Consider the following 57,671-nt stretch of genomic DNA (forward strand, 5'->3'; position numbering starts at 1 on the left):
TTCTAAATGATGTTCAGAATGACGTTATTTGTTGTGAAAATCATATGGAGTGAGGTGAATAATAGTGCCTGAAAAATGCTGTAGTTCAAACAATGAAAATAAAGATAATAAACTAGTTACCACAACAAATTGTTGTTCTAACGAAACGAAAATTACAGAAGAAAGTTCTGAAGTGATTTTAGTTGAAAGCAACTGTTGCAGTAATTCCAAAGAGACAGACGAAAGTACATGTTGCAGTTCAAGTTCCTCGAAAGAAGAAATGAAAGAAATAAGCTCAAGTTGCTGTTCGACCAATAAAAAGCAACCATCGAATACATCTGAGCTATTTAATGTGATACCGGTGGCAAGTAGCTGCTGTAACAGTACTAAAGAGCCGGAGAAGGACTCATGTTGCAGTAAGGAGTCAGCTGAAAAAGTAAGTGATTGCTGTGCTTCTCAAGTTAGTAAGTCTGAAGAAAAGGCTAGCTCTTGTTGTAGTACTACAATTGAAGTCGAAGAAAATATAATGGAAACTAATGCTGGAGAAAGGCAAGATTTCCTTATTACTGGGATGGATTGCCCTGCTTGTGCCAAGACCATTGAAAAAGGATTAGGATCATTACCAGGTATCGAGACAGTAAAAGTAAACTATAGTACGGCAAAAATGCAAGTACACGCAGCTAATTCTTCTTCATTCATTTCTATTGAAAAGGAAATAAAGAAACTTGGATATTCGGCTGAAGTGCTGCAACAAAACAAAAATTTACGAACTTATGATATCGTGGGAATGGACTGTGGCAGCTGTGCAAAAAGTATTGAAAACCACTTTCAAAAAAACCCTTCCGTTAAAGAAGTAAGTGTTAATTTCTCTACAGGAAAAATGAAAATAGAACATACCAATAGTGTAGACGAAATAATCTCAGAAGTAGGTAAAATTGGGTACAGTGCTAGTTTGAAATTAAATAAGAAATCATCGGTGGAACAACCGAAAAGTAAAAAAGAAAACTGGATTATTATTTCTTCAGGTCTTCTTATAGTCATAGGTTTTTTACTATCTTATATATCTGTTCCGATGATTGTATCCACTATTTTATATGCTGGTGCTATCGTAATTAGTGGGTATAAACCAGTGAAAAGTGCCTTTTATGCCATTAAGAGCCGATCCCTTGATATGAACGTGCTAATGTCTGCGGCCGCAATTGGAGCTGCTTTAATTGGAGAATGGTTGGAAGGTGCCACAGTAGTATGGTTGTTCGCCATCGGAAATTACCTGCAAACAAAGTCCATTGAAAGAACTAGAAATTCTATTCGAAGTTTAATGGATTTATCTCCATCGGAGGCTTGGGTTAAGATTGGAAATGACTTAATCAAAAAGCCAGTTGAGGAGATTTCAGTTGGTACTACTATCGTGGTAAAACCTGGTGACCGAATTGCTTTGGATGGCGATGTTGTTCAAGGTGAATCCAGTGTAAACCAAGCACCTATAACAGGAGAATCTATACCAGTAGATAAAGCTATAGGTGATTCTGTATACGCTGGTACAATAAATGAACATGGTTTATTAGAAATAAAAGTAACGAAGTTGGTAGAAGATACTACTATCTCTAAAATCATTCATTTAGTAGAAGAAGCACAAGAACAAAAAGCACCAACAGAAGCATTTGTGGACAAATTTGCAAGTATCTACACACCTATCGTATTTATAGCTGCTTTGGCAGTTATTGTTATTCCTCCATTGATAGGATTGGGAACATGGGGAGAATGGTTCTATAAAGGGCTTGAGTTATTAGTGGTTGCTTGTCCATGTGCGCTAGTTATCTCCACTCCTGTTGCGATTGTGTCTGCTATCGGCAATGCTGCTAGAAATGGTGTCCTAATAAAAGGTGGAACTTTCTTAGAAGCTGCTGGGGCCATCAATGCAATTGCTTTTGATAAAACGGGTACGCTGACAGAAGGGAAACCAAAAGTATCAGACATTAAAACCTTTAATGGTTCTGAAGAAGAATTGCTATCCATAGCTCTTACTTTGGAAGAATATTCTACTCATCCTATTGCTAAAGCAATTGTAGATCATGTAAGAGAACTAGGGAAGCCAGCTAAAGATGGAGCAGAATACAAAAACATTGTAGGAAAAGGTGTGCAAGCTACCATCACTGGAGAAATATACTATGCAGGAAACCTGAAACTGTTTAAAGAAATGAGTATCCCATTAGGTACGGTTGAAGCGTATGTAAATGAAGTGCAAAATAATGGGAAGACAGTAGTTATCATAGGGACAAAAACCGATATTCTGGGAGTTATTTCGGTTGCTGATACTATACGTGAAAACTCTGCCGTTGCGCTAAAATCACTATTATCTAATGGTATCAAGCAAACGGTTATGTTAACAGGAGATAATGAAGGAACAGCTAAATTGATTGCTTCTAAGGCGAATGTAAATCGATATTTTGCTAATTTACTTCCAGAAGATAAAGTCGATGCGGTAAAGAAATTGCAAGAAGAAGGATACAAAGTAGCAATGGTTGGTGACGGAATAAATGATGCGCCAGCATTGGCAACGGCTGATTTAGGAATCGCAATGGGTGGGGCTGGTACAGATACTGCCATGGAAACAGCAGATATTGTGTTAATGGCAGATAATTTAGAGAAACTGCCACATACCATTAAATTAAGTAAAAAAGCTTTAAGCATTATAAAGCAAAACATTTGGTTCTCTATCCTCATAAAAGTTATTGCTTTAGTATTGATTTTCCCAGGGTGGTTAACACTTTGGATGGCAGTATTAAGTGATACAGGAGCAGCTTTAATCGTTATTTTAAATGCATTACGGTTATTGCGAATAAAAGGTTAAAAAAACCGAGATGTCTAACTAATGACATCTCGGTTTTTATATTATTCTGACGGTATAATTTGGTTATCTATATGGGTGACTTTCACAGATTTTCAGATTAGCAAGTGCTCTTTGAAGGTTATATATTTAAATGACTAACGTGGCAGCATTCCTATATTAACTGAAAATGAGATTTGAAAGAAAAAAGACCTCTTGATAAGATAAATGTGTCCTGAGCCCGCCAGCTAAAAGGGACAAAAAATCTACTCGGAGGCTCATCATTCAAATAAATTTGTGAATAATTACACTTCTTTAGTTTAAGAATTATAGGGCGTAGAGAACAAAAAAACAAGGGACTAGTAAGTCCCTTGCATATTATTAATCATTATATGAATAATGTACAGTGAAAGTTGGATCTAATCTATATTCAAAAGAAACAACATTTTTATTTGTAGCAGGAATAGAAGTAATGTATTCTTGCAGTTCAGCATTATGTTCATCAATACCCTTAGTCAAGTTAGCATCAACTACAGCTCCAGTAGGAAGCACTACTACTAGTTCGACTCTACCTCCACTTGGATCTAACTGTAATCCTGAAAACGGAAGCTGTGTTACAAATTCATAGTGGTTTGGTTGACCAGGAATTTCATAGATATTATGTTCATAATTAACTTCGTAGACAAAATGACCTTCTTTGGATTGTCCAGGTAATTTTGTGAGCTCAGTTCGATTCATGATAGAAACAAGAATGTTTTTATTTGCATCGTCTAATACTTCTCGAAGATTTCCAGCAATTGCTTGTTCTTGTATATCTTCAGTGCTTTCAAGGATATCTGCCTTAAGTGGAATCATTGGCAGCTGGAATACTTCACCTTTTGATTCTGCATCTTTACGAAGAAATTCTAAAACATGTGGTGGAACAGTAGATCCAGAAGGAATATACCAGAATTGACCTTCGGAAATTGGTTCAACTGTTTCAAGAAGAGTTTGAACCTTAACCCGGTCTGATTTACCTCCATTATAACGGGATAATCTTTGAATTGTTGCTGTCATTTCTTGCAAGTAAATAATATTCATTATTTTTGCCTCCAATAGTTTTGTTAGATGGAGGTATTCCCGCATTAAGACCTATTTGATTAATTCTCCTTCCTTACCGAATCAAAAGATAAGTCTATATTCCTTATATATTCATTTCTAATAAGACAAATTACATTGCCTTTCTAGAAATTTTCTTATATAATGTATTGGATTGAAATTAATATGGAACGTAGACAAACCTATTATCTGATATTGCAGTATCAGTTTTGATTGGTTTTATTGGTCTATGCGAAAAAACAACTATCTACAATTATTAATATAGTTGTTTTTTTTTATATGGTCAAGCAAAAAAGAAACTTTTCTTTACACTCAATGTATAATATAATCTGTTTAGGGTAAATTATTTTTAACATTCAAGTTAAATTAAGAGGAGGTGTGTAGATGGAAAACATTGCAAAGGTGATTGGACAAAACATAGAAAGATTAAAGCAATCTAAAGGATTAACTAATGAGGACATCGGTAACATTATTGGGGTGACTAGAGTTACGATTGCTAAATATTTATCTGGGGATCAGGTAATCGATAGTGCAAGACTATTCAGATTAGCTACTAAGTTTAACTTACCATTTAAATGGTTTTTAGAATCTGATGAGGATTCATCCATGTCCTTTATGTTTAGAGCAGATAATCCTCAAGAAAACTTTGAAGATGATTTAGCCCTTTCTCTTAACAATTTTCTAAATGAATACATCCGAATCTTAGAGTTGGCTGGAGAAAATAATGTAGCTTTTTTACCTCAAGCATATAAGTTACATTTAAAAGAAAATAAACTTACTGATGATGATCTTGAAATTATAAGAGAAATAGCTGAAAAACAAAGAATGGCATTTGGAGTAGAAGAAATTCTTGATTACGATATTTACTCAATTTTAGAAAAAAATAATATAAATGTTTTAGCTTTACAGTTAGATAACGAAAAAATATTTGGATTATCTGCCTATTCAGAAGATAAGGGTGCCTTTATTATAATAAATGATAGCCCTAATATTCCTGAGGAAAGAAAGATATTTAGTGTCATACATGAACTTGGGCATCTGATATTTCATCGAGAGGATTATGATAGAGAACCAGGAGAGTTAACTTATAGTAAAACGCGTAATAATATTAATGAAAAAATTGTTGATAAATTTGCGGGTTATTTCTTGATTCCTAGACATAAATTAAGAGGTTATAAAAGACTGTTTAGAGGTTTTATATCTAACTTTAATAGTGTTTTTGAAGTGAAAAAGGAATTCGGTGTAAGTGCAAAATCATTATTAATGGCATTAAAAGAGGAAGGTTATATAGAGCAAAAAACATTTGGTGCCCTATTTAACAAACTCAAAAATTCAGGATTTGACCATAAAGAGCCTCAACCAATAGAACCAATAGAAAAAAATAAGAAGTTAAAATCCATTCTTCGTAGATTGTACTTGGAGGATAAGGTGACTACAAATAAGGTTGCCGAGTTGTTATCATTAAATGACAAGGAGGCACGCCTGCTCGTTAAAGCATGGGCTGAAGAAGAGGACTATGGAGATCAATACACAGAAGATTAAAAATCTTATGGGAAAAGTAGGAGTGCTGGATAATAACATTCTGAATGATTTTACAGAGCTTCAATGTATATCCTTAATTAATCAAGTATTTGTAAAAGTCTATATACCACAAAGTATTTTAGAACGTGAGGCTATTCTCGAAACTATTCAATCGAATATTGAATGGTTAGAATATCAACCAACTGCCATAGAAAAGGTTGAATCGTACGAGTTTTTGAGTAAAATTTTAAAGGACAAGCCTGCTCTTTCTGACTATGATGCAGAATGTATCGCAATTGCAAGGGAAAAGATGATCTACTGCACATCAAATGAAAAAAGAGTTATAAGTATCTGTAACGAATATAATGTTGAATGTACAGGAACCATTGGAATATTATGTTGTGCATTTGAACATGGTATCATTAGTAAAGGTAAGTTTGAAGGTTTAATAAAAAAGTTATTTTCCCCTGAGTGTTCTTCTTACTTGGGCAAAAAAGTCAAAAAAGCTGTTTTTTCTTACTATAATATTGAATAGTACTATACACTAAGGCACCCTAAGTTGAGTCAAAGTATGATACTTAAGGTGCTTTTATATTTCTACTATGGATTATGTAGAGATGTTAAATATTTTTAGTAGCTTTGGATATATAGATTTTATTTTTTTAGTATTTGTTTCATTTGCATTTTTATCACAAATAATCTTTTTAGGGAATCGAAGATTAGAACTAGTACAAGAGTTATTTTCGCAATGTATAGAAGAAAAGAAATGAAAGTTTATAAAAAAAGTAGAAGCATTTAATATTATAGAAGATGTTTCTTTTTTTGTATGAGTCGTAACTTAAAAGAATTGACACCAAAACAACGGACTGTCAATTTAGGAGTTATTTTTCATTTAGTTTAGGCGTTAAATTGCACTGAAAAATCTTTTATATTGCTATATGTTGTTAAACGATCGCCCCTGTTTCTTTAAGTGCATTTTTTCACAAACTCAGCCTTTTTGAGTTAATTATTACAGGAATAATGCCATGTTTATGACACAAGCGTTTCTTCTATAAGGAATTCTACTCTCTTAGTGCAAGAGAAAATGCGATACCTCCTAAAATATCGCACATTCATTTCATAATAGTGTTACCTCTTAATTCCTGTAATTAAATAGTAAATACCAAATAGATAAAGTATGCCACTTATAAATAATAGTATGATTCTAATTTCTTTAATAGCTGTTCCATACACATCTACATTATTTCCATATCTAACTTCTATATCAATAAATGGATTATTTAAACATCCTATTTGGGAGCGTTATAACCACTTAAAAGCTTACAAAAGTGATAGCTGTCCTATTTCACGTAAAAATATAGAAGAATTCGACCGAAAATTATTTCATGTAATTGATGACTATTACAGTAAGGATATCAGAGAAATTGCAATTAGCTGCCCTGGTGCTGTTGATACAAAAAAAGGAATTATATATAACGGTGGATCCTTTCCTTTTCAGCACAATGTGAATCTAAAGAAAAAGTTAGCTGATCATTACAATATTGACGTAGCAATAGAAAATGATGGAAGATGCGCAGCCTTAGCGGAGCTATGGCTAGGTAGCATTAAAGGTAAACAGGACGCTGTTGTACTTGTATTGGGGAGTGGCGTAGGTGGTGGGATTATTCTGAACGGCAAGATACGTCACGGGGGTAATTTACTCTCTGGAGAATTAAGTTTTGTCATGTCTGGTATGAGTAAGGAGACAAACGAAGCCACTTTTGTAGGTTTTGAAGGATCTGCAGTAGAATTTCTAGTTGAAATATACCTTTTCCCCAACCAAAATATAATCTTTAATTATATGCTGTAACCCGACCTTCTAATCTATCATTCTCTGTTAACAAATGATATAAAGCACCATATAAATTAGCGTTATTTTGATAATGACAGCATACGATATTTGGCTTTGCTATATGCATTGTATTTGCTTTCTTCAATTCTTCAACCGCCCATTTTATCCGTTCAATTAGTATTGGTTGAGCACTTATACCCATATCTATTTTTAAAGATACTAATTGAGAAACAAAAGATAATGGATATGGCTAAACTATTTTTATCGGTACAAGAGATTAAGGAAAATCTATTTTTCCAGAAAGTGCAAAAATATTTGCTAATCAATCGGAATTCTGATAAGTAAGTAAGTTTTCAAATTAGAACTATACTTCTAGATGATAAAGCTAAAGTCCTGATATTTTCTCAGGGCTTTTTTTATTTCATAAAGTATAGTCCTCCATGCATAAATAAACAAATAAAAAGGATAAACCCAAAAACTATTGTTTATCCTTTGCTAGGTCATCTTCATAAAAAATACCAAATGCTACAGGAATTAAATATATATGATTATTTGGTGATTATTGTTTAAGGGAACTTACCTGGGCAGTTATTTTTACTATTTCAGAACTTTGAACAAGTTAGTAATGCCATTCATCCTTATTTATGATATTAACTTCATCTACGCAATTAAACCAAAAATAGATAGAAGAGTTCTTAATTACACCAGTCCAATTTCTCTTCTCTTTTAGTCGAAGGGTTAAATACTGCTAAATCATATTAAATAAAAATTAAGGATAGCTTTTTGTATTAATGTGTAAATTTAAGTTTTATTTTTCACTTATTTTAATAGTTATTTTTAGTCCAAGTTCTTCCCATTTATACTCCAGTATATGATGAGCTTCATCTTTACTTAGTTTGTCAAATTCATGAGCAAAACCAATTATAGAGTATAGTTGAGGGTAACGAGCTAATCGCTTTTCAATTCCTGGCATTCCAATTAATATCATTGCTACGTTGTTTTGATCGTAAATATCCCTAAGTTGTTCTAAACTTTGCAGTTTTAATCGTTCAATTTCATCAACGATGATTAAATCGATATGCTTATAGGAATCTGAATAATATTCTTCTTCGCCCGTAGTATGTAGTTTATACATCGCCTTTACCATATTTATTCTAAATCCTAAAGTATTATTCTAAATCTTGTACCTTTCACTTCACCATTAATGGCGGAGCAATATTAGCGCTTCTTGTTGGTGTAGTTGATTTTAATGATCTCGTTGACGTAACAGGGATTGTACGGAATGCAACAATGGCATTTGTTGCATTCATTATTATTTCATTAATCTTAGATGAAATTGGATTTTTTGAATGGGCAGCTTTACATATGGCAGAAGCTAGATGCTGGTGGTAACAGCTTGAAGATGTTTGTTTACGTTGCTATTCTAGGGGGCTATTGTTGCAGCGTTTTTCGCAAATGATGGGGCATAATTTAACACCAATTGTTTTAGCGATGGTTAGAGCATTAAAGTTAGACAAGAAAATGATTTACGGGTGGCTCTTTAGAACATAGAGGTATTTTAGACACAGGTATACTACGTGTATTTGATTTAGCTGTTAGTCAAACAGGTATGAATGAGCTAGAAGCGTTAGAAGAAGGCTATGATATTGAAATACTTCATAATATTAAACCAGCTAGTTCAGAGTATTTGGGAGAAATTAATAGTTATTAAGGAAAAAATTGTAAGGGTTTTAGGTGTACAAATAGTAGTTGAAGAAGGAGTGGATAAAAGAATTGATGTCTTTTGTAACAGCTCTTACGTTTAAGGAAAAAGCAGAAGACTTATTCCATCTTGATCTTGCCTACTCACCACCATTCAGCACAACTAAAGATCCAGCTATGTATACTGGGATGGCTTTGCAAAAAGCTATTGATAAGAAAAATAAGCTAATTACACCCAAGAGGGAGAAGCCATTCAAGTTATTGATACACGTCCACCAAAACAATATAATGTATCAAAAGTGGCGACTGCAATAAATATACCACTAGGCGAATTGCGTGGGAAATGTAAAGAACTTGATCCCAATTTTCCAACAGTAAACTTACTGTAATGGTGGAGTGACTGGGAATACTGCACAAAAATGTTATACGTAACTTAGGGTTTAACTATATCTATAATCTTTCTGGTGGTAATAAGAATTACGAAAATTATAAGAAGAATAAATAATTAAACAATCAAAAAGATTCTAGGTTTACCTTAACGGGTTCTCTAGATGGGGAGTTTTGTTAAAATAACATTAAGTTTCCCCTAGATTTCAGTATAAGTTTTAGCAATTGAAATAGACATCAAAACAACGAAAAAGAGCATCGAATTCGATGCTCTTTTAACATTAATTTCACAAAATGAAGTTACCGACTAAATATCCTAAGTAAGCTAGGATAATACCTGCACCATAGGTGATGATTGTGTAGAGGGTAAATATCTTTTTATATAAACTTAAATGTAATTGTATCATTTCTAATTTGAGTGTGGAAAAGGTTGTAAAAGCTCCCATAAAACCAGTTCCAAGCAGAAGAGCTATCATCGTATCTGCTTTAGCACTAGTAATAATCCCTAGTAGAAAGGCTCCCAATAGATTTACTGTAAGAGTTCCCAGGGGGAGTTTTAATGTTGATTTACCGTTTAGTTTCTTGCTGATTGAATATCGAGAAATCGCTCCGAAAAAACCGCCAATACCAACTAATAAAATATGTGCTACTGTCAAGATTTTTGCACTTCCTGGCTTACTTTAAAACCTAAGCGGCTCATCGCTAATCCACCAATAATACTTACGAATACATAAGATAAGCCCAAAACAATATTTCCAGCCCGAAACAAATTGACAGTTTCGACGCTAAGAGTTGAAAAGGTTGTAAAGGACCCAACAAATCCTGTTCCTAACGTCGTTGCAATGATAGGAGAAATCGAGAGCCTTTTAAATAAATTAGTTGTTAACCAAGCCAAAAGAAAACTCCCAATCAAATTAATCATTAATGTCGCATATGGGAATGTGCTATTTGTAAATAATGAAACTCCAATCATATACCTTAAAATAGCTCCTAGTGTCCCTGCAATTCCTACCCAAAAGTAAATCATTCTGCTGCCTCCCTATTTCTTAAAAATAAAAAGACTCCTGCCAGTAATAATGTTACCAGCAGGAGTCATTAGCCATTCGGCGGTTAAAGGCGAACTCCATCGCCTATTTAAATTCCATTAATATTATATATTTTATTTCAACACAGGGAAAGTAATTCGATCTTGTTATCTCAAATATAGAATATCTTTTATTTTGAAAATCTTATCCGTGATACCTAAACGTTGAGTCGGAGTCATTCGTTTTTTATCGCCAGTTTGGTAAGGAAAACAAAAATTGTAATAGCTTCTTAGATGGTCAAAGCCCTTTGAGCATATTAAGGATTAAATTTAGAATAAATATAGCTCTTTCCATCGCCTCTTGCAGTAGTCAAAGGTCTCTCCAAAACAGACAGCCTTCTTCTAATTTACTAAATAGCTATGGGTGAGCAAAACAATCTCCTTCTGAAAAGAATGGCCCTTATGTTTAAAAATATCTGTTAAGTATTCGTAAGCGATGGTTTATAAAGAACGACTTTCTATTCTATTGGCTAATCCCCAATTAATTAAATCCTGCGCATTTCTTTGAATTCAGTAAAAGCTTGTTTTTTCTGGATTTTCCTCGGACTGTTAAACACAAGAAAGAGTAAGCATCAAATCCCTTAAATTCATTTGAAAACACTATATATATTATATTGCGAACAACAAGGGTGTATCAATATCTGTTACAAATCGCCACTCATTCAACATCTCTTTAATCAACCAAAAGTGTGCCATAGAAGTATATGTGGAATTTGTATACAAACCATCAATATAGCGTTCTCTCCCGTTAAATCGTTAAAGGTCATTTTGATACTCACTCATTGATTGTGTATCATTTTCAGTAAGTTCCTGTGGGTAATAAATGAATCTCAGTCTTGCATTTTTTCTGACAAAATCGTGAAGGTGTTCTTCTTTAAATATTTTGGTATCAGTTATGATTTAGTTAAAATTAGCATCCCAAGCATAAGCAACTTCAGACCTAATTAGGATCATCCCTCTATTCGGATAGATTGGGTCACAATTACATTCTATAGTTTTGTGCCCTGATTGACCGACAATTTTGTATCGTGGTTTTCCTTTAGCGGTTGCGAATCGAGCTTGCGAAACTCTAAACCATATACAAAAGGGATTAATGCAAAAAATATTTTGATTTGTATGATTTATTCCGTTTAGACGAAAGTTCACTGGAAGAAATTTTTGCGTTTTCCAGTCTATATTCTTTACAAGTCTCCTAATACCAATTAAAAAGGACCATTCTCCCCTTTAAGGGAACCGATTAGGTTTACCTAGGTTTTTTTAAAAAAATTGTCAGCATTTCGGTGATAAATGAACTGTCTAACCAACAAACATGGAATCGTTTTTAATGGTAAATGAAGAGCATCCTTCTTTTTCACAAAAGGGTTGATTAGTTTAAGTGAAAAACTACACAAAATCCTGCTTGAATAATATATAAGGCACCTTAGTATTACACCAAGATGCCTTTCACTATAGTTGAGATTGTTTTATTTAGAAAGTTTGTGTTAATCCTAACTAAACTCCCTCAGATTGATACGGATATCTCTCGAATGCTCACTTATTCGCAGGATTTCATAACCCTTTTATTCAGATAATATACGATGTTAATGAGTTCAGATTATTTTTGGCTTCGTGGAGGCATGGATAAATAAAGGAGGTAGTTAACACTCCATATTTTACCATATAATGTACATCTCCACGCCGCCCCTGGAGGCTTTCCCTCCCATGTCTCAACGGGTCAATTGCCCTCTCATTCCTTCGTTATGCCTATCCAAGGGGTGGAGGCCAGTTATGCTAACCTGATGGGTCATAATGCCCTTTAGTTTAAGAAACCTGGTACTCCGTACATATTTGAAATCCTACGAATAAGACAACACTCGATGATTATATGTTCTCTTCGAGAACACTATTATTAATTAAGCAACCAAATCTAAATGTGGTTGAACCTTCTTGGCACAATATGCTTCGTTATTACGTGCTATTCCTACAAATACCCTTGCCAATTTACCGACTAATTTCATAATGGATTTCATCTTTTTCATCTTCTTCTCTCTAACGTTTTTTAAATGGATAGCTTTAAATTCAGTGTTATTCATTACTAAACTCATGGTGGCTAAATACAGGAAACGTCTTAGCCTAGATCTTCCACGTTTAGAAATAACGATTTGTCCTTTCCATTTCCCTGAGCTAGCTTCTGCGAGATGTAGGCCTGCATGCCTTAGTAGGGAATTCCCATGTGAAAAACCACTTAAATCCCCAGCCTCTCCAAGGATTCCTGCCAAGGAAATTTCACTAATTCCCTTAATCATTAGTAATTTTTTAGCGAAAGGAATGTTAGATAATTCGTTCTTGATTTCCACTTCAACTCTTTCGAGTTGTTGTACCGTAAGGTCATACTCCTCAAGCAACTGTTCCAAATGAAATTTATAGGCTTCTAACGCTTGTCTTGTTCCAACGGATTTATTGGCTACATGAAGCAGTAAATTAGCTTTCTTTAAGCCAGGCTGACGCTTCATAAGTGATCTCCATCCAGTCATAATTTCTTCCGTTGACTTAGAACACAGTTCTGTTGGGGAAGGAAAAAGTCTTAGTGTAGCTATTGCCCCTTTAGCAGTAATATCCTTGAATACTTGTCTTAATTCAGGAAAAACAATGTCCACCCATCTGTTTAATTGATTAATAGCACTCACAAGTCGTTTAACCACCACATCACGGTTCGATATGAGAACCCTTAGTTTCTCAAATGACTCAGAATTATTTCTTACAAAGGAGTAGTATCCGTTCTTTACCATATCAGCTATTACCAAAGCATCTTTTTTATCACTCTTTGATTGGGTATTATCTCGATTCTCTTTATTTCGTTTGACCAGAATGGGATTAACTGTTACTACTTCTATGTCTTGGTTCAATAACCACTTTGAAAGATTGATCCAGTAATGTCCCGTTGGTTCCATCCCCACTATAGAGTACTCAAGTTTATGTATTCTTTTAAGCTCAAAAATCCAGTTTAATAGCTTTATAAATCCCTCTTCATTGTTCTCGAATGCCAGAGGGTTTCCTACAATAATTCCACGGAAATTAACTGCCCTAGCAACGTGCAGCTGTTGAGCGATATCTACACCAATGATTAAATGTTTAACAGAAATTCTTTCAATTAGTTGATTTTGTTTGTCTTGCATTTTAAAATTCATAGTAGGGTTCCTCCTAAGGTTGAGTTTTAGAGTGGTTTCTATACTCATATCTTACTGAGGAGCCCTTTTTTTTTCAAAGTTGAAAAATAACGCTCTACAGGAATGCTAATCTAGATTAAATATTATAGAACCAATAGTTAGGATCAGTAGCATTTAAATTATTGTAATTTAGTGGTTGCTCCGTTATATCGACTAATATATATCTATCATCAATCTTTAAATATGTTTGAATATATTTATCCAAGATACTTAAATCATCTTCTGTTTTAATAAGGTATACATTCTTGTTAAAGATGTTTAATACGTCATATAAATCATCCATAATGGCTTCAATGCTTGCTTTAGTAACCGCATTTTCTGTCTCGTAAGAAAAGAGATAAATTTTATTTGCCAAGAAAATGACCACCATAAATTATAAAGTTAAACAGTTTTTTCTTCTCTATTTACAGTTTCTCCTTGTATTAAATATTTCAATAATGGAGGAGCAAACAAAGTTGTTGCAATTATAACGACTACTATTGCAGTGAAGTATTCAGGTAACAAAAGGGATTCTTGCAAACCAGTAGCCGCAATGATTAGTGCTACTTCTCCTCGAGAAACCATCCCAGCTCCGATAATAAGAGAAGAACGATTTTTAAATCCAGTTAACTTTGCTCCAATAGCCCCACCTACAAGTTTTGTAAGGATAGCAACAATTACTAGGGCTACAATGAATCCAATTTGGCTTTCTATACCACTAAATGAAACATTTAAACCGATACTTACAAAGAAGACGGGGACAAATACAGCATATGCTATAGGCTCCACCTTACTCTCGACGGTGTGCTTATAGTTTGTTTGAGAAATAGCTATGCCAGCTGCGAATGCTCCAATAATTCCTGCCATTCCAAGAATATCCGCAAAATATGCAAAGGCGAAACAAATGACAAGGGCAATGGATACCACAGGTTCTGTAACTTTTAATTTAGAGAGTATTTTTAACATTTTGGGAACTAGGAAAGCTCCTGCAAGTAATACACCAATAAAAAAGATGACTTTTTTACCTATTAGAAGTCCAATCGATACTTCAACTCCAGTTCCAAGAAAACTAGTCATGACAGCTAAGAGCACGACAACCAGAACGTCGTCTACAACTGCAGCACCTAATATTGTGCTCCCCTCAGGGGAATTGAGTTTATTCATATCCTTTAACACTTGGACAGTAATACTTACAGATGTTGCACATAGTAGTATTCCGATAAACAGGGAGTATGTTGTATTTAATCTAAAGAGTTCTCCAATACCAAATCCTCCGATAAAAGGAAGGATGATGCCAATTATAGCAACCGCAAAAGCAGCTTTCCAATTTTTCTTAAGTTGGTCTAGATCTGTCTCCAAACCGGCTAAGAACATGAGCAATAAAACTCCAATTTCAGAGAAATAAAGAATAAAATCATTATTTTCTACCCACCCAAGGGCTGCAGGACCTAATATAATCCCGATTATTAGTTTTCCCAGTACAGATGGTTGTCCTAATCTGACGGAAAGATCACCTGCAATTTTTGTAGCAATTAATATTAATAACAGATATAAAATGAATTCCATTCTTAACCTCCTTTTTATATTGATTTACAGTTTAATACCCTTAAAACAGCCTGTCAATATGCTGTTTTAACAGCGATTAACACTGTTTTATTGACTGAAAAAAACGATTAATATAGCTACTCGTATTTGATGATAATCCCTTCTGAAGCTATTTATATGCCTATAAAGAGGGGGGGCGAATGAATTATCGTTGGGGAAAATTAGAAAAAATTTAGTTATAATAACTTTTTTAGTTTTAGAAGAAGGTGGTTTAGCTCCACTTTATAAGAGGGAAGAATATGCGATTCACTGTATATGATACTGCAGTTATATTTAGTCAATTCATCTCATTGTATTTTACATTCTGGATGTCACCATATGGTCTCATTATCTATATATCATCTTTTTTTATTCCTCAGAAAAAAAGATTACATTAAAATCAATATAAAAAAGCACCAAAAAGGTTTCGTTTTAGTGCTTTGGTGTTAGATTGTTTTCGAGATATTGATAATAGCTTTTTATCTAATTTATATAAAAAATTTGAATTGGAGGTTTAAATTAGTGAAAAAGATTAAAAAAGAATGGTTTTCAAATGTAAAAGGAGATATTTTAGCAGGTATTGTTGTTGCTTTAGCTTTAATTCCGGAAGCAATTGCATTTTCTATTATTGCTGGAGTAGATCCTATGGTAGGGCTATACGCTTCATTCTGTATAGCTGTCATTATTGCCTTTGTTGGAGGAAGACCAGGGATGATTTCAACCAATGGCTCTATTGATGGTTCCATTAGTAAAAAACATGGTTTAAATTATTTGCTGGCAGCTACCATCCTAACAGGTATTATACAAGTTTTATTTGGAGTATTTAAAATAGCAAAATTAATGAAGTTTATTCCAAGAGCTGTAATGATTGGATTTGTAAACTCTTTAGCAATTTTAATATTATTAGCTCAGGTGCCTCACTTTATTGGTATTTCATCAATGACCTATATTTTGTTGGTATAACTTTAGTAATTGTGTATGTATTACCTAGATTTATAAAATCTATTCCTGCACCGTTAATAGCTATTGTAGTTCTTAAATCAGTTGCTATCTATTCTAATTTTGATTTGAGGACAGTCGGAGATTTAGGGGACAATTACACAATCCCTACCAGCGTTTTTAATTCCTAATGTTCCATTTAATTTTGAAACGTTACAAATAATATTTCCTTACTTCATTGCGTTGGCAATTGAAGGTTTATTAGAACCATTGTTGATGTTATGACAGATACAGAAAGCAATAAGAACCGAGAAGCAAGAGGGCAAGGGATTGCAAATGTTGTTACTGGTTTCTTTGGTGGTATGGCTGGTTGCGCAATGATTGCTCAATCTGTTATAAACGTTAATTCAGGTGGAAAAGGACGACTATCCACATTAATAGCTAGTTTATTTTTCATGTTTTTAATTATTGTTCTTGGTGGTGTAGTTGTTCAAATTCCTATGGTTGTACTAGTGGGGATTATGATAATGGTCTCGATTGGAACTTTTGATTGGAATTCTTATTCATACTTAAAGAACGCACCTAAAACCGATGCAATTGTTATGTTAGTTACTGTTGCCATTGTTGTAGCGACACATGACCTTTCCATTGGAGTTATAGCCGGTGTAATTCTAAGTGCTATATTCTTTGTGGAAAAAATTTCAAAAATAAAGTTAACGAAACAAGAAACAATGGAAAATATTACTTTCTTTGTGGAAGGATTTTTAGATGGATTTGATGTTAGTGTTAAACATAAGAATATAATAATTGACTTCTCAAATGCACATATATGGGATGATTCAGCTGTTGGAGCTATCGATAAAGTTGTAATTAAATACCGGTAAAATAAGAATTTAAATGCTGCAAGTAAAAAATCGTGGACAAACTGGCTGTTTTTAATAACCCTAATGGTAAACTATTAGCCCATTAATATTATAATACGAGAAGTAGTATTTATCACAAAAGGAGGATACTTTTGAAAATAGTAAAATTAATTACACTGGTTTTATTGATCACAGTACTAAGTATTTATATCGTTTACTTGTTTGTTAGTGCTTATAAATATGAATTACATGATAAGAAATTTGAAGAATATACAGAGTAAATATGTTGCTGTTAGGAACAGAGTTAGGTTAATTGCTTATATGGAAGATAATTTATGATAAAGCGCTTCAAAGACTTTTTCGATAAAAACGTTTCAACAGGAGATGTAAATGAGTGTACATATATCCCACCTTTACTTGTTTTTAACATACCTATTCAATAAAGAATACGGAATACCTTTAAAATAAATCTTAATCTTATTCTAAGATGAAAAAGTTAATTTTGTGTAATGAAAAATGAATTCTTTGTGCACTACTTAAAGTGTGTAGCAAATGCGGTACTTAGTATTAATGCAAGCGCTGTTCCCTTGGCCATAAGAAAGAATATAAGAGTAATCTGTATTTATTTAAAAGGTTTTATAGGAAGAATTTAGCCCATCGTATGTCTGAGAAAATAACAATGAGAAATTGAGCTATGGGCAATTCAATTCCAAATGGGAGAAGAGATATTGGATTGATTATGGTACAAGTCTCATCAACTTTGATATATTGGTCGAAGATGGGCTAGTATCTTAATGAAAAAATTGATGGATGGAATGAACGTTGAAGGCAGATAATAGTAGTAACTTGTTTAGAATTTATGTAATAGATTAACCTGTAAATTCAAATATCCAAGTTAAATTTTTAAAGTAGTTAATTTAATAAACAGTACACCTGGAAAAAGCAGTGATTATCAAAAAGAAAAGAAGGTAGTGTTAAGTGTGTTTGATTATACAGTTCATACAAATAAAAGCGTAAATCATGCTATTAATAGGTTAGAGGCAAGCTTAAAAGAAGAAAAATTCGGTGTTTTGTGGATGTTTGATATTAAGGAAAAGCTTCAAGAGAAAGGGTTAGAATTTCAAAAAGAGTTTAAAGTTCTAGAAGTATGCAACCCAGATGAAGCACATAGGGTGCTGAACGAAAATGGAATGGCTGGATACTTTTTACCTTGTAAAATTGTTGTTTATGAAGATAATGGACAAACTAAAATAGGAATGCCTAGGCCAACAGCAATGATAAGCCTTCTAAATGATAATGACATGGAGTTATTTGCTAAAGATATAGAAGAACGCTTAATTAGATGTATTGATAAAAGTATCATGATAAATGGACTTACTTCTTAACGCCCTATATCCTTTTTACCGCTAAACTAATAGCGGTCTTTTTTATAAAATTTATTATTGACAATATACCTAATGGGGTATATTATAAAACTTGTCAGTGAAAATATTTCAACTACTGATACTTTATAAATGAAAATCCTGATATAAAATGAAAAATTAAAACACTAATTATAAGTGGCATCATTACATGATTATTTACTATAAAAAGAGGTGAACAAAAATGGATTATAATGAACAAATAAAAAATAGAGTAAAACGTATAGAAGGGCAGTTAAGAGGAATTTTGAAAATGATGGAAGAGAATAAAGATTGCAAGGAAGTAATTACACAATTATCTGCATCAAGAACTGGAATTGACCGAACAATAGGATTGATTGTTAGTTCAAATTTAATTGAATGTGTTCGGGAAGCTGATAAAAATGGTGAGAATACAGAGGAATTAGTAAAAGAAGCTGTAAACCTACTTGTAAAAAGCAGATAAGAAAGAGTTGACACCTTCTCTTTTTTTAATTATTATTATACCCATAGGGGTAATGGTATTAGGAAGGATGATTACTAGTGAAAATCGACAAATTGTTAGATGCAAAAGGATTAGCATGTCCGATGCCAATTGTAAAAACAAAGAAGGCAATGACTGAACTTGAAACTGGTCAAATATTAGAAATTCATACAACAGATAAAGGGGCAATAAATGATCTTTCAGCCTGGTCTAAAACAGTAGGTCACGAATTATTGAGTCAAAAAGAAGAAAATGGTGTATTGAAGTTTTGGATTAAAAAGGGATAATTTTTTGCCATTTATAATACCCATGCGGGTATGGGTTAAATTAATACTGGAGGTAACAATATGACTGAAAAGAAAAAAACAACCATTGTACTATTTAGTGGTGATTATGATAAAGCAATGGCTGCTTACATTATAGCTAATGGTGCTGCAGCTTATGATCATGAAGTAACTATTTTTCACACTTTTTGGGGTTTAAATGCTTTACGTAAGGACGAAGATATTGCAGTAAAAAAAGGGTTTATGGAAAGAATGTTTGGCAAGATGATGCCTAGAGGTGCTGATAAAATGGGGTTATCCAAAATGAACTTTGCTGGAATGGGTCCTAAGCTGATTAAGGATATTATGAAAAAGCATAACGCTATGCCTTTACCACAATTAATTGAAATGGCTCAAGAACAAGATGTAAAACTTGTAGCTTGTACCATGACAATGGATTTATTAGGACTAAAACAAGAAGAGTTATTAGGTAACATAGAATATGCAGGTGTTGCTGCTTATTTAGCGGATGCTGAGGATGGAAATGTTAATCTATTTATCTAACTAGATAAAAGTAAAAGTTCTCTTGATTAAAGGAGGTTTTAATATGACATATTTAAATTATCTTGTCCTTGCATTGGTACTATTTTTCATAATGAGAAGGTTTTTACCAATAAAGGGAATTAACAATATTACCACTAATCAATTAAAAAAAGAAATAAATAATAAGAACAAACAATTTGTGGATGTTCGAACAAATGGAGAGTTTAAAGGAAACCATATTAAAGGTTTTAAAAATATACCACTCCATCAACTAGCTCAACTAGCAGAAAAAGACCTTTCAAAGGAAAAAGAAGTTATCGTAATTTGTCAAAGTGGAATGAGAAGTCAACGAGCAAGTAAAGTCTTAAAAAGGTTAGGTTTTAAAAACGTAACTAACGTCAAAGGCGGCATGGGTGCTTGGTTTTAAAATAAACAGAAGGAGAAGAACTAACTAATGAAACAAATGACTGTAAAAGAAGTAGAGGCTCTAATAAACGAAGGAAAGAAATTAAATATTATTGATGTGCGAGAGGTGGATGAAGTTGCCACTGGGAAAATACCAAGTGCTATAAATATCCCATTAGGTTTAGTTGAGTTTCGCATGCATGAATTAGATAAGACTATTGATTATATCATCGTTTGCCGTTCTGGTGCAAGAAGTGGTCGTGCCACACAATTCCTTGAAGATTATGGATTTAATGTGATTAATATGACTGGTGGAATGCTTGCTTGGGAAGGAAAAGTAGAATAAATTTTTTTAAAACTAATAATACCCTAACAGGTATAAGTGATGGAGGCTGAAAAATGGAGAACTTAAAAGCAAATACAATTTTAGATGCAAAAGGTTTAGCATGTCCGATGCCAATTGTTAAAACAAAAAAAGAAATGAAAAACTTAGAGGCAGGGCAAGTATTGGAAGTTCAAGCGACGGATAAAGGCTCTAAAGCAGACATGAAAGCGTGGGCTGAAAGCACTGGACATCAATATCTAGGAACAATAGAAGAAGGGGAAGTGCTGAAGCATTATTTGCGTAAATCTTCTAATGAAGAATCGAATGAAAAAAAACACCCAAATATTATTAGCAATGAAGAACTAGAAAAGAAAATAGATGTGGATAAGAACATTGTAGTTATTGATGTTAGAGAAAATGCAGAATTTGCTTTTAACCATATTCCTAACGCTATCTCTATCCCATTGGGAGAATTGGAAAACAAAATGAATGTTTTAAACAAAAATGATGAAATTTATATAGTTTGTCGAACAGGAAATCGTAGCGATCTTGCTGCGCAAAAGTTAACTGAAAATGGATTTAATAATGTAATTAATGTTGAACAAGGTATGAGTCAATGGAGTGGGAAAACAAGTAGTATAAATGATTAAAAAATGGGGGAATTAACGATGAACAAAAAAGTAGCAATTATTGCAAGTAATGGTGGATTATTTGATGCTTATAAGGTTTTTAACATTGCAACTGCGGCAGCAGCAACTGATCAAGAAGTATCTGTTTTCTTTACTTTTGAAGGGTTGAATTTGATTCATAAGGAAGCATATAAGCACTTAATCATGCCTGAAGGTAAAGAACAGCTTGCTGAAGGATTTATTAAAGCGAATGTACCTTCCATTCCAGAATTAGTGTCTATGGCAAAAGAAATGGGAGTTAATTTTATAGGCTGTCAAATGACAATGGATGTTATGGGATTAGAAAAAGAAAATTTTGTCGATGGAATGGAAGTAGGCGGAGCAGTAACATTTTTGGAATTTGCAAAGGATGCAGATGTAACTTTAACTTTTTAAAATTATATATTTTTTTAAATAAATTAATACCATAGGGGGTATAAAGGTGGCTGTTTCTGTAATGACTTCAAAAGATGTGACGAAAAAAGTTTTTAATAAAGAAGAGTTGTTTATTCTTGATGTTCGTAATGAGAGTGATTTTAACGATTGGAAGATTGAAGGGGAAAACTTTGAATATTTAAATGTTCCTTATTTTGAATTACTTGATGGTGTGGATGAAATTATAGGTGAAATCTCCACTAAGAAAGAAGTACTAGTTGTTTGTGCAAAGGAAGGTTCATCTGTAATGGTAGCAGAAATGCTTTCTGATGTTGGATTAAATGTTTCCTATTTAAAGGGTGGAATGAAAAAGTGGAGTGAACATTTAGAACCGGTTAAAATAGGTGACTTGAATGATGGTGGCGAAATTTATCAATTTGTTCGAGTTGGTAAAGGCTGTCTATCTTACATGATGTTATCGGAAGGAGAAGCAGCAGTAATCGATTCAACGCGTATGACGGATATCTATCTTGATTTTGCAGTAAACAAAAATGTAAAAATTACACACGTATTTGATACGCACCTTCATGCTGACCATATTTCCGGAGGACGTACAATTGCAGAGAAAACTGGTGCTGACTATTGGTTACCACCTAAGGATGCAACGGAAGTGACTTTTGCTTACCAACCATTAGAAAACGGAAATGATGTAACCATTGGTAATACAACTATTAATATTACGGCTTTGTATTCACCTGGACATACGATTGGTTCTACTTCATTTATTGTGGATAATAAATACTTGCTGTCAGGTGATATTTTGTTCATTGATTCTATCGGAAGACCCGATTTGGCAGGTATGGCGGAAGACTGGGTCAGTGATTTAAGAGAGACTTTATATAAACGCTACAAAGAATTGTCAGAAGAACTAATTGTTCTACCAGCACACTTTATGATTATAGACGAGTTAAATGAGGATGGTAGTGTTGCAGAAAAACTTGGGAAATTGTTTACAAAAAATCATGGACTGAATATCGATGATGAAAATAAGTTTAGAAATTTAGTAACAGAAAACTTGCCGCCACAACCAAATGCATATCAAGAAATTCGTGAAACAAATATGGGGAAAATTAACCCGGAATTAGATAAACAACGAGAGATGGAAATTGGACCTAACCGTTGTGCCGTTCGTTAATTATAAAATAGGAGGAATAACAAATGGATTCAAATAAAGTATTAGATGCTAAAGGCTTAGCGTGCCCAATGCCGATTGTAAAGACAAAAAAAGCAATGGGAGATATTGACACAGGTGAAGTATTAGAAGTCCATACAACGGATAAAGGAGCGCTAAACGATTTAACAGCCTGGGCTAAATCGGGAGGACATGATTTATTAAAGCATGAAAACGAAAATGGAGTGTTAAAATTCTGGATTAAAAAGGGTTGAAAATAAAGGGGACCAATAAGGTTCCCTTTTTCTAAAGAGGTGTAACAAAATGGATATAACTTTTATAGCTACAATTTTTGTTATTGGATTTGTTGGTTCTTTTATTTCTGGGATGTTAGGAATTGGTGGTGCTATCATCAACTATCCCATGTTACTATATATACCAGTAATGTTAGGCGTAGGACATTTTACAGCACATGAAGTTTCAGGGATTACAGCCATTCAAGTGTTTTTTGCGACACTCGGAGGTGTTTTAGCCTATCGTAAGGATGGATTTCTAAATAAAAAATTGATTATTTACATGGGAGTAAGCATTTTAACTGGAAGCTTTATAGGGGGGCTCAGTTCTACTCATATGCCGGAGAATGGAATAAATATTGTTTATGGAATCTTAGCTCTTATTGCCGTTATTATGATGTTTATTCCTAAAAAAGGGGTTGATGATGTTCATTTTAATCAAGTAAGGTTTAACAAATGGCTTGCATCTTTGTTTGCGTTCATAGTGGGTATAGGTGCGGGTATTGTAGGTGCAGGAGGAGCATTCCTGTTAGTTCCTATTATGCTAGTAGTCCTAAAAATACCAACAAGAATGACGATTGCATCCTCCTTGGCCATTACATTGATTTCATCCATTGGAGCTGTTACTGGAAAAATCGCAACAGGAAATATACCTATACTACCTGCTTTTATTATGGTTGTGGCGAGCTTAATTGCTTCGCCTATAGGTGCCAACATGGGTAAAAAATTGAATACAAAAGTGTTACAAGGGGCAATGGGTCTATTAATTTTAGCAACAGCAGTGAAGACTTGGTTCTCTATCTTATAAACTTAATATTGCATAATATTAATGGATTCCATAAATATAATGATACCTGGAAATAGTATTTCAAAACTGCAGAAACCTGCAGTTTTTTCTATTCAATAGAGGGTACGAAGAGAAGTTAAGTTTTTAGATAGAACTTTATAAATGTACACCATACATGTGGTTTTTTAGAATTATATTTTAAAATGAAATCTTAGCTGGATTATCAACTACACAAATACCCATTCTTAAATAGACAACCTACCCTTAACGGTATCATGCATAAAATAAAAAAAATGGAGGTAAGTATATGTATCCTTCTGTAACAACTGGCCTAAATGGAGTAGTCTATCAAGGATATTCTCATGCACATCACGGTCCTTGGTGGCAACCTTTACATTGCTCTGGTCCTTCCTGTCACGTTCATTTTGGTCAAAAAATGTAAAACATATCACATCAACCCCCAGTTCAAACGTATTCTTTTCTGAAAGAAATAATAAAGAGTATCTAACAACAAACCAAAAGTTCCAATTCAACAAAAGGATGAATTGGAACGAACTCCGATTTTTTTTATTTTTTATTGGGTTAAAAATAAAATAAAAGGATATGTGATATAGGGGAATAAATGGATTATTTCTAAACCTGTAAAAATTCTCAGTTAAACTTTTCAAGATCCTAGCACTTTAAAACTTTATCAATAAGAAATAAATTATAACCATAATTATTAAAATAATCATAAAAGTGGAAACCATATTTACTTTAATATTTGAAGGATTGAACCTTTCCTCATAAATTTGAAGTTTATTTTTAGAATAATTTTTTGTTGCTAATAGAATGACTGCAATTCCAAGAATACATGCGAAAATACCTAAAATAACACTGAACATATCTATAATTAGATTTCTTCTAACACCAATTGTAAAATGCAAACTTGTTGTTAAAAAACCTATTCCAACAATTGAAACTACTGTTCTTATCCATGCCAAATATGTTCTTTCATTCGCTAAATGCTGTTGAGCATACTTTAGTTGATTATGTTTATTTATAAAGGGGTCTTGATCTTGCCTACCTTTTCGTTTGTTATTCATATAATCAACCTGAAGTTTGAATTTTTCTTCTTCGGTATAAAAATAAGATTATACTAATTCCAATTAATATTAAAGAAACCACTTGGGCAATGCGCAGGTTCGATGTCAACATTAAACTATCTGTTCGTAAACCTTCAACGTAAAATCTTCCAATTGAATACCACACAAGATAACTTAAAAATAACTCGCCATTCTTCAAATTCAACTTTCTAAGTACATAGAACAAAATAACAAATCCTAAAAGGTCCCAAGAAGATTCATATAGAAAGGTAGGTACATAATAATTTCCATCAATAAACATTTGATTAATAATAAAATTTGGAAGATAAATACTTTCTAAAAAGGCCCTTGTAGTTTCCCCACCGTGCGCCTCTTGATTCATAAAATTTCCCCATCGACCAATTGCTTGTCCAAGAATTAAACTTGGCGCAACAATATCAGTAAGTTTCCAAAAAGAAAGTTTTTTCGTTCTTGTGAATATGATTGCAGTTAAAACAGCACCAATTAACGCTCCATGTATGGCAATTCCACCTTGCCATATAGCAATAATTTGCGAAGGATTTTGAGAATAATAATCCCATTCAAATGCAATATAATAAATTCGCGCACAAATGATTGCAACTGGGGCGGCGATCATAATGAAATCAGTTATAATTTCTTTATCCCATCCTAAACGATTTGCTTCTCGTGTTGCTATCCATAAACCTAGAATAATACCACAGGCAATTATAATACCGTACCAATGAACGGAAATCGGTCCAAGTTCAAATGCAATTGGGTTTAATGTTTGTACATCGTTCATACTTAACACCTCCAAAAGTTATACTTTCCTTATCAATAATAACATAATTATTACCTATAAAAAAATGAACTTTCCCGTTCCTCAATAAATAAAGACACGTTCACTTTAAAAAATACTAGACACACAATTTCTGTAAAGAATAGACTCACATTTAGTAAAAGTTATTCCTTGTAAATCTAGAAGAAAAGTATCTAGGAGCTTCGCTTTCCCCATACACATTATTAATTTCTAAGACTCAGCAATAAAAAATCCAATTACCATTTTACAATCGATAGTCCTAGTGCATATCGACCGTATTTCCTACTTCTTGCTTAATCTATACTATAAAAGCGATTGAACACTTGTTTTTTAGTAACATGATTCAATATATAACTACAAATCTCTAAATATTAAAGAAGTACTCTTTGGTCACTTAAAAATCCCACAAAAGGTCAATAGGGAGTATCCATTAGTTGTAAATGATCTATTTGGTGGGGAGATATTAAAAACTAAAGTATTAGGATGTTGGCATTATTATAACCGCATAAATGGGTTTTGTTATGGCATTACATCGACTCAGTATAAAGCACCCTGCCATTAGTTAGTTATGCTGACTAGAAGAGAAGAAGTGTTATTCAATAAATAACTACCTAAAGAATGGAGTTCAAAAATTATTAAAAATTAGTAATTTATATTCTCTTCTCTTCAAACAAAAAAACTACCCAACTTAATATCAGGTAGCCAAATGAAATGAACAAATATACAATATATTCAATTTTGTGAATATGTGCTAGTTACTGTACAAACTTATATTTTTGAAAAATACGGGGTACGGAAGCGATTCGTAGGTTGAGGGGTCATTATGGAAATAACGGAGAATCAGATAAAACCTATTGCCAAGTATTCAGGATACTATTTATCCTCTGTTTAAAATTAATCTGACGGAGAAAGACTTGGAAGAAGTGTACACCCCAACAGTAAGTGTAATCAAATGGGCAGAGGTTAAGTCTAAAGGAACCTTATAGCAATTAGCATTACTCGTTTTAATCAAAACTGTACAGAAGCTTGGATTTTTTATCCAGATGATCAATGTTCCGGAAGCGATTGCTATGCATATTGCGAAAAAGGCACGCTTGCTTTGCCAGCCGTAGAAGAGTGGAAGACGTATATTGAAACGAGAACGGCCACGCCATTTTCTCTTTGTTCGAGATTATCTTCAGATTCGCCCGTTTGATCATCTGGCCCAACAAATGTCGGTTCATACAATGACCAATTTAACATTTAGCAAAGATGATCCGACCGACTTAATCAATGCTGCAATTGAGGAATTAATCTGTCAACGATACGAATTATCTGTCTATAATACTTAAAAAAATACAGCTAATGACGTTAGAAATAAATACTATCGTGCCATCTATCATCAGATAGACCATGCACTAAATGATGAATTAGACAGCGAAGTAGAACGATACATTATAAATGCCTTTTTTCTATGGATATAATTTAGGACCAACTCAAAAGGCCCGATTCATAGGAAGTTTAGATAGAAAACAAATAGCATGGATTAATCAGTGTCATGTAACAATTAAACTTAGACAAAGCCATTCAATATATTATCAATGCCTATAACCAATTCAATCTTCCAAAAATCGGGGGTGATGGAAGGAGAGCTTCAGCCGACAGTTGGCGGATTCAAATGGGATTTATATGAGCAAACCTTCTATCCGAAACCATATTCTTTATGGAGGATATTGTGGTATTGGCTATTATGACGTTTCCGATACCTATAGCTTTGTTCAGCAATTTTATTTCCTTGTGGAGTATGGGAAGGAATCCATATTTTAGACATTTTGATGAATGATAAAGCCGATATTCAACCCGAAATTCTCCTTCCGATACTCAGGGACATAGTACAACAGTCTTTGGGCTTTCTTCTTTACTAGGTATTCAGCTGTTGCCTAGGATTCGAAATTGGAAAGATTTAAAATTATTCCGTCCTTGTAAAGAAGAGATCTATGAGCATATTGATGAACTTTTTTAAGGAGAAATCGATTTGGATCTCATTGAGACTCATTATCCAGATATGATTAGAGTAGCTATGTCAATCCAGTCAGGTAAAATTACTCCATCTACCATTCTCAAGTAAACTAGGGACATACAGTAAAAAGAACAAGCTGTATCAGGCGTTTCATGAGCTTGGAAGAGTGATACGAACCATGTTTTTATTAAAATATATGGCTGACGATGAACTGAGAGGAACTATTCAAGCTGCTACCTATAAAAGTGAAGCCTTTAATGGGTTTAGCAAGTGGATCTTCTTTGGTGGTGAAGGGATTAATGCTGAAAATGGGCGCTAGACTACATGATTTTTTAAGGGCAATACTCGAAAATACAGGCTTATCAATACATGACCTAGTTTTGCCCTTTATTAAAAGGGAAGAATAGATTTGTATTAAAAAATCTATTCCATAATTCATTAATTGTCAAAAAAAAGAATGCTTGGGGTTTATATAGACCCCTAAGCGTTTTAACTTATAAAGATGCTTTTTTTAAGGCTAGGTTAAAGTTTTTGGTTGATTTCGTATAAAACAACAACTTTCGTCCCGTTTGTTCCAAAAGAATAGATTTCTACATTAATACGAATGCTGCCATATTAGTTACAATAAAAAAAAATGAGTTGCTAATCGCAACTCGGAATCTTCTTACGTCAGTTAAAGAAGGTATTATTTACCCACGGTAATAAAAAATTTTAGACCTGTAGGCTTTTATATGGTTCATCATACTCTTTAAAAATCAACCGAATTCGAGTCATATCATCAGGCAAAGGAGGTGATACAATATAGTCAAGTGACATATGTCCGCCAGAACCTAACCCTCCTTCATATCTGCATTCATATTCATTCTCTTTGTCCTCAACTGTATAAAACAAACAAGGAAACCTTCACGTATGCGAAGGTAAGCGGTTAATCAATCAGTTTTTCTTAGTTGCTTAGAAGCCACTACTCTAATAAGTATCATAGTAAATCGAACAAATAAAAAGGTTGCTGCAATGGAAAAGAAACTATGTAAGGAAGTCCAAGATTTTTTATATTTAATTAAATTTGTTTTCCTTTCAATCCAATGTTCAGCAACGGCAGATGGAAAACTAAATAAAAAGCATTTAATAAATATGTCTAATATATTTGAATTTTTAGTTGCTTGGTTGAAATAAATGCAGGTCACAGGAAAAAGAAGATAACTAAATAAAACACTAATATCAAAAGTTTTTAATGTTTTTACTGGGTATTTTAAATATCCCTTTTTCACTAAAAGATTATCTAAAATGGAGGCGATATAACTTTTTAATAAGAAAATAATTAGCCAATCTTTTAATGGCGGTTTTCGAAGTATGTTAAGAAAAGCCACTATAGATATAATAAAAAATGTTCGTAATAGGATTTTTTCCTGCTTCCTTTTCTTCATCCTTAATCCTCCTATATTTTTTATTAATTTAACCTAAATAGGAGAAGTTATTATGAGTTTATTTATGATTAACTAAATCAGTAATTTGTTGGTACCTTAACACTATTTAGATTCTACTTTCCAAGAGCGTAGAAAAAAATAGGCTGGAGGCAAACAATTGAAAAACCTAGTAATATAATATGCAGCATGTCCTTTTGTTGACATATCAAAAAAGATATTTACTTGAATGAAAAAAACAGGTTTATATTTAAATGAGAGTTATAAAACTTTTAAACAGCAACTTTTTCGGTTAAAAGGGGGCTTTTCTTTGAAATCCATATTTCCACCTATAATATTCAGTGTGTGAATACCTCCTTAGATTTCTATACATTAGTCTATATATAATGGGATTCTATACACTGTAAGAGATAGGACTAAATGATTTTCGCCTTATTTATGTAGCAAGGCCGTTTAATTTCATTGTAATCTTTCACAAAATATAAATAATCCTCCTTAGTAGGAAGATTATTATAAGAGTATGTAGTATGGAATTTTAACCAATCATAATTTTTTCTTCTGCGTATTTATAAGGTAATTTATTATGTTTTTTGGCTAATGCAAAGGCTATTGTCAATGGCCCAACTCGTCCAATGAACATTAGAAGGGAAATAACAATTTTGCCAACGGGACTTAAATCAGGGGTTATTCCTAATGACATGCCTACAGTTGCAAAAGCGGAAATTACTTCAAATAGGATTACATTTAATGGTGCATCTTCTGTAATGGTTAAAATAAACAAAATAAATGAAACGATACCTATAGAATATACTGTTATAGCGAAAGCCCTATATACTAAATCTTTGGGAATACGTCTTTCCATTATGTTTATATCATCATTTCCCCGAATTAAGTTCCAGACGGCAAGAAGAATGATAATAAATGTTGTCACTTTAATTCCTCCAGCAGTTCCACCTGAACCTCCACCAATAAACATTAAAATCATCGTAATAAACTGAGTGCTCAGTGTTAATTCAGGCATATTTAAACTGTTAAACCCAGCAGTTCTTGGGACTACTGCATGAAAATAAGCTCCTAAAAATTTATCTTTTAGAGATAGGGGACCCAATGTTCCAGGATTATTAAATTCTAATACAAATATAAGAATTGTAGGAAGAATGATAAGAAAGGCTGTGATCCATAAGACTAATTTTGAATGTAAGGAAAGCTTTCCTGAAAACCTTCTTTTCCAAATATCTAATATAACCGTGTAGCCCAGACCTCCAATGAGTAATAAAGAAGTTAGAATAAAAACTACAGTAAAGTCACCGGCATAGCCAGTGATACTACGATAATCTCCCATAATATCAAATCCTGCGTTATTAAAGGCCGAAATAGAGTGAAATATACCATAATAGATAGAAGTTGGGAAACCAAAATCAGCAGACCAACGAATTGCTAAGAACAAAGCACCAATTGCCTCGAATAGTAAGGTAAAAAGGAGGATGAATTTTACTAGTCGTACCATACCTTCCAGTGAAAGCTGATTTAAAGATTCTTGAATGATCAATCTTCCTTTTAATCCAATATTCTTACCAAGGAATATAGCGATGACAACTCCAATGGTCATGAATCCCAATCCACCAGTTTGGATTAAAAATAAAAGAACACATTGACCAAATACTGTAAAAGTCGTACCAGTATCAACTACAACTAATCCAGTAACACAAACGGCAGAAGTTGCTTCAAATATAGCATCAATAAAAGAAAGTTCATATCCATCATTTGTTGATATAGGCAACATGAGGAGAAATGCACCCACAAAGATAAGAGAAAGGAATCCAATGGATAATACTTGTGCAGGATTAAACTTCAAGAAACTCCCAATAATATTTATACCTTCCGGTTTAGTTATTTTCACAATTATCCTCCAATTATTAATTATCAGTATTCAAGTGAATTTTACACTTATTTTTTATTTACAACAAATAGATTTTTAATGATTTAACTAGATCTTGGAATCTTATTCTTTACTTTATGGATGTTAATATATCACAAAAAAATAATTGACTATATTATTTTTTTGCTTCTAAGTTTTAAATGAGTAGAACTGAACTGTAAATAGTCTTTTTTCTAAAAACGACTATTTACAGTATCTTTATGCAGTAGTATGATAAACAAGTTTCCTTGCAACAATACGTGTTGTTTTATTAGTTAAGGGGACTATAATAACTGAATAATAATTTAGAGGTGTAAAATGATTTCGCTAAAGAGATTATTAATTGGAAGACCATTAAAATCGAATGCATTAGGAGAGCAAAGAATCAACAAGAAAAAGGCATTGGCCATACTCTCATCCGATGCTTTATCTTCCGTGGCTTATGGACCGGAACAGATATTATTAGTATTAGTAACGTTAGGTACGGCAGCCTATTGGTATTCTTTGCCCATTGCTTTGGGCGTACTAGTTTTACTAACTGCTTTAATATTATCTTACCGTCAGATCATTTTTGCTTATCCACATGGTGGAGGCGCATACGTTGTATCAAAAAATAATCTAGGAACTAATGTCGGATTGGTTGCTGGTAGTTCTTTGTTAGTTGATTATATTTTAACTGTTGCTGTAAGTGTCTCTGCTGGAACAGATGCTATTACATCAGCTTTACTAAGTATCAGAGCAATTACATTCACCAATTGGTACTCCCATTCAAGGGGTAACTTTATTCTTGCTCCTTAGAGCATTTGCTTCTAGTAGCTCGGCATTAAACAGGTGTCGAGGCCATTTCAAATGCAATACCTAATTTTAAAGAACCGGCACCTAATAATGCTGCTAAAACGCTAATAGCGATGGGTGTGTTACTAGCCATTTTATTTACTGGAATTGTTTCTCTAGCCTATTTTTAAGGAGTTTCTCCACGTGAAGATGTAACAGTGGTCTCCCAAATTGCAGAAGAAATATTCGGTAGAAACGGAATGTATTATTTTGTTCAAGGTACAACGGCACTTATTCTTATTTTAGCAGCTAATACAGGGTATACGGCATTCCCGTTATTAGCAGTAAACTTAGCAAAAGATAAGTTTATTCCTAGAATGTTTACCATTAGAGGAGATCGTCTAGGTTATTCAAATGGTATTTTGTTTTTAGCTTTCTTTTCCATTATCCTGATTATTGTATTTGAAGGAAAAACAGAGTCACTCATTCCTTTATATGCGGTAGGAGTATTCATTCCGTTTACTTTATCCCAAACAGGGATGGTCCTTAAATGGTTGCGAGAAAAACCAGAAGGGTAGAAAGGGAAACTTATTATTAATGCATTGGGTGCTATTATTTGCTTCATAGTGACCATGATGTTCTTCCTTACAAAGTTCCCACAAGTATGGCCTGTATTGGTATTCGTTCCGGTTATTGTGTATGTGTTTTATAAGATAAAAAAACATTATGATTCTGTAGGAGAACAATTGCGAATTACTGACTTAGCTGAAGTGAAAGATATATCAGGCAATGTTATAGTTGTACCAGTTGCAGGTATTACTCGTGTTGTGAACAATTCTCTTGCCTATGCAAAATCGTTAAATCCTGATAAATTAATTGCTGTTTATGTGGCGTTTAGCCGTGAGGATGAGAAGAGATTTGAAGAGAAGTGGAATCAATGGCAACCGGATGTCCGTCTTGTTACCTTACATTCCCAATATCGAAGTATTATCCAGCCTTTAACTAAATTTATTGATACGGTGGAATATAAAGCAGGAGAGTCAGATTATCGAGTAACAGTAGTTATACCACAGTTTGTACTACGAAAAGGATGGCATAATATTTTGCATAACCAGTCTAGCTTGTTAATTAGGACCTTCCTTCTATATAAAAGAAATGTTATTGTTTCAACGGTACCTTACCATTTTAAAGAATAATCTATAAGAAAAAAGATACCTAAAAAGGGTATCTTTTTTTTAGGATAATAAATCCAATTATTCACAAACTAGTAGAAATACAACCTGAGGAGCAAAGGTATGAAATGGTTAAATTATTTATTCCTTATATTTTTAATTATTCTCTTGGCTGGATGTTGGGATAGGACAAGTTTAATATTGCCGCTGCCACTCGCCCTATCTATTCTCATATGAGATTGTTGGCCATAAGCGAAGAAGTTACGAAAAAGGGAATGTTGGGGTTTTTGGATTTTGTAGATCGAAACAGAGAAATAAGAGATGATTTTAGTATCGTTATTGTAAAAGGGAACAGTGCCGGTGATATTTTACAAGTAAATAATATGTATAAAAAAAGTGCTTCTCTGAAGCTATTTACCCAATTAACGACGATGCAAAAAGATTGGGGTGGAGCACCAGATATTAAATTAAATGATTATGTTCGGATATATAATTCTCAGGGCCAAACTCCCGTACTTGCAGCGGTTAAATTAGCTGGTGATCCGAAAAAAGGGGGAAATGTAGAAAATATGAAAAGTGAACAACCTGAGAGTCAAGTAATTGTTGACTCCTTGGCTGTTTTAAAAGCGGGGAAACTTGTTGGCTATGCCTCCTTGTATGAAATAAGGGATATGCTTTTTGTACAAAATAAAATTAAGAGTACAGTAATAACATCAATTTTTGGAAAAGGAAAGTTTGGTTATCGTATTACTGCTTCTAAAACAGAAGTTTCTGCGAAAGATTTAAATGGAGTACCTAACTTTCATATTAAAATAGAAACGGAAGGTACTTTAGAAGGTACTGATATTTATCACAATTTTAAAGACATTTTTGCGTTTGAGGGATTAGAAGATTCAATTAACAAAAAGATGGAAAAAGAAATAAAAGAATTTATTAATAAAACAAAAGAGGAATTTAATGCGGATATTTTTGGGTTAGGTGAGTTGCTTAGAGACCAGGATTATAAGCATTTTAAACAATATAAAGACAATTGGGATGATGGGTATGCTAAAGCACAAATACATATTAATTTTAATTCAGAAATCAAAAGAAGTGGATTAAGAAAAGATCCGGCAATTATGAAATGAGAGGGGAGATTTCCTTTTTTTTATAACCATCAGAGAAGCGAAAGTATATAAGTCTTCACAAAAACAATCCAGTAGTTGGACAATTCCCGTATCAATTATGGACAAAAGAAAATCTTATAATAGGTGAATTATCGCAAGCTCTTTTTAATCATAAATTTCTCTTAAGGTGTACATGACATGAACCAGTAACCTATTTTATATATTCCCATTATTAAATCATTAAAAAGTTTGAACCTTATTTATTTGGGGGATAAATTTTAAATATTTGCAACAAAATACATAAAATTCTTAGAAGCTCAGAGCTATTTTTGGCATTTATTTAGTATTAAATTGGAAGAAACAAGCTATACAGAAAGGAATGGGAAAAATGAGAAATAAAAAAGCATCCATAGGTCAATTTGTTCATTTTAAAAGGGCTAGCTATGATGTTTTAGGTTATGTAACAATTTTTTTGGAGAATAGTGTAATTGTAAAAATAGACAGTGATATTGCTGAAAAATTACATTATGAGACTAATTTAACATTGGTGAATAATAACAAATACAAGATTATAGACAAGAACGGAACAGTTGCTTAATTTATTTCTAATACATATTTTTTTATTCAAAGGTTGCAATTAGCAGCCTTTTTTATGTTATTGGAATGACAGTATTCTTGTAATAAATGAAGAAAAATAGGTTTTGGTAGAAACATGGCAGCATTCCTATAATAAGTATAGAGATCCATCTTGTGTCACAAACATGGCAGCATTCCTGTAATAACTGAAAATGCGATTTGAAAGAAAAAAGACCTCTTGATAAGATAAATGTGTCCTGAGCCAGCCAGCTAAAAAGGACAAAATATCTACTCGGAGGTCTCAGCTTCAAGCATTACCAGAAGAACTGGTGAGATATACAGAAGAGGAATTACTAGAATACCTAAGGCAAGCAGTGAAACGTAGTATAGGGATTAAGAAGATTCAAGCTTTAAAAGAAGCCGCCAATCGCTCGATTGGCATCCGTCAGGGTGCCATGATGGCTAAAATGGAATTAAGAACGTTAATCCAAAAGTATGAACTCATTCAAGCCAAGTTCGAAGAGCTTGACCAAACTCTGGATACACTACTTCAAGATATTCCAGGCGTTGATCAAATGTTAGAAATAACGGGAATTGGACGCGATACAGTGGCGGGTTTTTTCGCTGAAGTAGGTGATTTGAGTGAATACAATCATCCTCGTCAAATAACCAAACTGGCAGGGCTTAGCTTAAAAGAAAATACATCAGGAAAGCATAAAGGGAGAACCAGGATTACGAAACGTGGTCGAAAGAAATTAAGGGCACTACTGTTTCGGGCATCTATGATTCTAGTAGCCAAGAATAAAGCCTTTAAAGCCCTGCATCAATATTACACAACGAGACCTGATAATCCGTTGAAAAAGATGCAGTCTTTAATTGCTTTGTGTAATAAGCTCATCCGTATACTCTTCTCTATTGGTAAGAAACAGTTTGTGTTTAAAGAGGAGAAGATGTTGAAGGACATCCCCCATATGCATGCATTTATCCAAGAACCAATAGCAGCTTAATCACTAAAAAACTAACTATTAACAAATAGATTTGAACAGATGAACAGACAAAATCAGCATGGGATTAGTCGGCAACGGAACTAACGTAAGGACAAGATCCTGTAGGGCAGCATGACCAACATCCACCTTATGGAAAGGTTGAACGAAGGAATGTAGGAGCGTAGACTCTGTGAGACTTGGGAGGGTAGACCCCCGTAAGATATGTGGACATCCATTGGTGCGTACATACCTATTTATCCAACTTTTTGAAATGAACCGAAGGTTGGCTAGTTTCTTGCGCTCAGTTTCTTCGTAAACAGCTTGATTGTGCTCTTTTCTCTCTAACCAAATCTGTAAAGTTAAACAAGTTAGATAGCAATATGGAGAAAAGCTGCGTATTTAAGAGATAATTGTTTGTTTATTGAGGGAGTTTAGTTTAATAAGAAAAAACATTTGACATTATCAATTAATGACGTTAACATTTAATTTGAGGCGATGATATATGAAAACACAGGATAAAATTCAAATACGTGAATTGTTACAACAGTTGGTAAGGGACTTTGGACTTCTTCAAAAAGATGGTTCTGACTGTTGTGGAATTACAGTATCACAAAGTCACATTGTCTATGAGTTAAGTAAAAGTCCGAATATATCTCAACAGACATTGGCAGAAAAATTAATGATGGATACAGGACTTTTAAGTCGTCAAGTGAATAAATTGGTTGAGCTTCACTTCATCTCAAGAGTTCCAGATCCTAATGATAGAAGATATGTCCTTCTGTCACTAACAGATGAAGGGGAATCGAAGGCAGATGAAATTTCCAATCAAATGGTGGAGTATCTCGGTAATATTTTCGAACATATACAGGAAGATAAGCATCAACAGGTTTTGGAAAGTCTAAGTTTGCTATTGGTTGCAATGAATAAAAATAATGGATTAGGTAGTTGTGCCACCAAATAAGGTGGCTTTCATTAAATATTATATTTGATAAAGTCAATTAATGAACAAGTCAATTGAGGAGGTAGAAGAAGTGATTAGGAAAGTGGAGGAAAGGGACTTATTAGAAATATTAGAGATTTATAATCAAGGCATTGAAGATGGATTAGCCACATTCGAAGAAGATTTAAAAGATGAAAATTATATAAACAATTGGTTTAGTCTTCATAGTGGAAGACATTGCGCTTTTGTTGCAACAAATGAACGAGGAGAAATTATGGGTTGGGCTTCCATAAACCCATATAATACTAGGGCTGCTTATTATGGCGTAGGAGAACTATCCATATATATACATAGGGGATTTAGGGGACAAGGAATAGGACAGCAACTATTACATGTCTTAGAAGAAGAAGCAAAATCACAGGATTTCTACAAACTTGTGCTCTCTACATTTCCTATAAATACTTTAGGCCAAGGTTTATACCGAAAGCTAAACTATAGGGAGGTTGGATTATTTAAAAATCAAGGAAGATTAAGAGGCAAATTTGTAGATGTAATGATAATGGAAAAGCTGCTTTTTGATCAAAATTACTATTTGTTGAATACAAAGGAGAGTAATTAATATGTCTGAATTTAATATCTTATCATCTTGCTGTCAGCCATCTGATGAATCTCAAGTAAAAACGACTATCGATAAAGAACTACCTATTGCTATTGTTGGGGCAGGTCCCGTTGGTTTAGCTGCTGCAGCTCATTTGATTCAATATAAGCAAAAAGTTATTCTACTAGAAGCTGGAACCGAAGTGGGAGCAAACATTCTAACATGGAAACATATAAGGTTATTCTCACAGTGGAAATATAACATTGATAAAGCAGCATCTTCTTTATTAGAGAAATATAAATGGGAAAAGCCGAATTTAGAAGAAATACCTACCGGTAAAGAACTAGTAGAAAATTATTTAATCCCTTTATCAAAGATTCCAGAAATACAAGAAGTAATAGCCTTAAATACAAAAGTCATTTCTATAGCAAAAAAAAATATCGATAAATTGAAGACTGCTAACCGAGAGAATGTTCCATTTGTTATTTATACAGAGCATGAAGGCACTATCCAAGCTATTGAAGCAAGAGCTGTTATTGATGCTACTGGTACCTGGGGAAATCCTAACCCAGCAAACTCTAGTGGAGTTTGGTTAGAATCAGAAAAACACCTCAAGGAAAACATCGCTTATGGTTTACCTGATATCTTGGGAGAAAGTATAAGCCGTTACAAAAATAAGAAAGTAGCAGTTATAGGAAGTGGGCACTCTGCCATTAATGCTTTGTTAGAATTAGGGATATTAAAGGAAAAGAACCCTTCAACAGAAATTTTATGGGTTATTCGAAAAGAGCATGTAGAAGATGCATATGGTGGAGAAGAGAAGGATGCATTGAAAGCAAGAGGATTATTAGGGAGCAAAATCCATGAAATGGTCGATAAAGGGATAATACAAGTGTACACTTCCTTTAAAATAGAGCAACTAAAAAAGAATAATACCTCAACCATAACCATTATTGGCGAAATAAAAGGTGTAAAATCAGAGATTGAGCTAATTGATGAAGTAATAGTCAATACAGGGAATCGACCTAACTATTCTTTCTTGAGCGAATTACGTACAAAAGTAGATTTTGCAACGGAAAGTGTGGAGGAACTATCTCCTTTAATTGATCCTAATCTACACAGTTGTGGAACAGTTCGACCGCATGGAGAAAAGGTACTGAGACAACCGGAGAAGAACCTATATGTAGTTGGTTCTAAAAGCTATGGGAGGGCGCCAACCTTTTTAATGGCTACTGGATATGAACAGGTACGTTCGATTGCTGCATATATTGCAGGGGATATTGAAGCAGCAGAAAAAGTAGAGCTAGATTTACCTGAAACTGGGGTTTGCAGTGTGAATTTCTCAAATATTAAAAGTGATAGTAGTTGTGAAACGGATTCTTGTTGCTCATAAAATTAATAATGAGGGAGTATTATGGTTATAAATAATGGAGGTAATCTAAGTAAAGAGTACTTTAAAGCCTACTTGACACTTATAATGACCAGTATGGGAGGGTCAGTTGAAATGGCAAGAGAGAAGACCTTTACGAGGTTATTTAAGAATCAAGCAAAAACGCTTGGAAACATATCTTATAACAATTTCATCCAAGCTTATAATGAATTAGAGAAAGAATTAGCTAATTAATTAGCATTGATGCAAGGAAATAGGTGTTAAGGTAACTCCTATTTTCTTGCATACTATGGTACTCAACTATATGATAAAGTTAATTCAACGGAAATGGATGATTAATATGTCTTCAGAACAATTAGAAATTACAGCGAATATTTTAAAACTTTTAGGTGATAAGACAAGATTATCCATAATGGGAATGCTTATGATAAACGATTGCTGTGTATGTGAGTTTGTCGATGTTTTTCAAATGTCTCAACCAGCTATAAGTCAACATCTAAGAAAATTAAAGGATTCCGGTTTGGTTAAAGAACAAAGAAAAGGGCAATGGGTTATCTATTCTCTAGATCAACAAAATCAATACTTCTTTATGATAAAAGATATCTTAAAGTACGTACCGAGCCAAAAAGAAAAATTTATTTGGCTTGAAGAAAATGGATTGCGAATTTCATGTGATTAAATAAGTTAAGGGGTTAATGTTTAATGTGATTGACATTAACTTTTTTATAAATTAATATATAAGCATATAATTATATGCGCAAAGTACTTGTTTACTACATGAGTCAATAAAGGCTATTTTTTGACTTTATATAAGTAAATAATAATATGTTTATATAAATTATTATTAGTCTGTTAAGGGAGGTGGATAAAAATGATAAAAGAAGATAAATCTTTAAAGGTAATAGATGTAAAGGATACAGCCAATATTTTAAAACTCTTAGGAGACAAAACAAGATTATCCATGGTAAGTATGTTGGCTGAACAAGAATGCTGTGTCTGCGAATTTGTTGAAATTTTTCAGATGTCACAGCCATCTATTAGCCAGCACCTACGGAAAATGAGAGACCTTGGAATTGTTAAGGAACAAAGAAAAGGACAATGGGTGGTTTATTCTTTAAATACAACGAGTGAATACTACCTATTAGTAAGAGAATTATTAAAACATGTTCCTAGCCAACGAGAGAAGTTTGATTGGTTAGAGGAAAAAGGTTTAAGAATTACATGTTATTAATGGAGGTTAACAGCTTTGCTACAAACAATACTAGCAATAATTATCTTTTTATTAACTTTAACTTTAGTTATTTGGCAGCCGAAAAACCTATCAATCGGTTGGTCCGCATGCGGCGGTGCAATCTTAGCACTTCTTGTAGGCGTAGTTGATTTCAATGATGTAGTCGATGTAACAGGAATTGTTTGGAATGCTACATTGGCTTTCGTAGCAATCATAATCATTTCATTAATCTTAGATGAAATTGGTTTCTTTGAATGGGCAGCTCTACATATGGCAAGGGTTGCTGGTGGTAACGGTCTAAAGATGTTTGTTTATGTTTCTATATTAGGAGCAATTGTTGCTGCGTTATTTGCAAACGATGGGGCAGCCCTAATTTTAACGCCAATCGTTCTAGCGATGGTTAGAGCGTTGAAGTTAGAAGAGAAGATGGTTTTTCCCTTTATCATAGCAAGTGGTTTTATTGCTGATACTACATCTTTACCTTTAGTTGTGAGTAATTTGGTAAACATTGTTTCTGCTGATTTCTTTGATATCGGATTTGTAGAATATGCTTCCCGAATGATCGTACCGAATTTATTCTCTTTAGTGGCAAGTATCCTCGTGTTGTATTTATATTTCCGTAAGAGGATTCCAAAGGTTTATGATTTAAATCAATTAAAAGTACCACAAGATGCAATCAAAGACCTGAAAATGTTTCGTTTATCTTGGGTGATATTGGCTGTATTACTTACTGGCTATTTCGTAAGCGAATTTCTTTCTATTCCAGTCTCAATCATCGCTGGTGTAATCGCAATTATTTTCCTAGTTTTTGCAAGAAGAAGCTCTGCTGTATCTATTAAGAAAGTAATTAAAGGTGCTCCATGGGCAATTGTATTCTTCTCCATTGGAATGTATGTGGTTATTTATGGACTACGTAATGTTGGTTTGACAGACTTACTTTCAAATGTTATTCAAGCAACTGCAGACCAGGGGTTATTCGTTGCAACTATTGGAATGGGATTCATTGCGGCTATTATATCGTCCATTATGAATAATATGCCAACCGTACTTATTGATGCCTTAGCAATTGCAGATACAAATACTACTGGAATAATCAGAGAAGGGTTGATTTATGCCAATGTAATTGGTTCTGATTTAGGTCCTAAGATAACACCAATTGGTTCATTAGCTACTTTATTATGGCTTCATGTTCTGTCTCAGAAGGGTGTAAAAATATCATGGGGTACTTATTTCAAAACAGGTATCGTCCTAACTATTCCAACCCTATTAATTACTCTAATAGGTTTATATCTGTGGCTTTCCATCCTTTCATAATAAGAAATAAAGGGGAGTTAATAATGACAAAAGTACAAATATTTGATCCGGCAATGTGCTGTTCAACAGGCGTATGTGGGCCATCAGTTGATCCTGAACTAACAAGAATTGCATCAGCAATATTTCAGTTAGGTAAAAAGGGTTTCTCTATCGAAAGGTTTAATCTTGCTAACGACCCAGGGGCTTTTGTTGAGAATAACAAAGTAAATAAGTTGTTGCATGAAAAAGGAACAGATTGTTTACCGGTAGTTATATTAAATGGAGAAATAGTAAAGGAAGCCAGCTATCCTACTACTGAGGAATTAGCAAAATGGTATTCATTAGAAGAAACAGAATTAGTGGAAAAGAAACCTTTAACTCCATTACAGTTCATCCAAATAGATAACAAATAAGGAGGAAAACTGGCACATGGAAAAATTTAATCCACTTGCTCTCGAAGGTACCCCATTTTTATTTTTCACTGGAAAAGGTGGGGTAGGAAAAACTTCTACTGCATCTGCAACTGCGATAGCGTTAGCTGATGGGAATAAAAAAGTCCTTCTTGTAAGCACTGATCCGGCTTCCAATCTTCAAGACGTATTCGAAATGGAGTTATCCAATGAACCTACTGAAGTTAAAGGAGTGAAAGGTCTATCAATTTGTAACATAGATCCAGAACAGGCTGCAGTAAGTTATAAAAATAATGTTATTGGTCCTTATCGTGATAAGTTACCAGAAATAGTTATAGCCCAAATGGAAGAACAATTATCGGGTGCTTGCACAGTAGAAATAGCAGCCTTTGATGAATTTACGAACTTATTATCCAACCCACAAATTGTATCAAACTTTGACCATATTATTTTTGATACGGCGCCAACTGGTCATACCTTAAGGCTTTTGCAATTACCGACAGCTTGGACTGGATATTTAGATGAATCAACTCATGGTGCTTCGTGTCTTGGTCCACTTTCTGGATTGGATAGAAAAAAAGAAGTTTATGAAACCACAGTTCAAGTTTTATCTGACCCAGATCAAACCAAATTAATTCTTGTTTCTAGGCCAGAAAAGTTCTCGCTAAATGAGGCAGAGCGAGCTTCGAAAGAGTTAAAAGTAATAGGTATTAAAAATCAAGTGATTATTATAAATGGTATATTAAAAAGCTTTACAAAAGGTGATAGAATTTCTGAAGTTTTTCACCAACGCCAATCCCAGTCATTAAAGAATATGCCAATAGGATTGAATGGACTTTCCCAGTATTTCTTACCTTTTGTTCCATATTCATTAACAGGTATATCTAATTTCAGAAGATTATTTATTGATACAGAAGATATTAACAAAAATGAATCTACATCAATAAAGGGATTGAATTATAGTCCTATCGAGGAAATGGTTGAAGACCTTCATGAAAATAATAATAGAGTTATTTTTACCATGGGGAAAGGTGGAGTTGGTAAGACCACACTTGCTTCTATTATTTCAGTTGGATTAGCTGACAAAGGGAAGAGAGTTCATTTAACTACTACAGACCCTGCAGCTCATATTGGAAACATGTTTATGTTTGACGGAAACTTGCACGATAATTTAACAATTAGCCGTATTGATCCAGAGGTGGAAGTAGATAAGTATAGAAAAGAAGTTCTAGAAAAAGCCAAAAATGATATGGACCAAGATAGCCTTTCTTACCTTGAAGAAGACTTAAATTCACCATGTACGGAAGAAATAGCAGTATTTCGTGCCTTCGCTGAGGTAGTTAGCCGTTCTAATGAAGAAGTGGTTATTATTGATACAGCTCCGACAGGTCATACTCTGTTGTTATTAGATGCTGCTGAATCTTATCATAAAGAGATTAAAAAAGCGAATGGTGATGTACCATTAAGTGTCCAACAGCTATTACCAAGGTTACGTAACCGGAATGAAACAAGTGTGATTATTACTACACTAGCAGAGGCGACGCCAGTCTTAGAAGCTCAGAGGTTACAAGAAGATCTATTAAGAGCAGATATTAAAACAAGTTGGTGGGTAATTAATCAGAGTTTATATGCAACTGAGACAACAGATCCCATCTTAGAACAAAAAGCACAAGCCGAAAAAATTTGGATGAAAAAGATAAAAGAACTCAATGATAAAGTTGCTATTATTCCATGGGAACCAGAAGAAATTATTGGCTACAAGCAAATACAGAAACATTACTTTTCTGATGATGGAGGAAGATAATAATGAAAATTACGGAAGTTGCAGAAAATAAACTGTTAGAGATGATAAAAGAAAATGGAGCTCAAGGCATTCGGTTTTATTTTGCTGGTCAAGGATGCTGTGGACCACAATTAGGTGTTTCTTTAGACTCTCCAGAAACGACAGATAAAGTCTTAATGATTAATAAGATACAAGTTGCAATGGATGAGCGAGTTCAAGATATGACAGATAATGTTGTCCTTGATTTTTCAGAAGGTGGATTAGTTCTTTCTGGGCTACCAGAACAAAATTGCTAATTATATAGAAGTAATAATATGGTAATTCTAATTTGTATTTTGGAGGATATAATTCATGAAAGTTATTATTATAGGATCAGTAGCAGCAGGTACATCAGTAGCAGCGAAAGCAAGAAGAAACGATGAAAAAGCGGAAATCACACTCTATAATGCAGATTATGACATTTCATATTCTATATGCGGTATTCCTTATTTCCTAGGTGGAGAAGTAGAGGAACTGGAAACATTAACACCAAGAAGTGCAGCTTGGTTTAAGAAACGCTACAACGTAGATATTTTTACCCGTCATGAAGTAACTACGATTGATGCTGAGCAGAAAAAAGTTCAAGTTAAAAACTTAGATACAAATGAAATAAAAGAAGACACTTATGATGTATTGGTATTTGCAACAGGGGCTTCACCAATTACTCCTGACATTGCAGGAGTTGATAAAGAGAATGTTTTCCAAGTACGTACGATACAAAATACAGCAGCAATTGATCAATATATGAAGGCGAACCAACCAAAGAAAGCAACCATTATTGGAGCTGGCTATATAGGTTTAGAAATGGCTGAGCAGCTTACTCATAGAGGATTAGATGTAACAATCGTACAACGTAGTAATCACGTAATGGCACATATGGATAAAGATATCGTTTCACGTGTTGAAGATCATATAGTGAAAAAGGGAGTCAACCTAATTTTAAGTGATGAAGTAACTTCTATAAATGAGAAGAACGTACAAACAAAGTCAGGGAAAACTATTGAAACGGATATTGTCATATTAGCTACAGGTGTTCGCCCAAATACAATATTAGCTAAGGAAATAGGGGTTACTATTGGTGATACTGGAGCTATAGCAGTTAACAACAAAATGCAAACTAACCTTCCTAATGTGTATGCTGTTGGTGATGTGGCAGAAAGTTATTCTGTTATCACTGGGAAACCTATCTATCGTCCATTAGGAAGTACTGCTAACAAAATGGGAAGAATAGCTGGTGATGTAATTACTGGAGGTTCCTTGGAACACCGTGGTATTTTAGGAACTGGTATATTACGTGTATTCGATTTAGCAGTCGGGCAAACTGGTATGAATGAAGTAGAAGCATTAGAAGAAGGCTACGATATTGAAATACTTCATAATATAAAACCAGCTAGAGCAGAGTATCTTGGAGGAAAAGAGCTAGTTATTAAAGCAATTGCAGATAGAGAAACTGGCAGAATTTTAGGTGTACAAATAGTAGGTGAAGAAGGTGTAGATAAACGAATTGATGTCTTTGTAACAGCAATGACGTTTAAAGCAAAAGCAGAAGATTTATTCCACCTAGATCTTGCCTATGCACCTCCATTTAGCACAACAAAAGATCCAGTTATGTATACTGGAATGGCCTTGCAAAATGCTATTGAAAAGAAAAATAAGCTAATTACACCGAAAGAACTAACAGAAAGAATTGAAAAAGGAGAAACGATCCAGGTAATTGATACACGTGCAACAAAACAATATAATGTATCAAAAGTGGAAAGTGCCGTTAATATTCCTTTAGGCGAATTACGCGAGAAATCTAAAGAATTCGACCCTAATTTACCTACAGTAACTTACTGTAATAGTGGGGTAACTGGAAATGCTGCACAAAATGTACTACGTAACTTAGGGTTCAATGATATTTATAATCTTTCTGGTGGAAATAAAAATTACCAAAATTATATTAAAAATAAATGATGATATCAAAGACCTTTAGAAAAATCTAAAGGTCTTTATTTATATTGTGTTTTTAATAAGATGGGGAAGTTACATGGATACCCAACAAATAAATAAAAGGTAAATAACAATATATTAGTTGCAAATTACAAATTATTTTATATAATAATTTATAGAGGTGGATAATTTGGAAAATATTAGAGAACTATTTCAGATATTAACAAGACGGTTTGGAATGTTAAATAAAAATTGTTGCACTGCTGGAGGAATTGAAATCTCACTTATTCAAAGTCAAATACTTTATGAGATTGATATTCAACATAATCCTTCTATTCAGCAAATTGCAGATACTCTTGGAACAGACATTACGACATTTAGCCGCCAAATACAATCTTTAGTAAAAATGAATCTAGTTAAAAAAACACCTGATTCTGAAGACAGAAGGATAAGTATCCTTTCTCTAACCACAGAAGGGAAGTTTATTGCAACTACTATTAATCATCAAATAAGTTCCTATTTAGATGAGGTTTTTTCACATATGAATGAGTTTGAAAGGGAAACTGTTATCCGTTCACTTATATTGCTTAATGAGTCTATGGCCAAATCAAGTATGTGCTGCAGGGATATCATGGAATAATTCCACTGGATATATATTTGCAAATTACAAGTAATAAGAGGAGGCACTATGGGTAAAATTTATGATGCCATTGTAGTTGGTGGGGGGCAGGCTGGATTAGCTGCTGGATATTATTTAAAAAAGAATAAACTTCAATATTTAATTTTAGATTCAAGTAACCAAGCTAGGGGATCATGGCCAGATTATTATGACAGTCTCAAATTATTTTCACCTGCTTCTTTCGCATCACTGCCAGGATTGAAGTTTCCAAAACACGCAAATGAATATCCATCTAGATTTGAAGTAATAAAATACTTAGAAGACTATATTCAGTTTTTTCAATTTCCTATAGAAGGAAATCAGCAGGTTGTATCTGTTGAGAAAGAAGATGAGATTTTTACACTAATTACGGAAAAAGGTAATAGGTTTCAATCTAAAACAATTATTAATGCTACAGGTTCTTTCCGAAACCCATATATACCAGATATAAAGGGAATAGAGTTATTTAAAGGGCGTATATTTCACTCTTCTGAATACCGTAATCCAACCAGTTTTATTAATAAAAGAAATATCGTCGTAGGAAGCGGCAATTCTGCTGTTCAAATTGCAATTGAACTTTCCGAAATTAGTATCACATCTTTAGCTGTAAGAAATAAAGTTAAACTACTAAAACAAAAAGTTTTAGGGTTGGATCTTCACTATTGGATTAGAATTACAGGGTTTGATAATTTTCCATTTTGGAGATTTAGAAAAAGTGTTCCACAATCAAATTCAGTTATCGATTTGGGGAATTATAAGGAAAAAATTAAAGAAGGAAATCCAGATCAAAAGCGAATGTTTACTTCTTTTTATAGTGATGGAGTAGTTTGGGCAGATGGAAGTAAAGAGCCCGTGGACACAGTTATATTTGCAACCGGATATAAAAGTTATTTGCCTCATTTAGCTGATATTGGTGCAACTGATATAAATGGGAAACCAATTCATCAAGCTGGTGTCAGTACATCAGTGAAGGGATTATATTATGTGGGACTAGATGGGCAACGAACATTTGCTTCTGCAACTATAAGAGGAGTGGGACCTGATTCGAAGTTTGTAGTTCAAAAGCTATTACGCTTTTTAAAAAATTGAATCGATTTGTTATAGCAGCAAAAAGCTGCTGTTTTTTTGAAAGAATTGATAGTTGCTTTAATTTAATGAAGTGAGTGTTTAATTGTAATTCCTTATATTGCAAAGCAAAAAAGTTTTCTATTAAGGATGAAGAAGTATAAATGAATATATTGTGAATTTATTCACTTAAACTAACGGGGCGTTTGTTCCATAAGAGAGCTTTCTAAATGGTAAATATTTTGTCTCAATTGACAATACCTTTTAATAAGGCTTCAAGGGAATTAGCTTTATAATTGCGAATTAAAAAAGTTTGTGGAATACTAATAGTGTCCTATTCGAAGGACTGATTCCTAGGAGGTACATATATGAACAAAACAGAACTTGTTAATGCAGTAGCTAAAAGCTCCGAACTATCGAAAAAAGACTCAACTAGAGTTGTTGACTCCGTAATGGAAACAATCACAACGGCATTGAAAAATGGTGGAAAAGTAGAAATCTTAGGATTTGGTGCTTTCTCTGTTAGCGAACGTTCCGCTAGAAAGGGTCGTAACCCACAAACTGGTGAAGAAATAGAAATTGCAGCAAGTAAAGCACCTACTTTTAAAGCCGGAAAAAACTTGAAAGATGCTGTTAAATCATAAGAGCTATGTATGGCAGAGGTTTTAAACTCTGCCTATTTTTTTATATGTTGTTAGATTTTTTAAAACCAAGTGTTGGGTTGCGGCGGGTTCCAAGCACTAATTACTATGAATTCAAAAAGGGAATAAAATACTAAAAAAAGATTATTTGACGTTTAACAGACAAGAGAAGAACGGATTAGCAATGAATATATAAAAAATCAAGTCTGCGTTAAATAACTATTTAACGAACATTTACAATAGACAGTAGAATGTGTGTTTGGTATAATGGTAATATAGACCAAAAGGAAAAACCGAGGATGCTATCCTCGGTTTCCCAAAACGTTCGTTTTAACACTGGTTTATCAAATTTCATTAGGCGAAGCCTGTGATAAGCTCAATGCTGTTAATTAAAATTTAACATAAACAAATATTTTATGCAAGCTTTTAAAATGATACGGAGGAATTTTAACAAATGGAACATAATGTAACTGTATTCTTTGATGAAAGTGGAAAAATAGATAAACATGTCTCCCTAATGTGTGGACTTTCCTTACCTACTGACTTTTATACTACAGGAAAAATAAATGCATTAAATGAAAAATTAAAGACTGATCCTAATTATAAATTACATTTTACTGATTTAGGTTCCAATGATTATAAAAATCACGAAGAAGCAGTTAGTGTTATATCAAATTACTATCGTTCCGTTAGAATTAATATAGTTTCTTTTATAAAAATACAACACATAAATGAAGAAAAAAGACGTTATAAAAATATTGTAGATAAAATGATTTATAGTAAGATTCCAGAACGTGTTCTTTATGGTTTATTAAGAGATTATGGTAGTTTTTCTGACATTAAAGCAAGACTATATATTGAGGATAGTGGCCTTTATAGAGATTTTCAATTAGATAAAAATATAAAGGAACAATTAAATACACATTCAATTTACCGCAATTCTCATTTCTGGGTGGAAAAAGCAAAGTTAAAAGCGAAAAATGAAGAAATTGGTATTGAAATTGTAGATACAATACTTGGAATGGTCCGAAATATTATTGAAAATAGACCAGTTACTTTTAAAGATGGTTTTCCAAAGGATAAGAACTTATGGAGAAAAAAGAAGTTCATCATGAATATGATAAACAAATACCCTAATTTCTATCAGTTATTAGTAAATATTAAATACTTTGAGTTGACTGGCCATAGTTCATTGGAGCAAAAAAATATAGCTACATATCTAGATCTATTTACTTCTAAATTTGAATTAGAGTTAGCCGCCCAAAAATAAAAAAGAACAAGTGTTCGTTAAAATTATATTTAGTGCAGACTTAATTAAATTAGAAATAAGGAGGTTGATTAGTCTTGCCCATTGAATCCAGGCAAAGAATTATACATGATGAACGTTTAGAAACCATGCTCCCTCAAATGCCGGATTATGTACAAGAGTATATGCGGTCTAAACGAAGAGCAAAATATTCTCCCTCTTCTCTATTAGGATATGTACATGAATATTTAAAGTTTTTTAACTGGCTCCTTTCAGAGGGTGTGGCTGATTATAAAGATATAAAATCGATTCCCTATTCTGTTTTAGAGACACTTTCAAAAGAAACTGTTGAACTATATAGAGAGCACATAGAAAACGAAGATATTAGAACAGAAAAGGAAAAAACCAAGTCTCCCCCTGCCCCAGTTCGTCGCAGGAGCAAAGATGCAGTAGATCGCAATATAAACGCATTAAAATCCCTCTTCAGCTACTTAACCACAGAGACGGAAAATGAAGATGGAGAATGTTATTTTTATCGAAATGTCTTTAGTAAAATTAAGCAACGTAAAGAACAAGAAACTGCCAGTCGTCGAGCTGCTAAGATAAGTTCAAAGGTGATTAAATCGAATGAAATTAGTGACTTTATTCAATACTTGAAATTTGATTATGAAAAAGTCCTAGAAGCTACGAGTGCTAAGATGTACAAAGCTTACTTAAAGCAAAAAGAAAGAGATGTAGCAATGATCTCCCTTCTCTTAGGAAGCGGAATACGGGTATCAGAGCTTGCTAGTTTAACTCTACAAGATATTAATTTTCATACAAGAGAAATAGATATCATCCGTAAAGGTAATAAGGAAGATACGGTGCTTGTTCTACAAGCTGCACTTGAGGAGTTAAAAGCCTATCTGAGAGTCCGACAAGAAAGGTTTAACACAAAGGAATCAGATATTTATGTATTTGTGAGTAAATACAAAGGCATGGTGCAACCTCTCTCCGTTAGGTCTATACAGACCCTAGTTAGTAAATATACGAAGGAATTTTATGACCAGAATGAATTTAGTACCGGTAAAGGTTTAAGTCCTCATAAGATGAGGCATTCCTTTGCGAATGATTGGATTCTTCAAGGTGGAGATATTATTACACTTAGAGACCAATTGGGACACAGCAGCATTGAAACAACTTCAAAGTATACAAACCTCTCAAGGGATGAAGGTAAAAAGATTATTGAGAAGATGGAAGAAAATCGAAATAAATAACCTCTTCTCTCTTTCCAAGTATATTTTTAAACAGTAATTTAAAGATCGGAGAAATATAATGAGCCAAATATCATTCGATGAATTGTTCCAGGAAGAAAAAAAGCAGGAAAACACAATAAGCGATATTCCCTCTCCCCTACAAAATGATATTTTAGAGTTAATTCGTAAAGGGGAAACAAGTGCTTTATCCATATGTGAGCATCTTATTAAACTAGGAAAATACTCTAATGAACGATTTTCTACAAACAAACCGAAAGCCTATGGAAAGGTTTGCTTAGTCTTAGACAAAATGACCAGAAACGGTCTATTGGTTTTTGTTGAAGACATTGATAAAAAGGATAGAATCTACAAACTGAATAGTTAACATAGGAGGTAGTTTTGTTTTTATGTCAAATATATTCAAATTTATAGAGGTTACTATGAACGATGGAGAGAAAGGATTTCTTTTGAAAAACTCTTCGGATTTAAATTTAGTCAATCGTAATGAAGCATTAGGGTATATAGAAAAGTTAACGGCAGCCTATAACAACCCTTCTGTTGATCAGTTTATTGAGTCTCAAAATAAAAGGATTAATACTGAATTGGATATCGAGTTTACAATGGATCTACGTTTTTAGACTGGGTTTATAACGATGAAAAGAATCAATATATTATTAATCACCCATCATTTAAAATGAAGAAATTCAGGAAAAATCTTAAACAAAATTGGTCCTTTCACTGTGCTTCATGTAATAAAAAGGTTTCAAGTAGTACTGACGATGGTTACTATTTAGTCCGAGCAGCTTCACAAGATAGCATAACCGAAAAGGCCTGTTCTTCTGCATGCTGCTCCGTTATTTGGAGAGATCAAGTACGTGATTGGATTAATGAAAAAGGATACCAGGATCATGTAAAGATAAAAAGTGATCCTCTGGAAGCGGAGGAATAAGTAAGGGATTTAAAATTGATCCGAATTATGTAAACATAACTCCAGAACTGGCAGAACACTTTCGTCACGTCAATTTGGGAAAGTTATTACAAGTATAGCAATTGTAAAAGATTTAAGGCTTGTTTATGGTAATAACAACTTCTTAGAAGAAATGGATGAAATGGAAGAGGTATTGGTGACTGACGATTATCATACATATATTCTAAAAATTGAGGAAGTAGGACCCGTTCATTAATAGAAAAGAGGATTTTTTTATGCCAGTAAAACCGTTTAGTGTACAACGTTTTATACTTTATATAGCTTGTATTGGCTTCGGCGCAGTAGCTTTGTATGGTAATTCGATATACAATCCGACTTATAACAACAGCTTATTGATAGTTTTAGTCAGTTTTTATTTTTTCTTTTCCGCTGCAAACTCATTTACCACTCTAATAGGGATTAATAAAAAAGTGAATACTTTAGAAGAAAACATAAGAGATAATGAAATTAGAGAATTAATAAAAGAAGATGTACATAAGATGGTTCAAGACGTTAAACCGAAGCTTAGCAACACAGTATCAAATCAAGAAACAGAGGTAGAAAAATTTCATAAAGAATATATAAATGCTGAGTCATCTTGGAAAGAAAAATCTTTACGAGATCGTAGTCCATTTGAAAACTACCATAGTACTTTATATCAATTAAGAAAGAATAAAAAATATATTACCTTTATTAATATTTTCTTTAACCTGGTTTTAGGTTTTTCATTAATAAACTCATTAAATTCATTTATATATTTTATAGTAGTTGCGCTCTTCTCCATCTTTTATCTGCCGATATTGCTAAGAAGAAAAAGGTTACGAAAGGTTGAAACGACTTTATATCAAGAGATTACTCCGATCGAGTTAAAAGAATTTGATGACATGATAAACAAAGGATATTAATGAAAAGTCCAACTAAATAGTTGGGCTTTTCTTGATATTCTCTTAACCAAGTGGGCTCATTATTGTTATATGAGTATTTAATAATTAAAGGCTATGTTAAAGGTAAAGGTTGATTAAAATACAAAAGTAAAATGAGCTGGAGTATATATCTCCATGCTCATTTTACTTTTGTATCTTTTTTGCTAAAGCCCCCGTTTCTTTAAGTACATTTCTTCACAAACTTCGCTAATTATAAAAAAACGACTGCAAATATGGTCGGAACTTTTAATAACTTATTTTACAATTAACACTGGACATACTACCCTTTTTACAACCTTATGGCTTACACTTCCCAACACCATTTCTTGAAGTGAGTTTAATCCTCTACTGCCAATTATCACGATGTCATAACTTCCTTTATTAGCATACTCCACAATGGTTGGGCCTGGTTCTCCATGTAATAATTGTATCGAGAATTTTATTTTGTTAGACTCTAAAATTTCTTCAATAGGTATTAATCTTTTTTTTCTTGCTACCTCTAATTCCTCACCATTGTGAGCATGAAGGACTTCTGTTCTAGCTTTTGAAAAATCAACTACATAAACAATCTTTACCGTGCTTTCCTTACTAATAGATGCTATCTTAACTGCCTCTTTTGCTGCTCTTCTAGAATGTTCTGATCCATCAACTGCTAATAAAATATTGTTATACATGTTCAGTCACCTCGTATTATAATATTAATGGGCTGATAGTTTTCCATTAGGGTTATTAAAAACAGCTAGTTTATCTAAGATTTTTTTACTCGCCGCATTTAAATTCTTAATAGAGACATTATTATTATTTTCACGGTATTTAATTACAACTTTATCGATAGCTCCAACTGCTGAATCGTCCCATATATGTGCATTTGAAAAGTTAATTATTATATTCTTATGTTGAACACTAACATCAAATCCATCTAAAAATCCTTCCACAGATGCAAAGAATAGTTGTCCTTCCACAAAAAAAGTAATATTTTGCATTGTTTCTTGTTTCGTTAACTTTATTTTTGAAATTTTTGCCACAAAGAATATAGCACTTAGAATTACACCGGCTATAACTCCAATGGAAAGGTCATGTGTCGCTACAACAATGACAACAGTAACTAACATAACAATTGCATCGGTTCTAGGTGCGTTCTTTAAGTATGAAAAAGAATTCCAATCAAAAGTTCCAATCGAGACCATTATCATAATCCCCACTAGTACAGCCATAGGAATTAGAACAACTACACCACCAAGAACAATAATTAAAAACATTAAAAATAAACCAGCTATTAATGTGGATAGTCGCCCTCTTCCACCTGACTTAACGTTTATAACAGATTGACCAATCATAGCGCAACCAGCCATACCACCAAAGAAACCAGTAACAACATTTGCAATTCCTTGCCCTCTTGCTTCTCGGTTCTTATTGCTTTCTGTATCTGTCATATCATCTACAATGGAAGATGTTAACAAGGATTCTAATAAACCTACAATTGCCAAGGCAATGGAGTAAGGAAATATTATTTGTAACGTTTCAAAATTAAATGGAACATTAGGAATTAAAAACGCTGGTAGAGATTGTGTTATAGCCCCTAAATCCCCGACAGTCCTTAAATCAAAATTAGAATAGATAGCAACTGATGTAAGAACTACAATAGCTATTAACGGTGCAGGAATAGATTTTATAAATCTAGGTAAAACATACACAATTACTAAAGTAATACCTACAAAGATATAGGTCATTGATGAAATACCAATAAAGTGAGGCACCTGAGCTAAGAATATTAAAATTGCTAAGGAATTTACAAATCCTATCATTACAGCTCTTGGAATGAACTTCATTAATTTTGCAATTTTAAATACTCCAAACAAAACTTGAATAATACCTGTTAGGATGGTAGCTGCCAACAGATAATTTAAACCATGTTCTTTTACTAATGGAACCATCAATAGGGCCATTGCACCTGTAGCTGCTGAAATCATCCCTGGTCTTCCTCCAACAAAGGCAATAATGACAGCTATACAGAATGAAGCATATAGACCTACCATAGGGTCTACTCCAGCAATAATAGAAAATGCAATTGCTTCTGGAATTAAAGCTAAGGCAACAACAATTCCCGCTAAAATATCTCCTTTTACATTTGAAAACCATTCTTTTTTAATCTTTTCCACTAATTTAAACCTCCAATTCAATTTTTTTTATATAAATTAGATAAAAAGCTATTATCAATATCTCGAAAACAGTCTAACACCAAAAAGACCAAAAAGGAACCATTTTGGTCTTTTTTTAAAAGAGAATATATGTTAGTTTTAATGTAATCGTTTTTTTCGGGAGGAAAAAAATCATGTTATATGGATATATGAGACCTTACGAAGATGATAAAGAATGCAGAATACAGAGAGAAGAGTTGGCTAATTTCGACTGCGAAATTATATATTACGAATAACACTCGCTTCCCACAAATAAAGTAGAACGCAATAAAATGCTTCAAAAAATAAAGAAAAATGATAAAGTTATCACAACTAAGTTCTTTTCTATTGCAGATTCAACAAAAGATCTGGCTAACTTATTATTACAGATACAAAGAAAAGAAGCTTATATTCTATTTACCCAAGAGAATATCGATACAAGTAAAGATACTGGAAAATATCTAGAGAATTTTCTGAAAAGTGTAGTCTTTCTTCAAAGTGATATAATCAGTGAACATACTAAAAAGGGAATAATGGAAGCCAAAGCAAAAGGGACATTAACAGGTAGACCAAGAAAACCATCGTATATGGTAGAACGTGCTATAAACATGTACCATAGCAATAACTTTACAATTTCAGAAATAACTAAAGAAACTGGCATAAGTAAGTCCAGTTTATATAGATATTTAATGGAATAAAATAGAGATCGATAGTTGTTTTTATCAACTTTCGATCTCTAAATACATGAGAATTTATATATTTTCTAAAGGTCTTTCATTTATATAAATTTTATTTTTAATATCTTATTTTTTTCCACCGGAAAGAAATAAAAAGATACCATTATTGATACGTAAAGTGTCATATTAAAGTTAAAACTACATTTTATTATAGTTTGTTAATAAATGTACTTAATACAGATAGGTAAGAGTTTGAAGTTATCGCTCCCTTTTCCCCCTGTTCACACCGTACGTGAAACTTTCGAATCATACGGCGTTCCAACTAATCCAATCTATTCTTTCTATGTAATAAGCAGACGAGTGCTGTTTTCCAAAGTTAGATTATTTCATTTTGACATCTTAATCGTAGTTTATTTACTTTTTCTTTTTGCTTACTTGTAAGCTTTAGAGATTGTAAAAGAGCTTCTATTTTCGCTTTATCTTTTAGGTGTATCAATTGATGAATTGTTTTATGAATAACAACTAAGTTTGAATAACTATCATCCTTTGAAAGATGATAGGGGTTTATGTGATGACAATGCCATTCATGAATACCTAACCCTTCACCTAAAATTGCACATTTACCATATTGGGCAATAAACTTACTGATTCGATTGTCGTTATATTCAATGGATCTACTTGAAATGTAATTTCTCATGATGTAAGAAAGCATATTTTTATCAATAGCCTTTAGGCTATTGTGAATTTTCTCTCTACCTTCGGCAGTAAAGTTACATATCACTTGCGAGAATCCAAGTGTCTTTTTCCACCGTTGTGCATGGATGGGGACAAACACCATTTTTTGTATCTTATACAGTTTTGTCTTATACCCCTTGTATCTTTTCTGTAAGGTTTTAGTCATCTCATGGAAACTTGCCTCGGTTCTAATGTTCCTTAACTGATTATATAACGTTCTGCGCAGATGAGCGTTTAACTCATTTAGATTGATAGAAATGTTTGTAGCGACTGAGTAATAATTTTGGATACCCATGACGACAGTATTAAAGTTCCAAACTGTCTGAATGCAAGGCTTTCTCTTAATTACTTTTATAGCTTCCTTTATCTTTAGAAAGGCATTTACTTTAGCCTTTTTAGACATATTAGACCTTGCTACATAGCCAAACCTAGTTTTCCCTTTCCTTACCGCTTTAAATGTAAAGCCTAGAAACTCGGAAGAGTTTTTCTTTAGATTAATAACCTTCGATTTTTCCTCACTTGTTTCCAACTGAAGTCTTTTTCTCAAGAAATCCTTCAATGCGTAATTCATTTTTATTGCCTGTGACCTAGTTCTGCACATTACCTTAAAATCATCCGCATACCGGATGATAAAACACTCTTTTAAAGCTGTTTTCTTCAGTGGCTGATATTTACTACCATTAGTGGCGTAGGTATATCTGCTTTTAAACGTTTCCCATTGGTCACTAACCCACCAATCTAATTCGTTTAACACAATGTTGGATAGTAAAGGTGACAGAATCCCCCCCTGCGGGGTACCTTTTGTAGGAACACCTTCTCCATCAATTTCTGCTTTAAGTAGCCTAGATATTATAGAAAGAAGTGATTTATCTCTTATGCCTATTGACCACATTTGTTTTAAAAGCTTACTATGATTAACATTATCAAAGAAGCCTTTAATATCTACATCAACACAATGATGTAGCCCAGACTGGTTAATTAGGAACTCAAGTCTGGCTTTGGCATGATGAGTGCTGCGATTTGGTCTGAACCCATAACTGTGTTTATGGAATTTTGCTTCGCAAATTGGCTCTAAGATTTGTAAAATGCACTGCTGAAAGATTCTATCCCAAATCGTTGGAATTCCCAAAGGTCTAGTTTTCCCATTTCCTTTTGGTATGTAAACTCTTCTTACCGTTTGCGGTTCGTACCATTTAAACATGGATTGGACTGTTGCTATTACATCTTCTACTGCTAAATGCTGAATGTCATTAATCGATAACTTGTCAGTTCCAGCAGTTTTGCTACCTGTATTTCTCTTAATGTTTCGATAGGCAAGTCGTATATTATCTGGAGAACTCATTAATTCTGTTAAGTCATAGAAGTGATGACCACCGACACTTTGAGCGTATAGTGTGTCAAAACAATCTTGCATACTATAATATTCACTGTGTCTCAGTTTCTTCCGTTTCAATAAGTCGGTACTCCTTTCGGAGTTAAACCTCTTTTAGTCTCACGAGAACCTTATTAATCGATAAAGAACTGCCTTACTTGGTTGAATAAATCTTTATTAGTCTAGTGGCTATCCCTCCGTGTGAATTAGACACTTCATAGGTACTGTGCCACCACTTTCACTGATATGAAGATAAGTTATACAGTAACTAGTTTCATTATTGTTTTCCTTATCAACGTTTCAATAGAAGTAAGTCCTCCACGTTATCAGCTTACAACGTTGAATTATATCTATTATAGAATGAACTTAGGTGCTTCCTGTAAGCCTGTTAGCGTTCATACGCCTGTAACGTATCATGGATTTTCATATTAGCGAGTCTTACTCACCCACAGCTAACCTCACAATTTGGTGATATACACATTTCTATGTATAGCAGGTATAGACCCGTACATTCAGAAGTTTGTCAGCTTAACCATTTATTTTAGGTTTATTCGCATTCTCACCATATTCATTCAACTCAAGCACCATGAATTACACCACTCCATCGAGTAGGCTTTCGTCAGCCGAACTGATACGGTAATTTCTCACGCCTTTTCACCGAGCTTATAACACTATCATTCTTACTAAATCAAGTGCTATTCGACTAAGAGAGAACCCTTCCGAGCGTTACCTCATCATTTGATTCTTCGATATAACCCTTCAGTTCCGAAAGGAACTGCCTAACCTTTA

Annotated in this window: 55 protein-coding genes, 7 pseudogenes and 1 riboswitch (1 of these 63 running past the window's edge); of the genes and pseudogenes, 46 read left to right on the forward strand and 16 right to left on the reverse strand. The window is 33.4% G+C overall.

What is annotated here, in order from left to right; translation table 11 throughout:
* Together L8T27_RS28245 and L8T27_RS28250 are read left to right on the forward strand one after the other, a co-directional pair.
* Positions 1-53, forward strand: the final stretch of a protein-coding gene (locus tag L8T27_RS28245) for an ArsR/SmtB family transcription factor (RefSeq protein ID WP_127739801.1). Its footprint begins 268 nt before the window's first position; only the last 53 of its 321 coding nucleotides appear in the window; its start codon lies beyond the left edge, outside the window; the stop codon is at positions 51-53.
* A 206-nt stretch (positions 54-259) separates the two neighbouring features.
* A complete protein-coding gene (locus tag L8T27_RS28250; RefSeq protein ID WP_182103068.1) occupies positions 260-2,830 on the forward strand; it encodes a heavy metal translocating P-type ATPase in 2,571 nt (856 codons plus the stop codon).
* 357 nt (positions 2,831-3,187) lie between these two features.
* Here L8T27_RS28250 and L8T27_RS28255 read toward each other — a convergent pair whose 3' ends face one another.
* Positions 3,188-3,886 carry a hypothetical protein gene (locus L8T27_RS28255; protein ID WP_182103058.1) on the reverse strand — a complete coding sequence of 233 codons (699 nt, stop codon included), beginning with the start codon at positions 3,884-3,886 and terminating at the stop codon, positions 3,188-3,190.
* Between the two features lie 402 nt (positions 3,887-4,288).
* On the opposite strand from L8T27_RS28255, the gene L8T27_RS28260 reads away from it, so the two are divergent.
* The 3 genes from L8T27_RS28260 (at position 4,289) to L8T27_RS28270 (ending at position 7,274) form a co-directional block, all read left to right on the forward strand.
* Positions 4,289-5,446 (forward strand): helix-turn-helix domain-containing protein, encoded by a 1,158-nt coding sequence (locus tag L8T27_RS28260; RefSeq protein WP_182103059.1) that lies wholly within the window; start codon positions 4,289-4,291, stop codon positions 5,444-5,446.
* Complete coding sequence (locus L8T27_RS28265; protein ID WP_182103060.1) at positions 5,421-5,960, forward strand: PIN domain-containing protein; 540 nt, start codon at positions 5,421-5,423, stop codon at positions 5,958-5,960. The genes L8T27_RS28260 and L8T27_RS28265 overlap by 26 nt, the downstream gene beginning before the upstream one ends.
* Before the next feature lie 642 nt (positions 5,961-6,602).
* The gene (locus L8T27_RS28270) at positions 6,603-7,274 is read left to right on the forward strand and encodes an ROK family protein (protein ID WP_182103061.1); all 672 of its coding nucleotides are present in this window, start codon (positions 6,603-6,605) and stop codon (positions 7,272-7,274) included.
* An 805-nt stretch (positions 7,275-8,079) separates the two neighbouring features.
* Here the strand turns inward: L8T27_RS28270 and L8T27_RS28275 are convergent.
* A pseudogene (locus L8T27_RS28275) lies at positions 8,080-8,427 on the reverse strand (AAA family ATPase); the annotation flags it as partial.
* A 32-nt stretch (positions 8,428-8,459) separates the two neighbouring features.
* Between L8T27_RS28275 and L8T27_RS28280 the strand changes: the two are divergent.
* Both L8T27_RS28280 and L8T27_RS28285 read left to right on the forward strand, forming a co-directional pair.
* Positions 8,460-8,795: pseudogene (locus L8T27_RS28280) on the forward strand (ArsB/NhaD family transporter); the annotation flags it as partial.
* A pseudogene (locus tag L8T27_RS28285) lies at positions 8,785-9,462 on the forward strand (rhodanese-like domain-containing protein); the annotation flags it as partial. The pseudogenes L8T27_RS28280 and L8T27_RS28285, both read left to right, overlap by 11 nt.
* A 169-nt stretch (positions 9,463-9,631) precedes the next feature.
* Here L8T27_RS28285 and crcB (L8T27_RS28290) read toward each other — a convergent pair.
* The 6 genes and pseudogenes from crcB (L8T27_RS28290) to L8T27_RS28310 all read right to left on the reverse strand — a co-directional run bounded on the left by crcB (L8T27_RS28290) (position 9,632) and on the right by L8T27_RS28310 (position 15,179).
* The gene (crcB, locus tag L8T27_RS28290) at positions 9,632-10,000 is read right to left on the reverse strand and encodes a fluoride efflux transporter CrcB (RefSeq protein WP_182103064.1); all 369 of its coding nucleotides are present in this window, start codon (positions 9,998-10,000) and stop codon (positions 9,632-9,634) included.
* Entirely contained in the window at positions 9,997-10,371 is a 375-nt protein-coding gene (gene crcB / locus L8T27_RS28295; protein WP_182103065.1) for a fluoride efflux transporter CrcB, read from the reverse strand. Before crcB (L8T27_RS28295) ends, crcB (L8T27_RS28290) begins: the two co-directional genes overlap by 4 nt.
* 52 nt (positions 10,372-10,423) lie before the next feature.
* A riboswitch (Fluoride riboswitch) is annotated at positions 10,424-10,484 on the reverse strand.
* A 52-nt stretch (positions 10,485-10,536) separates the two neighbouring features.
* Positions 10,537-10,775 (reverse strand): annotated as a pseudogene (locus L8T27_RS29045) (insertion element protein); the annotation flags it as partial.
* A gap of 1,545 nt (positions 10,776-12,320) precedes the next feature.
* A complete protein-coding gene (locus L8T27_RS28300; protein WP_237944441.1) occupies positions 12,321-13,595 on the reverse strand; it encodes an IS110 family RNA-guided transposase in 1,275 nt (424 codons plus the stop codon).
* Positions 13,596-13,710: 115 nt separating this feature from the next.
* Positions 13,711-13,989 carry a hypothetical protein gene (locus L8T27_RS28305; protein WP_182104540.1) on the reverse strand — a complete coding sequence of 93 codons (279 nt, stop codon included), beginning with the start codon at positions 13,987-13,989 and terminating at the stop codon, positions 13,711-13,713.
* Positions 13,990-14,015: 26 nt separating this feature from the next.
* Entirely contained in the window at positions 14,016-15,179 is a 1,164-nt protein-coding gene (locus L8T27_RS28310; protein WP_182104538.1) for a cation:proton antiporter, read from the reverse strand.
* 540 nt (positions 15,180-15,719) lie between these two features.
* Here L8T27_RS28310 and L8T27_RS29050 point away from each other — a divergent pair.
* From L8T27_RS29050 to L8T27_RS28370, 13 genes are all read left to right on the forward strand, one after another.
* A complete protein-coding gene (locus tag L8T27_RS29050) occupies positions 15,720-16,160 on the forward strand; it encodes a SulP family inorganic anion transporter (RefSeq protein WP_455749424.1) in 441 nt (146 codons plus the stop codon).
* 257 nt (positions 16,161-16,417) lie between these two features.
* Positions 16,418-17,020, forward strand: a complete 603-nt coding sequence (locus tag L8T27_RS29055; RefSeq protein WP_455749423.1) for a SulP family inorganic anion transporter — start codon at positions 16,418-16,420, stop codon at positions 17,018-17,020.
* A gap of 959 nt (positions 17,021-17,979) precedes the next feature.
* Positions 17,980-18,384: a DUF302 domain-containing protein gene (locus L8T27_RS28320; RefSeq protein ID WP_182104536.1), complete on the forward strand. Its 405-nt coding sequence runs from the start codon at positions 17,980-17,982 to the stop codon at positions 18,382-18,384.
* A gap of 220 nt (positions 18,385-18,604) precedes the next feature.
* Entirely contained in the window at positions 18,605-18,865 is a 261-nt protein-coding gene (locus tag L8T27_RS28325; protein WP_127742315.1) for a metal-sensitive transcriptional regulator, read from the forward strand.
* 77 nt (positions 18,866-18,942) lie between these two features.
* On the forward strand, positions 18,943-19,170 hold the full coding sequence (locus L8T27_RS28330; RefSeq protein ID WP_127742317.1) for a sulfurtransferase TusA family protein: 228 nt from the start codon (positions 18,943-18,945) through the stop codon (positions 19,168-19,170).
* Between the two features lie 60 nt (positions 19,171-19,230).
* A complete protein-coding gene (locus L8T27_RS28335) occupies positions 19,231-19,710 on the forward strand; it encodes a DsrE/DsrF/DrsH-like family protein (RefSeq protein ID WP_127742319.1) in 480 nt (159 codons plus the stop codon).
* Between the two features lie 43 nt (positions 19,711-19,753).
* Complete coding sequence (locus L8T27_RS28340) at positions 19,754-20,116, forward strand: rhodanese-like domain-containing protein (protein ID WP_127742321.1); 363 nt, start codon at positions 19,754-19,756, stop codon at positions 20,114-20,116.
* Positions 20,117-20,143: 27 nt separating this feature from the next.
* Entirely contained in the window at positions 20,144-20,440 is a 297-nt protein-coding gene (locus tag L8T27_RS28345; protein ID WP_182104616.1) for a rhodanese-like domain-containing protein, read from the forward strand.
* Positions 20,441-20,493: 53 nt separating this feature from the next.
* Positions 20,494-21,069, forward strand: a complete 576-nt coding sequence (locus L8T27_RS28350) for a sulfurtransferase TusA family protein (RefSeq protein WP_237944267.1) — start codon at positions 20,494-20,496, stop codon at positions 21,067-21,069.
* 18 nt (positions 21,070-21,087) lie between these two features.
* Positions 21,088-21,483: a DsrE/DsrF/DrsH-like family protein gene (locus tag L8T27_RS28355; protein WP_233315226.1), complete on the forward strand. Its 396-nt coding sequence runs from the start codon at positions 21,088-21,090 to the stop codon at positions 21,481-21,483.
* A gap of 46 nt (positions 21,484-21,529) precedes the next feature.
* Positions 21,530-22,657, forward strand: a complete 1,128-nt coding sequence (locus L8T27_RS28360) for an MBL fold metallo-hydrolase (RefSeq protein WP_220459919.1) — start codon at positions 21,530-21,532, stop codon at positions 22,655-22,657.
* A 23-nt stretch (positions 22,658-22,680) separates the two neighbouring features.
* Positions 22,681-22,908 (forward strand): sulfurtransferase TusA family protein, encoded by a 228-nt coding sequence (locus L8T27_RS28365; RefSeq protein WP_182103631.1) that lies wholly within the window; start codon positions 22,681-22,683, stop codon positions 22,906-22,908.
* 49 nt (positions 22,909-22,957) lie between these two features.
* Positions 22,958-23,734: a sulfite exporter TauE/SafE family protein gene (locus L8T27_RS28370; protein ID WP_182103630.1), complete on the forward strand. Its 777-nt coding sequence runs from the start codon at positions 22,958-22,960 to the stop codon at positions 23,732-23,734.
* A gap of 659 nt (positions 23,735-24,393) precedes the next feature.
* On the opposite strand, the gene L8T27_RS28375 is transcribed toward L8T27_RS28370, so the two are convergent.
* Positions 24,394-24,798: a YidH family protein gene (locus L8T27_RS28375; RefSeq protein ID WP_182103629.1), complete on the reverse strand. Its 405-nt coding sequence runs from the start codon at positions 24,796-24,798 to the stop codon at positions 24,394-24,396.
* A 4-nt stretch (positions 24,799-24,802) separates the two neighbouring features.
* A complete protein-coding gene (lgt, locus tag L8T27_RS28380) occupies positions 24,803-25,600 on the reverse strand; it encodes a prolipoprotein diacylglyceryl transferase (protein WP_182103628.1) in 798 nt (265 codons plus the stop codon).
* A gap of 478 nt (positions 25,601-26,078) precedes the next feature.
* Here lgt and L8T27_RS29060 point away from each other — a divergent pair, with 478 nt between their 5' ends.
* The 3 genes and pseudogenes from L8T27_RS29060 to L8T27_RS28385 all read left to right on the forward strand — a co-directional run.
* Positions 26,079-26,180: a hypothetical protein gene (locus tag L8T27_RS29060; RefSeq protein ID WP_481858887.1), complete on the forward strand. Its 102-nt coding sequence runs from the start codon at positions 26,079-26,081 to the stop codon at positions 26,178-26,180.
* A 568-nt stretch (positions 26,181-26,748) separates the two neighbouring features.
* On the forward strand, positions 26,749-26,949 hold the full coding sequence (locus L8T27_RS29065) for a DUF4158 domain-containing protein (protein ID WP_182103627.1): 201 nt from the start codon (positions 26,749-26,751) through the stop codon (positions 26,947-26,949).
* 115 nt (positions 26,950-27,064) lie between these two features.
* A pseudogene (locus L8T27_RS28385) lies at positions 27,065-27,933 on the forward strand (Tn3 family transposase); the annotation flags it as partial.
* Between the two features lie 395 nt (positions 27,934-28,328).
* Here the strand turns inward: L8T27_RS28385 and L8T27_RS28390 are convergent.
* The 3 genes from L8T27_RS28390 to L8T27_RS28400 all read right to left on the reverse strand — a co-directional run bounded on the left by L8T27_RS28390 (position 28,329) and on the right by L8T27_RS28400 (position 30,938).
* A complete protein-coding gene (locus tag L8T27_RS28390) occupies positions 28,329-28,508 on the reverse strand; it encodes a hypothetical protein (RefSeq protein WP_182103625.1) in 180 nt (59 codons plus the stop codon).
* 38 nt (positions 28,509-28,546) lie between these two features.
* On the reverse strand, positions 28,547-29,041 hold the full coding sequence (locus tag L8T27_RS28395) for a CBO0543 family protein (RefSeq protein WP_182103624.1): 495 nt from the start codon (positions 29,039-29,041) through the stop codon (positions 28,547-28,549).
* 532 nt (positions 29,042-29,573) lie between these two features.
* Positions 29,574-30,938 (reverse strand): TrkH family potassium uptake protein, encoded by a 1,365-nt coding sequence (locus tag L8T27_RS28400; RefSeq protein ID WP_237944442.1) that lies wholly within the window; start codon positions 30,936-30,938, stop codon positions 29,574-29,576.
* A 336-nt stretch (positions 30,939-31,274) separates the two neighbouring features.
* Here L8T27_RS28400 and L8T27_RS28405 point away from each other — a divergent pair.
* From L8T27_RS28405 to L8T27_RS28510, 22 genes and pseudogenes are all read left to right on the forward strand, one after another.
* Positions 31,275-32,926, forward strand: a pseudogene (locus tag L8T27_RS28405) (APC family permease).
* Between the two features lie 218 nt (positions 32,927-33,144).
* On the forward strand, positions 33,145-34,029 hold the full coding sequence (locus tag L8T27_RS28410) for a Ger(x)C family spore germination protein (protein ID WP_182103623.1): 885 nt from the start codon (positions 33,145-33,147) through the stop codon (positions 34,027-34,029).
* Positions 34,030-34,396: 367 nt separating this feature from the next.
* Positions 34,397-34,606, forward strand: coding sequence for a DUF2187 family protein (locus L8T27_RS28415; protein ID WP_182103622.1), 210 nt, complete (start codon positions 34,397-34,399; stop codon positions 34,604-34,606).
* Positions 34,607-34,886: 280 nt separating this feature from the next.
* A pseudogene (locus tag L8T27_RS28420) lies at positions 34,887-35,591 on the forward strand (transposase); the annotation flags it as partial.
* A gap of 481 nt (positions 35,592-36,072) precedes the next feature.
* Positions 36,073-36,531, forward strand: coding sequence for a MarR family winged helix-turn-helix transcriptional regulator (locus L8T27_RS28425; RefSeq protein WP_182103621.1), 459 nt, complete (start codon positions 36,073-36,075; stop codon positions 36,529-36,531).
* Between the two features lie 70 nt (positions 36,532-36,601).
* A complete protein-coding gene (locus L8T27_RS28430) occupies positions 36,602-37,129 on the forward strand; it encodes an arsinothricin resistance N-acetyltransferase ArsN1 family A (protein WP_237944443.1) in 528 nt (175 codons plus the stop codon).
* A 1-nt stretch (position 37,130) separates the two neighbouring features.
* Positions 37,131-38,501, forward strand: a complete 1,371-nt coding sequence (locus tag L8T27_RS28435) for an NAD(P)-binding domain-containing protein (RefSeq protein WP_182103619.1) — start codon at positions 37,131-37,133, stop codon at positions 38,499-38,501.
* Positions 38,502-38,838: 337 nt separating this feature from the next.
* Complete coding sequence (locus L8T27_RS28440) at positions 38,839-39,177, forward strand: ArsR/SmtB family transcription factor (RefSeq protein WP_182103618.1); 339 nt, start codon at positions 38,839-38,841, stop codon at positions 39,175-39,177.
* 192 nt (positions 39,178-39,369) lie between these two features.
* On the forward strand, positions 39,370-39,729 hold the full coding sequence (locus L8T27_RS28445; protein WP_182103617.1) for an ArsR/SmtB family transcription factor: 360 nt from the start codon (positions 39,370-39,372) through the stop codon (positions 39,727-39,729).
* A 15-nt stretch (positions 39,730-39,744) separates the two neighbouring features.
* Positions 39,745-41,043, forward strand: coding sequence for an arsenic transporter (locus L8T27_RS28450; RefSeq protein ID WP_182103616.1), 1,299 nt, complete (start codon positions 39,745-39,747; stop codon positions 41,041-41,043).
* A gap of 23 nt (positions 41,044-41,066) precedes the next feature.
* Positions 41,067-41,435 (forward strand): arsenite efflux transporter metallochaperone ArsD, encoded by a 369-nt coding sequence (gene arsD, locus L8T27_RS28455; protein ID WP_182103615.1) that lies wholly within the window; start codon positions 41,067-41,069, stop codon positions 41,433-41,435.
* A 16-nt stretch (positions 41,436-41,451) separates the two neighbouring features.
* Positions 41,452-43,236, forward strand: coding sequence for an arsenical pump-driving ATPase (gene arsA, locus L8T27_RS28460; protein ID WP_182103614.1), 1,785 nt, complete (start codon positions 41,452-41,454; stop codon positions 43,234-43,236).
* Positions 43,237-43,238: 2 nt separating this feature from the next.
* Entirely contained in the window at positions 43,239-43,511 is a 273-nt protein-coding gene (locus L8T27_RS28465; RefSeq protein WP_182103613.1) for an iron-sulfur cluster biosynthesis family protein, read from the forward strand.
* A gap of 55 nt (positions 43,512-43,566) precedes the next feature.
* Complete coding sequence (locus L8T27_RS28470; RefSeq protein ID WP_182103612.1) at positions 43,567-45,210, forward strand: FAD-dependent oxidoreductase; 1,644 nt, start codon at positions 43,567-43,569, stop codon at positions 45,208-45,210.
* A gap of 166 nt (positions 45,211-45,376) precedes the next feature.
* On the forward strand, positions 45,377-45,826 hold the full coding sequence (locus L8T27_RS28475) for a MarR family winged helix-turn-helix transcriptional regulator (RefSeq protein WP_182103611.1): 450 nt from the start codon (positions 45,377-45,379) through the stop codon (positions 45,824-45,826).
* A gap of 48 nt (positions 45,827-45,874) precedes the next feature.
* Entirely contained in the window at positions 45,875-46,933 is a 1,059-nt protein-coding gene (locus L8T27_RS28480; protein ID WP_182103610.1) for a flavin-containing monooxygenase, read from the forward strand.
* A gap of 344 nt (positions 46,934-47,277) precedes the next feature.
* On the forward strand, positions 47,278-47,553 hold the full coding sequence (locus tag L8T27_RS28485; RefSeq protein WP_182103609.1) for an HU family DNA-binding protein: 276 nt from the start codon (positions 47,278-47,280) through the stop codon (positions 47,551-47,553).
* Between the two features lie 451 nt (positions 47,554-48,004).
* Complete coding sequence (locus L8T27_RS28490; RefSeq protein WP_127743100.1) at positions 48,005-48,820, forward strand: DUF3800 domain-containing protein; 816 nt, start codon at positions 48,005-48,007, stop codon at positions 48,818-48,820.
* 74 nt (positions 48,821-48,894) lie between these two features.
* Positions 48,895-50,052 (forward strand): tyrosine recombinase XerS, encoded by a 1,158-nt coding sequence (gene xerS, locus L8T27_RS28495; RefSeq protein WP_235856745.1) that lies wholly within the window; start codon positions 48,895-48,897, stop codon positions 50,050-50,052.
* Between the two features lie 58 nt (positions 50,053-50,110).
* Positions 50,111-50,416, forward strand: a complete 306-nt coding sequence (locus L8T27_RS28500) for a DUF3895 domain-containing protein (protein ID WP_127743102.1) — start codon at positions 50,111-50,113, stop codon at positions 50,414-50,416.
* Between the two features lie 22 nt (positions 50,417-50,438).
* On the forward strand, positions 50,439-50,669 hold the full coding sequence (locus L8T27_RS28505; RefSeq protein WP_127743104.1) for a hypothetical protein: 231 nt from the start codon (positions 50,439-50,441) through the stop codon (positions 50,667-50,669).
* A 565-nt stretch (positions 50,670-51,234) separates the two neighbouring features.
* Entirely contained in the window at positions 51,235-51,903 is a 669-nt protein-coding gene (locus L8T27_RS28510) for a hypothetical protein (RefSeq protein WP_127743106.1), read from the forward strand.
* Between the two features lie 272 nt (positions 51,904-52,175).
* Here the strand turns inward: L8T27_RS28510 and L8T27_RS28515 are convergent, their stop codons facing one another.
* Both L8T27_RS28515 and L8T27_RS28520 read right to left on the reverse strand, forming a co-directional pair.
* Positions 52,176-52,595 (reverse strand): universal stress protein, encoded by a 420-nt coding sequence (locus L8T27_RS28515; RefSeq protein WP_127742960.1) that lies wholly within the window; start codon positions 52,593-52,595, stop codon positions 52,176-52,178.
* A gap of 24 nt (positions 52,596-52,619) precedes the next feature.
* Positions 52,620-54,080: a SulP family inorganic anion transporter gene (locus tag L8T27_RS28520; protein ID WP_235856742.1), complete on the reverse strand. Its 1,461-nt coding sequence runs from the start codon at positions 54,078-54,080 to the stop codon at positions 52,620-52,622.
* A gap of 311 nt (positions 54,081-54,391) precedes the next feature.
* On the opposite strand from L8T27_RS28520, the gene L8T27_RS28525 reads away from it, so the two are divergent.
* Positions 54,392-54,796, forward strand: a complete 405-nt coding sequence (locus L8T27_RS28525) for a recombinase family protein (RefSeq protein ID WP_235856743.1) — start codon at positions 54,392-54,394, stop codon at positions 54,794-54,796.
* Between the two features lie 355 nt (positions 54,797-55,151).
* Here L8T27_RS28525 and ltrA read toward each other — a convergent pair whose 3' ends face one another.
* Positions 55,152-56,963: a group II intron reverse transcriptase/maturase gene (ltrA, locus tag L8T27_RS28530; RefSeq protein WP_481858886.1), complete on the reverse strand. Its 1,812-nt coding sequence runs from the start codon at positions 56,961-56,963 to the stop codon at positions 55,152-55,154.
* Positions 56,964-57,671 lie beyond the last annotated feature (708 nt).

The organism is Niallia sp. Man26, from assembly GCF_022049065.2.
In the GTDB taxonomy this organism is placed as follows: Bacteria; Bacillota; Bacilli; order Bacillales; family Cytobacillaceae; genus Niallia.

What these genes read in the sequence shown, in the direction of transcription:
- crcB (WP_182103065.1), bottom strand. Translation starts at nt 10,371, where the DNA reads ATGATTTACTTTTGGGTAGGAATTGCAGGGACACTAGGAGCTATTTTA.
- L8T27_RS28350 (WP_237944267.1), top strand. Translation starts at nt 20,494, where the DNA reads ATGGAGAACTTAAAAGCAAATACAATTTTAGATGCAAAAGGTTTAGCA.
- arsA (WP_182103614.1), top strand. Translation starts at nt 41,452, where the DNA reads ATGGAAAAATTTAATCCACTTGCTCTCGAAGGTACCCCATTTTTATTT.
- arsD (WP_182103615.1), top strand. Translation starts at nt 41,067, where the DNA reads ATGACAAAAGTACAAATATTTGATCCGGCAATGTGCTGTTCAACAGGC.
- L8T27_RS28355 (WP_233315226.1), top strand. Translation starts at nt 21,088, where the DNA reads ATGAACAAAAAAGTAGCAATTATTGCAAGTAATGGTGGATTATTTGAT.
- L8T27_RS28485 (WP_182103609.1), top strand. Translation starts at nt 47,278, where the DNA reads ATGAACAAAACAGAACTTGTTAATGCAGTAGCTAAAAGCTCCGAACTA.
- L8T27_RS28435 (WP_182103619.1), top strand. Translation starts at nt 37,131, where the DNA reads ATGTCTGAATTTAATATCTTATCATCTTGCTGTCAGCCATCTGATGAA.
- L8T27_RS28335 (WP_127742319.1), top strand. Translation starts at nt 19,231, where the DNA reads ATGACTGAAAAGAAAAAAACAACCATTGTACTATTTAGTGGTGATTAT.
- L8T27_RS28470 (WP_182103612.1), top strand. Translation starts at nt 43,567, where the DNA reads ATGAAAGTTATTATTATAGGATCAGTAGCAGCAGGTACATCAGTAGCA.
- L8T27_RS28270 (WP_182103061.1), top strand. Translation starts at nt 6,603, where the DNA reads ATGCCACTTATAAATAATAGTATGATTCTAATTTCTTTAATAGCTGTT.
- L8T27_RS28375 (WP_182103629.1), bottom strand. Translation starts at nt 24,798, where the DNA reads ATGAATAACAAACGAAAAGGTAGGCAAGATCAAGACCCCTTTATAAAT.
- L8T27_RS28340 (WP_127742321.1), top strand. Translation starts at nt 19,754, where the DNA reads ATGACATATTTAAATTATCTTGTCCTTGCATTGGTACTATTTTTCATA.
- lgt (WP_182103628.1), bottom strand. Translation starts at nt 25,600, where the DNA reads ATGAACGATGTACAAACATTAAACCCAATTGCATTTGAACTTGGACCG.
- L8T27_RS28440 (WP_182103618.1), top strand. Translation starts at nt 38,839, where the DNA reads ATGTCTTCAGAACAATTAGAAATTACAGCGAATATTTTAAAACTTTTA.
- L8T27_RS28365 (WP_182103631.1), top strand. Translation starts at nt 22,681, where the DNA reads ATGGATTCAAATAAAGTATTAGATGCTAAAGGCTTAGCGTGCCCAATG.
- L8T27_RS28345 (WP_182104616.1), top strand. Translation starts at nt 20,144, where the DNA reads ATGAAACAAATGACTGTAAAAGAAGTAGAGGCTCTAATAAACGAAGGA.
- L8T27_RS28260 (WP_182103059.1), top strand. Translation starts at nt 4,289, where the DNA reads ATGGAAAACATTGCAAAGGTGATTGGACAAAACATAGAAAGATTAAAG.
- L8T27_RS28310 (WP_182104538.1), bottom strand. Translation starts at nt 15,179, where the DNA reads ATGGAATTCATTTTATATCTGTTATTAATATTAATTGCTACAAAAATT.
- L8T27_RS28445 (WP_182103617.1), top strand. Translation starts at nt 39,370, where the DNA reads ATGATAAAAGAAGATAAATCTTTAAAGGTAATAGATGTAAAGGATACA.
- L8T27_RS28300 (WP_237944441.1), bottom strand. Translation starts at nt 13,595, where the DNA reads ATGAATTTTAAAATGCAAGACAAACAAAATCAACTAATTGAAAGAATT.
- L8T27_RS28480 (WP_182103610.1), top strand. Translation starts at nt 45,875, where the DNA reads ATGGGTAAAATTTATGATGCCATTGTAGTTGGTGGGGGGCAGGCTGGA.
- L8T27_RS28325 (WP_127742315.1), top strand. Translation starts at nt 18,605, where the DNA reads ATGGATTATAATGAACAAATAAAAAATAGAGTAAAACGTATAGAAGGG.
- L8T27_RS28415 (WP_182103622.1), top strand. Translation starts at nt 34,397, where the DNA reads ATGAGAAATAAAAAAGCATCCATAGGTCAATTTGTTCATTTTAAAAGG.
- L8T27_RS28490 (WP_127743100.1), top strand. Translation starts at nt 48,005, where the DNA reads ATGGAACATAATGTAACTGTATTCTTTGATGAAAGTGGAAAAATAGAT.
- L8T27_RS28265 (WP_182103060.1), top strand. Translation starts at nt 5,421, where the DNA reads ATGGAGATCAATACACAGAAGATTAAAAATCTTATGGGAAAAGTAGGA.
- L8T27_RS28525 (WP_235856743.1), top strand. Translation starts at nt 54,392, where the DNA reads ATGCTTCAAAAAATAAAGAAAAATGATAAAGTTATCACAACTAAGTTC.
- L8T27_RS28370 (WP_182103630.1), top strand. Translation starts at nt 22,958, where the DNA reads ATGGATATAACTTTTATAGCTACAATTTTTGTTATTGGATTTGTTGGT.
- L8T27_RS28515 (WP_127742960.1), bottom strand. Translation starts at nt 52,595, where the DNA reads ATGTATAACAATATTTTATTAGCAGTTGATGGATCAGAACATTCTAGA.
- L8T27_RS28500 (WP_127743102.1), top strand. Translation starts at nt 50,111, where the DNA reads ATGAGCCAAATATCATTCGATGAATTGTTCCAGGAAGAAAAAAAGCAG.
- L8T27_RS28255 (WP_182103058.1), bottom strand. Translation starts at nt 3,886, where the DNA reads ATGAATATTATTTACTTGCAAGAAATGACAGCAACAATTCAAAGATTA.
- L8T27_RS28395 (WP_182103624.1), bottom strand. Translation starts at nt 29,041, where the DNA reads ATGAAGAAAAGGAAGCAGGAAAAAATCCTATTACGAACATTTTTTATT.
- L8T27_RS28425 (WP_182103621.1), top strand. Translation starts at nt 36,073, where the DNA reads ATGAAAACACAGGATAAAATTCAAATACGTGAATTGTTACAACAGTTG.
- L8T27_RS28465 (WP_182103613.1), top strand. Translation starts at nt 43,239, where the DNA reads ATGAAAATTACGGAAGTTGCAGAAAATAAACTGTTAGAGATGATAAAA.
- L8T27_RS29055 (WP_455749423.1), top strand. Translation starts at nt 16,418, where the DNA reads ATGACAGATACAGAAAGCAATAAGAACCGAGAAGCAAGAGGGCAAGGG.
- L8T27_RS28510 (WP_127743106.1), top strand. Translation starts at nt 51,235, where the DNA reads ATGCCAGTAAAACCGTTTAGTGTACAACGTTTTATACTTTATATAGCT.
- L8T27_RS28250 (WP_182103068.1), top strand. Translation starts at nt 260, where the DNA reads ATGAAAGAAATAAGCTCAAGTTGCTGTTCGACCAATAAAAAGCAACCA.
- L8T27_RS28505 (WP_127743104.1), top strand. Translation starts at nt 50,439, where the DNA reads ATGTCAAATATATTCAAATTTATAGAGGTTACTATGAACGATGGAGAG.